General features: G+C 50.5%; 48 protein-coding genes, 3 pseudogenes and 1 riboswitch (1 of these 52 only partly in view). Of the genes and pseudogenes, 19 read left to right on the top strand and 32 right to left on the bottom strand.

The window, feature by feature from the left end; translation table 11 throughout:
* Positions 1-357, top strand: the end of a protein-coding gene (locus KNV97_RS04705) for a LysR family transcriptional regulator (RefSeq protein ID WP_218561656.1). Its footprint begins 564 nt before the window's first position; 357 of the gene's 921 nt are visible here — the last part of the coding sequence; its start codon lies beyond the left edge, outside the window; it ends in the stop codon at positions 355-357.
* Between the two features lie 113 nt (positions 358-470).
* The gene (locus KNV97_RS04700) at positions 471-1,649 is read left to right on the top strand and encodes an MFS transporter (RefSeq protein WP_218561655.1); all 1,179 of its coding nucleotides are present in this window, start codon (positions 471-473) and stop codon (positions 1,647-1,649) included.
* 501 nt (positions 1,650-2,150) lie between these two features.
* On the opposite strand, the gene KNV97_RS04695 is transcribed toward KNV97_RS04700, so the two are convergent.
* Positions 2,151-2,786: an NAD(P)-dependent oxidoreductase gene (locus tag KNV97_RS04695; protein ID WP_218561654.1), complete on the bottom strand. Its 636-nt coding sequence runs from the start codon at positions 2,784-2,786 to the stop codon at positions 2,151-2,153.
* A gap of 129 nt (positions 2,787-2,915) precedes the next feature.
* Here KNV97_RS04695 and KNV97_RS04690 point away from each other — a divergent pair, with 129 nt between their 5' ends.
* A complete protein-coding gene (locus KNV97_RS04690; RefSeq protein ID WP_218561653.1) occupies positions 2,916-3,809 on the top strand; it encodes a LysR family transcriptional regulator in 894 nt (297 codons plus the stop codon).
* A gap of 77 nt (positions 3,810-3,886) precedes the next feature.
* On the opposite strand, the gene solA is transcribed toward KNV97_RS04690, so the two are convergent.
* Both solA and KNV97_RS04680 read right to left on the bottom strand, forming a co-directional pair.
* Positions 3,887-5,011, bottom strand: coding sequence for an N-methyl-L-tryptophan oxidase (solA, locus tag KNV97_RS04685; protein WP_136483609.1), 1,125 nt, complete (start codon positions 5,009-5,011; stop codon positions 3,887-3,889).
* Positions 5,012-5,223: 212 nt separating this feature from the next.
* The gene (locus tag KNV97_RS04680) at positions 5,224-6,015 is read right to left on the bottom strand and encodes a DeoR/GlpR family DNA-binding transcription regulator (protein ID WP_136483610.1); all 792 of its coding nucleotides are present in this window, start codon (positions 6,013-6,015) and stop codon (positions 5,224-5,226) included.
* 265 nt (positions 6,016-6,280) lie between these two features.
* On the opposite strand from KNV97_RS04680, the gene ltnD reads away from it, so the two are divergent.
* The 5 genes from ltnD (at position 6,281) to KNV97_RS04655 (ending at position 11,396) form a co-directional block, all read left to right on the top strand.
* Positions 6,281-7,186 (top strand): L-threonate dehydrogenase, encoded by a 906-nt coding sequence (gene ltnD, locus KNV97_RS04675; protein ID WP_136483611.1) that lies wholly within the window; start codon positions 6,281-6,283, stop codon positions 7,184-7,186.
* Between the two features lie 2 nt (positions 7,187-7,188).
* On the top strand, positions 7,189-8,445 hold the full coding sequence (otnK, locus tag KNV97_RS04670) for a 3-oxo-tetronate kinase (RefSeq protein WP_136483986.1): 1,257 nt from the start codon (positions 7,189-7,191) through the stop codon (positions 8,443-8,445).
* Positions 8,442-9,074, top strand: coding sequence for a 3-oxo-tetronate 4-phosphate decarboxylase (otnC, locus tag KNV97_RS04665; RefSeq protein WP_136483612.1), 633 nt, complete (start codon positions 8,442-8,444; stop codon positions 9,072-9,074). The genes otnK and otnC overlap by 4 nt, the downstream gene beginning before the upstream one ends.
* Entirely contained in the window at positions 9,074-9,850 is a 777-nt protein-coding gene (gene otnI / locus KNV97_RS04660) for a 2-oxo-tetronate isomerase (protein WP_136483613.1), read from the top strand. The genes otnC and otnI overlap by 1 nt, the downstream gene beginning before the upstream one ends.
* A gap of 94 nt (positions 9,851-9,944) precedes the next feature.
* Entirely contained in the window at positions 9,945-11,396 is a 1,452-nt protein-coding gene (locus KNV97_RS04655) for a GntP family permease (protein ID WP_218561652.1), read from the top strand.
* A gap of 29 nt (positions 11,397-11,425) precedes the next feature.
* On the opposite strand, the gene KNV97_RS04650 is transcribed toward KNV97_RS04655, so the two are convergent.
* Positions 11,426-11,902: an Lrp/AsnC family transcriptional regulator gene (locus tag KNV97_RS04650; protein WP_136483615.1), complete on the bottom strand. Its 477-nt coding sequence runs from the start codon at positions 11,900-11,902 to the stop codon at positions 11,426-11,428.
* A gap of 175 nt (positions 11,903-12,077) precedes the next feature.
* Here KNV97_RS04650 and KNV97_RS04645 point away from each other — a divergent pair, with 175 nt between their 5' ends.
* Positions 12,078-13,319, top strand: a complete 1,242-nt coding sequence (locus tag KNV97_RS04645) for an aminotransferase class V-fold PLP-dependent enzyme (RefSeq protein ID WP_218561651.1) — start codon at positions 12,078-12,080, stop codon at positions 13,317-13,319.
* Positions 13,320-13,475: 156 nt separating this feature from the next.
* On the top strand, positions 13,476-13,715 hold the full coding sequence (locus KNV97_RS04640) for an RNA recognition motif domain-containing protein (RefSeq protein ID WP_136483617.1): 240 nt from the start codon (positions 13,476-13,478) through the stop codon (positions 13,713-13,715).
* A 46-nt stretch (positions 13,716-13,761) separates the two neighbouring features.
* Here the strand turns inward: KNV97_RS04640 and KNV97_RS04635 are convergent, their stop codons facing one another.
* Complete coding sequence (locus KNV97_RS04635) at positions 13,762-14,010, bottom strand: hypothetical protein (protein ID WP_136483618.1); 249 nt, start codon at positions 14,008-14,010, stop codon at positions 13,762-13,764.
* A gap of 393 nt (positions 14,011-14,403) precedes the next feature.
* Positions 14,404-15,597: a DEAD/DEAH box helicase gene (locus tag KNV97_RS04630; RefSeq protein WP_136483619.1), complete on the bottom strand. Its 1,194-nt coding sequence runs from the start codon at positions 15,595-15,597 to the stop codon at positions 14,404-14,406.
* A 330-nt stretch (positions 15,598-15,927) separates the two neighbouring features.
* On the opposite strand from KNV97_RS04630, the gene KNV97_RS04625 reads away from it, so the two are divergent.
* Complete coding sequence (locus KNV97_RS04625; protein ID WP_218561650.1) at positions 15,928-16,461, top strand: YbhB/YbcL family Raf kinase inhibitor-like protein; 534 nt, start codon at positions 15,928-15,930, stop codon at positions 16,459-16,461.
* 56 nt (positions 16,462-16,517) lie between these two features.
* Positions 16,518-17,303, top strand: a complete 786-nt coding sequence (locus KNV97_RS04620) for a helix-turn-helix transcriptional regulator (protein ID WP_218561649.1) — start codon at positions 16,518-16,520, stop codon at positions 17,301-17,303.
* A gap of 150 nt (positions 17,304-17,453) precedes the next feature.
* Here KNV97_RS04620 and KNV97_RS04615 read toward each other — a convergent pair whose 3' ends face one another.
* The 4 genes from KNV97_RS04615 to KNV97_RS04600 form a co-directional block, all read right to left on the bottom strand.
* Entirely contained in the window at positions 17,454-17,762 is a 309-nt protein-coding gene (locus KNV97_RS04615; RefSeq protein WP_136483622.1) for a hypothetical protein, read from the bottom strand.
* Between the two features lie 1,166 nt (positions 17,763-18,928).
* Entirely contained in the window at positions 18,929-19,516 is a 588-nt protein-coding gene (locus tag KNV97_RS04610; RefSeq protein ID WP_218561648.1) for a hypothetical protein, read from the bottom strand.
* A 5-nt stretch (positions 19,517-19,521) separates the two neighbouring features.
* Complete coding sequence (locus KNV97_RS04605; protein WP_218561647.1) at positions 19,522-20,475, bottom strand: outer membrane protein assembly factor BamD; 954 nt, start codon at positions 20,473-20,475, stop codon at positions 19,522-19,524.
* A complete protein-coding gene (locus KNV97_RS04600; protein ID WP_218561646.1) occupies positions 20,468-22,036 on the bottom strand; it encodes a vWA domain-containing protein in 1,569 nt (522 codons plus the stop codon). The genes KNV97_RS04605 and KNV97_RS04600 overlap by 8 nt, the downstream gene beginning before the upstream one ends.
* 368 nt (positions 22,037-22,404) lie before the next feature.
* On the opposite strand from KNV97_RS04600, the gene KNV97_RS04595 reads away from it, so the two are divergent.
* Positions 22,405-23,748 carry a hypothetical protein gene (locus KNV97_RS04595; protein WP_218561645.1) on the top strand — a complete coding sequence of 448 codons (1,344 nt, stop codon included), beginning with the start codon at positions 22,405-22,407 and terminating at the stop codon, positions 23,746-23,748.
* A gap of 222 nt (positions 23,749-23,970) precedes the next feature.
* Entirely contained in the window at positions 23,971-24,342 is a 372-nt protein-coding gene (locus KNV97_RS04590) for a glutathione S-transferase N-terminal domain-containing protein (protein ID WP_136483630.1), read from the top strand.
* Between the two features lie 225 nt (positions 24,343-24,567).
* Here the strand turns inward: KNV97_RS04590 and ribB are convergent, their stop codons facing one another.
* The 7 genes from ribB to KNV97_RS04560 form a co-directional block, all read right to left on the bottom strand.
* Positions 24,568-25,224, bottom strand: coding sequence for a 3,4-dihydroxy-2-butanone-4-phosphate synthase (ribB, locus tag KNV97_RS04585; protein ID WP_218561644.1), 657 nt, complete (start codon positions 25,222-25,224; stop codon positions 24,568-24,570).
* Between the two features lie 113 nt (positions 25,225-25,337).
* Positions 25,338-25,477: riboswitch (FMN riboswitch) on the bottom strand.
* Positions 25,478-25,774: 297 nt separating this feature from the next.
* On the bottom strand, positions 25,775-27,664 hold the full coding sequence (locus KNV97_RS04580) for a methyl-accepting chemotaxis protein (protein ID WP_136483632.1): 1,890 nt from the start codon (positions 27,662-27,664) through the stop codon (positions 25,775-25,777).
* Between the two features lie 200 nt (positions 27,665-27,864).
* Entirely contained in the window at positions 27,865-28,092 is a 228-nt protein-coding gene (locus KNV97_RS21915; protein ID WP_136483633.1) for a hypothetical protein, read from the bottom strand.
* Between the two features lie 216 nt (positions 28,093-28,308).
* Positions 28,309-29,799: a sodium/proline symporter PutP gene (gene putP / locus KNV97_RS04575; RefSeq protein ID WP_136483634.1), complete on the bottom strand. Its 1,491-nt coding sequence runs from the start codon at positions 29,797-29,799 to the stop codon at positions 28,309-28,311.
* A gap of 70 nt (positions 29,800-29,869) precedes the next feature.
* A complete protein-coding gene (locus tag KNV97_RS04570) occupies positions 29,870-30,568 on the bottom strand; it encodes an aldehyde dehydrogenase family protein (RefSeq protein ID WP_136483635.1) in 699 nt (232 codons plus the stop codon).
* 24 nt (positions 30,569-30,592) lie between these two features.
* Positions 30,593-33,712 (bottom strand): bifunctional proline dehydrogenase/L-glutamate gamma-semialdehyde dehydrogenase PutA, encoded by a 3,120-nt coding sequence (gene putA / locus KNV97_RS04565; RefSeq protein WP_218561643.1) that lies wholly within the window; start codon positions 33,710-33,712, stop codon positions 30,593-30,595.
* 272 nt (positions 33,713-33,984) lie between these two features.
* Entirely contained in the window at positions 33,985-34,809 is an 825-nt protein-coding gene (locus tag KNV97_RS04560) for an AraC family transcriptional regulator (RefSeq protein ID WP_136483637.1), read from the bottom strand.
* A 436-nt stretch (positions 34,810-35,245) separates the two neighbouring features.
* Here KNV97_RS04560 and KNV97_RS04555 point away from each other — a divergent pair, with 436 nt between their 5' ends.
* The 3 genes and pseudogenes from KNV97_RS04555 to KNV97_RS04545 all read left to right on the top strand — a co-directional run bounded on the left by KNV97_RS04555 (position 35,246) and on the right by KNV97_RS04545 (position 39,428).
* Positions 35,246-36,349 carry a PEGA domain-containing protein gene (locus tag KNV97_RS04555; protein ID WP_218561642.1) on the top strand — a complete coding sequence of 368 codons (1,104 nt, stop codon included), beginning with the start codon at positions 35,246-35,248 and terminating at the stop codon, positions 36,347-36,349.
* Between the two features lie 152 nt (positions 36,350-36,501).
* Positions 36,502-38,394 carry an SUMF1/EgtB/PvdO family nonheme iron enzyme gene (locus KNV97_RS04550; protein ID WP_218561641.1) on the top strand — a complete coding sequence of 631 codons (1,893 nt, stop codon included), beginning with the start codon at positions 36,502-36,504 and terminating at the stop codon, positions 38,392-38,394.
* Positions 38,395-38,511: 117 nt separating this feature from the next.
* A pseudogene (locus tag KNV97_RS04545) lies at positions 38,512-39,428 on the top strand (helix-turn-helix transcriptional regulator).
* A gap of 41 nt (positions 39,429-39,469) precedes the next feature.
* Here KNV97_RS04545 and pdxH read toward each other — a convergent pair.
* The gene (gene pdxH / locus KNV97_RS04540; protein ID WP_218561640.1) at positions 39,470-40,105 is read right to left on the bottom strand and encodes a pyridoxamine 5'-phosphate oxidase; all 636 of its coding nucleotides are present in this window, start codon (positions 40,103-40,105) and stop codon (positions 39,470-39,472) included.
* A gap of 170 nt (positions 40,106-40,275) precedes the next feature.
* Here pdxH and KNV97_RS22185 point away from each other — a divergent pair.
* Positions 40,276-40,476: pseudogene (locus KNV97_RS22185) on the top strand (hypothetical protein); the annotation flags it as partial.
* Positions 40,407-40,727: pseudogene (locus tag KNV97_RS04535) on the top strand (diguanylate cyclase); the annotation flags it as partial. The pseudogenes KNV97_RS22185 and KNV97_RS04535, both read left to right, overlap by 70 nt.
* A 161-nt stretch (positions 40,728-40,888) precedes the next feature.
* Here KNV97_RS04535 and KNV97_RS04530 read toward each other — a convergent pair.
* The 14 genes from KNV97_RS04530 to KNV97_RS04465 all read right to left on the bottom strand — a co-directional run bounded on the left by KNV97_RS04530 (position 40,889) and on the right by KNV97_RS04465 (position 57,504).
* A complete protein-coding gene (locus KNV97_RS04530) occupies positions 40,889-42,562 on the bottom strand; it encodes a DUF342 domain-containing protein (RefSeq protein ID WP_218561638.1) in 1,674 nt (557 codons plus the stop codon).
* Between the two features lie 315 nt (positions 42,563-42,877).
* A complete protein-coding gene (locus KNV97_RS04525) occupies positions 42,878-44,578 on the bottom strand; it encodes an ATP-binding SpoIIE family protein phosphatase (protein WP_136483644.1) in 1,701 nt (566 codons plus the stop codon).
* A 39-nt stretch (positions 44,579-44,617) separates the two neighbouring features.
* On the bottom strand, positions 44,618-44,917 hold the full coding sequence (locus tag KNV97_RS04520; RefSeq protein ID WP_136483645.1) for an STAS domain-containing protein: 300 nt from the start codon (positions 44,915-44,917) through the stop codon (positions 44,618-44,620).
* A gap of 39 nt (positions 44,918-44,956) precedes the next feature.
* Positions 44,957-46,168: a methyl-accepting chemotaxis protein gene (locus KNV97_RS04515; protein WP_218561637.1), complete on the bottom strand. Its 1,212-nt coding sequence runs from the start codon at positions 46,166-46,168 to the stop codon at positions 44,957-44,959.
* Between the two features lie 18 nt (positions 46,169-46,186).
* Entirely contained in the window at positions 46,187-47,239 is a 1,053-nt protein-coding gene (locus tag KNV97_RS04510; RefSeq protein ID WP_218561636.1) for a protein-glutamate methylesterase/protein-glutamine glutaminase, read from the bottom strand.
* Positions 47,236-47,880: a chemotaxis protein CheD gene (locus KNV97_RS04505; protein WP_218561635.1), complete on the bottom strand. Its 645-nt coding sequence runs from the start codon at positions 47,878-47,880 to the stop codon at positions 47,236-47,238. Before KNV97_RS04505 ends, KNV97_RS04510 begins: the two co-directional genes overlap by 4 nt.
* 8 nt (positions 47,881-47,888) lie before the next feature.
* Positions 47,889-48,719 (bottom strand): CheR family methyltransferase, encoded by an 831-nt coding sequence (locus tag KNV97_RS04500; RefSeq protein ID WP_218561634.1) that lies wholly within the window; start codon positions 48,717-48,719, stop codon positions 47,889-47,891.
* A gap of 15 nt (positions 48,720-48,734) precedes the next feature.
* Complete coding sequence (gene aer2, locus KNV97_RS04495) at positions 48,735-51,149, bottom strand: aerotaxis transducer Aer2 (protein ID WP_218561633.1); 2,415 nt, start codon at positions 51,147-51,149, stop codon at positions 48,735-48,737.
* A 10-nt stretch (positions 51,150-51,159) separates the two neighbouring features.
* Positions 51,160-51,624 carry a chemotaxis protein CheW gene (locus tag KNV97_RS04490; RefSeq protein ID WP_136483651.1) on the bottom strand — a complete coding sequence of 155 codons (465 nt, stop codon included), beginning with the start codon at positions 51,622-51,624 and terminating at the stop codon, positions 51,160-51,162.
* Positions 51,624-52,097, bottom strand: a complete 474-nt coding sequence (locus KNV97_RS04485; RefSeq protein ID WP_256611910.1) for a chemotaxis protein CheW — start codon at positions 52,095-52,097, stop codon at positions 51,624-51,626. Before KNV97_RS04485 ends, KNV97_RS04490 begins: the two co-directional genes overlap by 1 nt.
* Before the next feature lie 75 nt (positions 52,098-52,172).
* Positions 52,173-54,356, bottom strand: a complete 2,184-nt coding sequence (locus KNV97_RS04480) for a chemotaxis protein CheA (RefSeq protein ID WP_218561631.1) — start codon at positions 54,354-54,356, stop codon at positions 52,173-52,175.
* Between the two features lie 147 nt (positions 54,357-54,503).
* Complete coding sequence (locus tag KNV97_RS04475) at positions 54,504-54,863, bottom strand: response regulator (RefSeq protein ID WP_136483654.1); 360 nt, start codon at positions 54,861-54,863, stop codon at positions 54,504-54,506.
* A gap of 16 nt (positions 54,864-54,879) precedes the next feature.
* Positions 54,880-55,152: an STAS domain-containing protein gene (locus tag KNV97_RS04470; RefSeq protein ID WP_136483655.1), complete on the bottom strand. Its 273-nt coding sequence runs from the start codon at positions 55,150-55,152 to the stop codon at positions 54,880-54,882.
* A gap of 291 nt (positions 55,153-55,443) precedes the next feature.
* On the bottom strand, positions 55,444-57,504 hold the full coding sequence (locus KNV97_RS04465; RefSeq protein WP_218561630.1) for a GNAT family N-acetyltransferase: 2,061 nt from the start codon (positions 57,502-57,504) through the stop codon (positions 55,444-55,446).
* Between the last annotated feature and the right edge of the window lie 167 nt (positions 57,505-57,671).

Genomic DNA, 57,671 nt, shown 5'->3' with positions numbered 1-57,671 from the left:
GATGATCTGGCAAACCATCACTGTATTATGGGCTATAGAAGTCGCGCACCATTGGCATGGAAACTTAAAAATGAAGAGGGAAAAACTATCCAATATATCTCGGATAGACCTCACCGAATCGGTGATGGCGATGCCTTGTTAAAAGCATGTTTGGGGAGTATGGGGATCGTGCAACTTCCCGAAAGCATGGTAAAAGAACACATAGATTCAGGCTGTCTTGTTTCTGTCCTCACCGAGAACTCACCTGACCCAGTTGCTCTACACATTCTTTGGCCGTGCACTAAGCACTTGGTGCCTAAGGTTCGTTTGCTCGTTGATGAGTTAGTCCAAAAAGCCATAGAGGGCTATTTTGGTTAGAGGGTAGAATTTAATTCTACATTAAGTGTACATGGCGTGTGTTTATTGACTCATATTTTACGATTAAACTCATTTCTACAAATGATTAATCAAATTATATTGAGGAGAAAATTATGCCACTAGCACTCTGGGCTTTGGCTATCGGTGCCTTTGGTATTGGTACAACCGAGTTTGTCATCGCAGGTTTGTTGCCTGCGATAGCCGATGAATTCCAAATAACCATTCCCATTGCAGGTTACTTAGCCACATCTTATGCATTGGGTGTCTTTTTTGGCGCACCTGCACTTATCATCTTTGGCTCAAAAATACCGCGCAAAACCATGCTCATTTTCGTCATGGTATTGTTCATCATTGGCAACTTGATCACAGCATTCGCACCAAGCCTCAGTGTTGCAATACTTGGCCGTATTGTCACCTCACTCGCACATGGCGTGTTCTTTGGCATAGGCTCTATTATTGCTGCTGATATGGTTGCGCCATCAAAGCGGATTCAAGCCATTGCGTTTATGTTTATGGGATTAACAGTCGCTAACCTGGTGGGCGTTCCGGTCGGAACTTGGATTGGTGAGCACATAACATGGCGTCTGACCTTTGGTCTTGTCGCTATCGTTGGCGTCATGACCGTGCTGAGCGTTTGGCGTCTTATTCCTCATCAACCTGCTGCTCAAGACCAACAGTTCTCTAAAGAGATTAAAGCGTTTGGTAACATCAATGTGCTGTTAGCTATGGGTATCACGGTTTTAGGTCCCGGCGCATTTTTCACATCCATCACTTACATTGCTCCAATGATGACTGAAATCGCAGGCTTTAGCAGTTCTGACGTGACTTGGCTTATGTTGGTGTTTGGATTGGGCCTGTTTGTAGGCAACCATCTTGGCGGTAAGTATGCAGACAAAGCGTTAATGCCGATGCTTTACATTACGTTAAGCGCTCAGGCCATTGTTCTGTTTGTCTTCAACTACGCCATCAATAGCCAAATCATGTCAGTCATTTGTATTTTCTTAATGGCCGCATTTGGCTTCTCAACAGTCTCTCCGATTCAAAAGCTTGTGATGGATAAAGCCAAAGCAGCAGGTGCATCAACATTAGCTTCAGCCGTTAATATTGGTGTCTTCAATTTAGGCAACGCCGTTGGCGCTTGGTTTGGAGGATTCGTTATTGCGTCAGGATTTGGGCTTCAATCCCCTAACTGGGCAGGAGGTCTGCTTTCAGCCGGTGCATTAGTACTCGCTATTCTCTCGGGATTAACGGACAAAGCAGAGCAAGGGCAACCTGTATCGACTACAAACTGATTTGATTTAAGGGAGCTTCGGTTCCCTTTTCTTTTTTTATTAAGAACCAATTAAACGATTACAAAAAGTAAGTCAAATGATGCTTAGGTGAAGCGAGTGCTCAATCATAAGTGACACGGAATGGAGCAATTTCGATTTAGGAATGGTAGCGTATCGACCGAGAACGCTGCCATTTTAGTATGAGACTTTATTACTCTCTCACACCACCAGTGGAATTATCGCCCCCTGCTCTATCTTCCGTTTATGGCAAACGTGATGGCAGCCCTATCTGACACACGACGCCAGATTTTAAGGCGCGGACAAAAAGTAAGCACTTACTGCTTTGATTGCAACTCAAGTTGAGCAGATACGAAAAAGCCAGCCTTGCGGCTGGCTGCGTCTCACTCAATTGGCAAATCGGGTTACCAAACAGGCGGACGAATCTGTGGTGACGAACTCTTTGCGTTCGACGTAGCTTACGATCGACGTGACTTGCTAACCAATTCTTAAGCAACACCAATCCTAGTAAGCAAAACCAATCCGCTGACGAGGATGGTCGCCACTGTCGAGTTCATCCACCAGCGCCGCCGCGTAATCTGCAACAGAAATGCGGCTATTGCCTTCTGCGTCCGTCATAAACTGATCGACAGTCACGCGGTAAGCGCCTTGTTTATCGCCAGGGAAGATCTCTGCAGCCGGACAGATGAACGTCCATTGCACGGCACTGTCGCTGTTTTTGAATACTTGCAAAGCGTCACCCTGAGCCAGAGATTCAGACTTATACTCAGCCGGGAAGTCAGGTACGGTGAACAGCTGAATACCCGGAGCCACTTCCAGTGAACCGGCGCCGCCGACCCAAAGCAAACGCTCAATACCGGCTGCAGGCAGTTGCTCAAGCATGTTCTTGGCTGTGTTGGCAACGATTTCGTGGTTACCCGCCGCTCGGCCGCCGATAGAAGCAATCACCGCATCCACGCCTACCAGTACCGAAGCCAGTTTCGCATCACCGCTCAAATCAAATTGGCGCACTTCGACACCTTCAGCGGTCACTTTAGACGGGTCACGGGCAATGGCGACCACGTCATGACCATGTGCTTTCACTTCTTCAACGATGTGGCTGCCAATCCAACCTGTTGCACCGAATACTGCTACTTTCATCTTGATACTCCTCAATGGAATCGAATTAGATTTAATCAACGCAAACCAGTATAGTAGCTCGAGATCTGGTGATAAATGCGCATAAATGATGTAGATTGTATCTATCTAAGTTACTAATCAGGCATCACTATGGATCGACTGACCGCGATGCGCAGTTTCGTGGAAGTGGCCAATACCAACAGTTTCACCAAAGCCGCCGATAATCTGAATCTGAGCCGTTTACAGGTCTCACGCCATGTACAGGAAGTGGAAGACTGGCTGCAACAACGCCTTTTACATCGCACCACACGTAAGGTCAGCCTGACCGCTGCTGGTGAAGGAGCGTTGAGACATTGTGAACAGATCCTCGACCAGACAGCAGAACTGGAGATTAGCGCGCTGGAACAGGCGCAGTCACTGAACGGCAGCATCCGCATCTCAGCGCCGATAGGTCTCGCCCAGCACCTGCTGCTCGATACCGTGCAGGCATTTACCGAACTGCACCCTCAGGTAAGGATTGATATTCTGGCCTCAGATCGCCTGTCACAACTGGTCGATGACCGGATCGATGTTGCGCTGCGCTTTACCCAGCAACCGGATGCCAGCCTGATTGCCCGCCGCTTAATCATCGTTGATACCGTGGTCTGTGCCAGTCCGCAATATCTCGCAAGTCATAATCCAATTGTTGAGCCGAGCGATCTGGCGCGGCATAACTGCTTCGTCCATCTCACCGGGCATGAATGGGATTTTGTCAGGGATAACCAACATTTTTCCGTCAAAGTGAGCGGAACGATCAGTGCCAACGATATGGCGATTTTGCGCCGCGCCGCACTCAGCCACAACGGCATTGTCTGGTTACCCTGTGATTTGGCTAACCCCTATCTGGAAAGCGGCGAACTGATGCGGGTGCTGCCTGAGTTTCATTCCCCGAGCAGTGGCTTATGGGCAGTGTATCTGTCACGCAGTTATCAGACTCCGCTGGTGCGTCAGTTTATCGATTTTCTCGCCCAGAGCTGGCAGCACGATATAAAAGTCGCCGGATAACACACAGTCAGAGATGAAAAAAGGAAGCGCTCGCTTCCTTTCTACACAATTCCTGCGCTGTCGTATGTCATTCAGCCTCAGCGAAAACGCTGCAATGAAAACAGCGAGATATCGTGCTCGGTTGCCCCTTTGGCAGCCAAGTCACTCAAAATCTCACCAATCACGCTGGCAAACTTGAAACCGTGACCAGAGAAACCAGCCGCAATAATCACATTGTCATGTTGCGGGTGGGTATCAATAATGAAGTGTTCATCGGCCGTCATGCTGTACATACAAGTTTTGCCATACATCAGACCCTGCGTTTGCGGCATTACAGTCGCTAAAAATCGTTCCAAATCCACACTGTCAGTCAACGTATCATACTCGGCAATCTCCTGATCCGGATCCTGACGTTCACCACCGTCATGACGCCCCATCTTCAGCCCCGCGCCGTCAATGCTCGGAAAGCCGTAGTAGATCCCTTGTGGGGAATCGAACGAGAAAGCAGGAAATACAGTTTGTCCGTAAATCTCTTCATCGGCTTCAAACCAGGCAAACGTTTTGCGGTTGGGTTGCATCGGCAGGGCAAAATCAAGCTTGGACATCAGTTTGGTCGCCCAGGCCCCGGCTGAAATAATCACTTTATCGGCGCGAATGATTTTATCTTCGCTGTATAAGGTTACGCCTTGGTCATCGGCTTTAATATCCTGCAGCGGATGATAAGTCAGCAGCTCTGCACCGTGCGCCAGAGCGAGATCGCGATAGGCGGCGATGCAATCTTCGCAGCGCAACACACCCGATGTCGATTCAAAACAGCCGATGTAGTTTTCTGGTAACGTAATGCCCGGAAAACGCGCATGCACTTGTTCGGCATTGAGAATTTCCAGCGGCAGTTGGTATTTTTCAGCGCTGGCAATCAGAGTCTGAATGAAGCGCGAGCTCTCTTCGCCCATATTGAGCACACCGGTCTGCAGGAACAGCGATTGGCCACTGTGCAGTTCCAGTTCTTCCCATAACGCCTTTGCCCGCAATGCCAGCGGAACATATTCTTTGCCTTCGCCGTAAGCGTAACGAATGATGCGGGTTTCACCATGGTGACTGGCATGATGGTGAGGCGGATCAAACGCATCCATCAGCAGTACTTTTTTACCTTGTCTGGCCAGGAAATAACCTGCTGCCATTCCCATCGAACCGGCCCCGACTACCACGACATCGTATTTCAAATCCCTCTCCTTTGACGCTGAGACAATAAAGCGACAACCAGTATGCCGCCAGTCCTTATACTTTATCGTGCAGAGAGGAAGATGAATAATGAAAATTATACTGCATGCGTTATATATCAGCGAAAAACCGCAAGTTGTGCATAACTTAAACGATTTACCGCAACACTGTTTATCCGCTCACTGGCCTCAAGTGGCTTGTCATCGGTTGCTTCTCACGCAGAACGGATCTGAGGCACGTCGTCCCCCGTAGTCATCAGAACCTGAATGCCTTTCTCTTCGAGATCTTGACGAACACTGTCCGGGAATGCGCTATCGGTAATAATGGCATCGAAAGTTTGAATATCGAGTGCATGGAACGTGGCTACTTTGCCATATTTAGAAGAGTCAGACACCAGAATCACTTTTTGCCCCGCAGCCGCCACGGATTTTTTCACAATCACTTTCGGCTCACTCGGAGTGGAAATACCGCGCAGGTTCCAGGAAGAAGTCGAGACAAACGACACATCCACATTCATACCGGCCAGAAAATCCGCCACTTTGCTTCCCACACAGGATTGGTTCTCGCGGTCGATTCGTCCGCCAGTGTGATACAGATCGCTGTCGCTGTTATGCATTAAATAAGCTGCAATCACAAAATCGTTGGTGATGAACAGCAGATCATCCCGCGCCGCTAAATGATGTGCGATCTCCAGCGTCGTGGTACCGGCATCTAAATAGACGGTCGCATTGCGTGGCACCAGCCGACTGGCTATCTGGCCAATCTGGGCTTTTTCATCGGCGTGCTGGGTCGCCTTAGCATCATGGGAAGGTTCGTGATGTAACACACTACTCAGTTGCACTCCTCCCGACACAGACAGCACCTTGCCCTGCTTTTCCAGCTTGGCGATATCACGCCGAATCGTCATGTGTGATACAGCCAACTGCTCAACCAGCTCATTGATGCTGATGACTTCTTGCTGTGAAAGGAGGGACAAAATGGTTTTGTGGCGTTCTGCTGGAATCATAGTGGCTTACGTGACAAGTAATGATAACCCCATCTTATCAGCCAAGCTGACATCTGTGAAGTTGTGTTAACTATTGTGAAACAGTCCCTCAAAACATGCTCTACTCTGCTCATATCACTGTGATTCAGGGGCTATTTTTCACATTATTGTTACTGGATGGTAATTTTTGTGAGTAACACCACAGGAAAACGCGCACAAATTCACATATAATCACACCAAAGAACACAAATTAACATCTTTAACACGATTAGAGCGAGATATTCACATGGATAATCAAACAGTTAAATCAGTTGCTGTTATCGGCTTAGGCTCGATGGGAATGGGTGCAGCGAAATCCTGTGTGCGCGCCGGACTCGATGTATACGGTATCGACCTCAACCCGACCGCACTGGAAACGTTAGGTAACTACGGCGCTAAAGCGGTCGCCAATGATGCCAAGCCGTTCGCTCAGGCATTAGATGCGGTACTGCTGCTGGTCATCAACGCCAAACAGGTCAAAGCGGTGCTGTTTGATTCCGGCCTGGCGGCCAGCCTGAAACCGAAAACTGCGGTGATGGTATCAGCGACCATCTCAGCCCAGGATGCAAAAGAGATTGAAGCCGGCCTGAATGCCTATGATCTGTTGATGCTGGATGCGCCGGTATCCGGCGGTGCGGTCAAGGCCGAAGCCGGTGACATGACCATCATGGCGTCAGGCTCAGAGCAGGCGTTTGCCAAACTGGCACCGGTACTGGAAGCCACCGCGGGCAAAGTTTACAACATCGGCACTGAAATAGGCCTGGGTGCCACCGTGAAGATCATTCATCAACTGCTGGCGGGCGTGCACATTGCCGCCGGTGCTGAAGCGATGGCACTGGCCGCACGTGCCAATATTCCACTCGATCTGATGTACGACGTGGTAACCAATGCCGCCGGTAACTCCTGGATGTTTGAGAACCGCATGAAACACGTCGTCGACGGCGACTACTCACCAAAATCCATGGTCGATATTTTCGTCAAAGATCTCAACCTGGTTGCCGACACGGCGCAAGATCTGCGCTTTCCTCTACCGCTGGCCAGTACCGCACTCAACATGTTTACTTCGGCCAGCAACGCAGGTTACGGCCAGCAAGATGACAGTGCCGTGATCAAAATCTTTGATGGTATCAACCTACCTGGCACGGAGAAATAATGATGTTACTCGGAGTCATCGCAGACGATTTTACCGGCGCTACTGATATCGCAGGCTTTCTGGTTGAAAACGGTATGCGCACCGTACAGCTGAATGGCGTGCCGGACGCACAAACTCAAGTGGATGCTGACGCAGTCGTGATCAGCCTTAAATCACGCTCATGCCCGGCCGAACAGGCGGTCAGCCAGTCACTGGCGGCATTGCACTGGCTCAAAGATCAGGGCTGCCAGCAGTTCTATTTCAAGTATTGTTCGACGTTCGACAGCACCGAGCAAGGCAACATTGGTCCTGTGACCGATGCCCTGCTCGACGCCCTCAATGAATCTTTCACCATTGTGTGCCCTGCTCTGCCGGTCAATGGCCGCACGGTATTTAATGGTCATCTGTTTGTCTTGGGCGAACCACTCAATGAATCCGGCATGCGTCATCATCCGGTGACCCCAATGACTGATTCCAGTGTGATTCGCCTGATGAATCGCCAGTCCAAAGGTGAAACCGGTCTGGTCAACTATCAAGTGATCGAGCAAGGCGCGCAGGAGGTAGTCGAACAGTTCGCAACGCTGCAGCAAAGCGGTAAGCGCTACGCGGTGGTGGATGCTTTCAACAGTGCACACCTGACCACTCTGGGTCAGGCAGCCAAATCACTCAAACTGATTACCGGAGGCTCTGGCCTCGCGGCAGGCATTGCTCACAACTGGGCGCAGCATCTGGCCGATCAGAGCGATGCCAAAGCGGCAGGCCTGCCACAGGCCGCATCCAGTGTCGTGCTGTCCGGCTCCTGCTCACTGATGACCAACAAGCAGGTCAAGCATTACCAAGCATTAGCCCCATCACTCGCGGTTGACGTCGAGGCTTGTCTGAACGATGACAATTACGTTCAGCACGTGTTTGAGTGGGTTACCGCCAACCTGAACAACGCTCGCGCTCCTATGGTGTACGCCACTGCAGACGCAGACAAACTGCAACAAATTCAGTCTCGTTATGGTTCAGCCGTATCCAGCCAAGCGGTTGAGCTGTTCTTCAGCCGTCTGGCTCATCAGCTGCAGGAATTCGGCGTACGCAATTTTATTGTCGCGGGCGGAGAAACCTCCGGCACCGTCACCCAAAGCCTGGGTGTCAAAGGTTTCCATATCGGGCCGCAAATCGCCCCGGGCGTGCCTTGGGTGAAATCTATCGATGGCTCACTGTCTCTGGCACTGAAGTCAGGCAATTTTGGCGATGAGCCGTTCTTTACCACTGCGCAGGATTTTTATTCATGACCGAACAACAACTGAGAGAACAAATGGTGCGTCTTGCGCGTTCTATGTTTGAACGCGGCTACGCAACCGGCGGGGCGGGAAACCTGTCTCTGAAACTACCGGATGGCAATTTTCTTGCGACACCAACCGGCTCATCGTTTGGCCGTCTGGTGGCTGAAGAGCTGTCGGTGGTCGATATTGAAGGCAATCTGATATCCGGCAGACGCGCATCGAAAGAGGTCGCGTTTCACCTGGCAATTTACCGCAATAATCCGAACTGCAATGCGATTGTGCACCTGCATTCTACTTATCTGACCGCACTGTCGTGCCTCGATAACCTGGATTCAGATAATGCTATTCGTCCGTTCACCCCGTACTACGTGATGCGCATCGGTCAGCTGCCGGTGATCCCTTATCTGCGTCCCGGCGAACCACGCATCGCCGAGGAACTGGCTAAACGCGCCGCCGATTACCGTGCGTTTCTGCTCGCCAACCACGGACCGGTGGTAACTGGCTCCGACCTGGAAGATGCGGTCGATAACGCCGAAGAACTGGAAGAGACCGCACGTCTGATGTTCCTGCTTGATAAACATCCGATCCGCTACCTGACTGACGCAGAAGTGGAAGACCTGAAAGGGAGAGGCAAATAATGGCTAAATTTGCAGCAAACCTCACCATGCTATTTACCGAAGTTCCGTTCCTGGAGCGTTTTGCCAAAGCGCATCAGGCTGGCTTCAAAGCGGTTGAATTTCTGTTTCCGTATGCGTTTGAGCCACAAGTGCTGGCCGATGAACTGGCTAAATATGGTTTCGAACAAGCGCTGTTTAACATGCCCCCGGGTGACTGGGATAACGGCGAGAAAGGTCTGGCTGTCCTGCCTGGCCGCGAAGAGGAATTTAAGCAAAGCGTAGCCACGGCGGTTATGTACGCCAAAGCGCTGCGGTGTAAGAAAGTGCATGCCATGTCCGGCATCATTGATCCGGCCTACAGCCGGCAGCAACATGTCGAGACCTTTATCGCCAACATCCGCTATGCCGCTGACATCTTAGCCGAACATGGTATTGAACTGATGATAGAACCACTCAACAGCCGTGATGTGCCGAACTATTTCGTTGCCCATCAGCGCGAGGCGGTGGAACTCATCAAGCAGGTTGACCGCGCAAACGTCAAACTGCAACTGGATCTCTACCATGCCCAGATCATGGACGGGGACTTAGACATCTTGATCCGCGATTTGGCACCGTTTACCGGTCATATCCAGATTGCTTCCGTGCCACACCGCAATGAACCGTGTGATGGCGAAACCAATTACCCATACCTGTTCGGTGTGCTCGACGACTCCGGCTACGACGGCTGGATCGGTTGTGAGTACAAACCGAAAACCACCACAGAGCAAGGTTTGGATTGGGTTAAACCTTACCTGTAACTCATGAGCAACTCCCCTGCGAATGCCTGCCCTGGCGGCATTCGCAGGGCCCTATACAACCGTAAGACGGACAAATTATAAAAAGGACAGAAAGATGGACGCTGCTTTAATTGGTATTATCCTTGGGATCCTGGCCATGATGGTTATGATCATCAAGACTCGTATCCCGGTAGCACTGGCAATGATCATCGCCAGTATTATCATGGGCTTATTTGCTGGCATGGCGCCGACTGATTTGGTGAATGCGATCAAATCCGGCTTCGGAGGAGTGCTCGGTGGTATTGGTCTGATCATTGCCTTTGGGGTGATCATGGGCGCCTGTTTTGAACGCTCCGGCGCGGCGGTACGCATGGCCAAAACCTTTGTGAAACTGTGCGGTAAAGGACGTGAGGACGTTGCTCTCGGGTTTACCGGCGTGCTGGTTGCTATACCGGTTTTCTGTGACTCTGCCTACATCATTCTTCATTCCCTTGTTCGCGCTATTTCGCGCAATACAGGCAAGTCTGCCGTTGGCCTTGGTGTAACACTGGCTCTGGGCCTGCTGATCACCCATGCTATGGTCCCGCCAACTCCGGGCCCGGTCGCTGTTGCGGGTATCCTTAATGTGGATCTGGGTGTGTACATGCTGTGGGGCCTGATTGTGTCAGTACCTATGATGCTGTTGTCCCTAATCTACATCCGTAAAGTAGGCAAAGAATACTACCGTGTCCCGAATGGTGAAAACTGGATTACCAGCCAGGCCGACTGGGCGAACCTGGAAAAAGTTCAGGAAACCGACGACCGTCATCTGCCAGGTAATTTCCTGTCATTTGGCCCGATTCTGCTGCCTATCGTTCTGATTTTGGTAAATACACTGGTAACTAAAGATGATTCACTGTTCTATGCCATAATCTCTTTGTTGGGTAACCCGGTCGTTGCGGTCGGTATTGGTGTACTGCTTGCTCTGTATGGCCTCACCCGCAATATCGATCGCAAAGATATGGTCGGTTCGATGGACGATGCTTTGTCGACCACAGGCCTGATTCTGGTCGTGACCGGCTGTGGCGGCGCGATGGGCGCGGTACTGAAAGCGTCTGGTGCCGGCCCTCAGGTTGCAGAGGCGATTGCCAGCAGTGGTATTCCGCCCCTGTTAGTACCGCTGGCGATTGCATCCATGCTGCGCCTTATCCAGGGGTCTGCAACCGCCTCTATGATGGTCGCCGCCACTATGACGCTGCCACTGGTGGAAACATTAGGTTTGGATCCGGTCTTTGTCGCTCTGGCATGTGCGGTAGGTCCGGTAGGTTTTTCTCACCTTAATGACTCCTACTTCCACATTATCAGCCGTACGCTGGGGATTACCGAGCTGTCGGATCAACTGAAAATCTGGTCGGTATCCTCAACCATTGCCTGGGCAATTGGTGCCAGCATCGTGATGATCCTGAACCTGATCTTCGGTAAACAGGGCACACTGCTCGATCCTGTCGTGCCGTTTGTGGTACTCGCTGCTCTGATGTTGTGGATGAGAAGCAAAGAGCCGAAAAAAATACTAAAAGAAGCTCGTTAATCAACACGCTGAAGCCCCGTAAGGGGCTTTTATTTTGTCACTGTTTGCGGCAACGCCACCTGATGCTTAAAGCACTCCAGTAGCATGTAAGAGTGCATGCCGGAAATAAAACGGGTTTGCAGAGTTTCATTAATCAGGCGGTTAAATTCGCTCATGGTAGTGCAACTGACCTTGAGGGCAAAATCGTTGTCACCGGTGATGGAATAGCACTCATGAATGATCGGCGTCTGCGCTATTAAATCGAGTAACTGCCGGCGCGCATCCGGTTCAGATTTACGATACTGCACCATCACCAGTGCGTTGATATCAAAGCCCGCTTTAGCACTGTTCAACACCACGGAATAGCGTTCAATAATCCCCGATTCTTCCAGCCGTTTCAGACGGCGAAAGCACTGCGATGCCGAAAGGTTAACCGCTTCCGCCAGTTCAAGCCGCGCAATACGGCTGTCCTGCAACAACAATTCCAGAATGCGAACATCCTGGCGGTCTAACGCAATAGATTGCACGATGTATACCTTATAAATCCATTTTATGACTGATTTATCGCATTCAGCCTTGTATTTCAAGTTCAGGTTGCCAAGAAAGCGGCATATATCAAAGCGTATACTGAACGCTAAGTTACCGCTTGCTCTCATGACCACCAGCAAGCCTTTCACCCTTTCAGCTCCAAGGATAGAAACCATGACTACACTCGATATGGATTTTGTACGCCAGCAATTTCCGGCGTTTGCCGAACCTTCTCTGCACGATAAAGCCTTCTTTGAAAACGCCGGCGGCTCTTATTTATGCCGTCAGGTACTGGAGAAATTTGACCAATACTTCCACCAGCTCAAAGTGCAGCCTTATTACCCCAACCCGGTTTCGGCTAAGGCAGGTGAATGGATGGATGCCAGCTACCAGGCGCTTGCACCGTGGTTAAACTCAGCGCCGGACGAGATCTATTTTGGCCCGTCAACCTCGCAAAACACGTATGTACTGGCCAATGCGGTCATGGGATGGCTGCAACCCGGCGATGAAATCGTGGTCACTAACCAGGATCACGAGGCCAACAGCGGCGTTTGGCGCCGACTGGCAGAGCGCGGTATTGTGGTCAAGGAGTGGAGCGTCAATCCTGTGAATGGCATGCTTGAGCTAGACACCTTGCAGCCCTTGTTGACTAAAGCAACTAAGTTACTCACATTTCCGCACTGCTCCAATATCCTGGGTCATATCAATCCGGTCGCGGATATCTGCGCGCTGGCCCGTCGACATGATGTACGCACGATAGTGGATGGCGTCTCTTTTGCAGGACATGGTCTGCCGGATGTCAAAGCACTGGGCTGCGACATCTATCTGTTTTCCCTTTACAAGGTATTCGGCCCCCATCTGGGCGTGATGGTGATTCAGTCAGACATGGCGTCCAAGCTGGCTAATCAGGGCCACTATTTCAATGGTGAATTTCGTGAAAAACGTCTTTATCCGGCCGGACCAGATCACGCGCAAGTGGCAGCCGCCAAAGGGGTCGCCGATTATTTTGCCGCTGTTTACCAACATCACTTTCCCGACCAGCCAGAGGCCAGTGCCACGCAAAAAGCTGAGGCGGTACGCGAGCTGCTGCATCAGGCCGAACTGACCACTCTGCAGCCGCTGCTTGAGTTTCTCAATCAGCATCCGGCGATCCGTATTATCGGCCCGGCCTCTGCAGCGCAGCGTGCCCCAACAGTATCCATCACGGTTAATGGCGTACTGCCGGCTGACCTGGCTAAACAGTTGGGTGAAGAAGGCCTCTTGTGCGGTGCCGGCCACTTTTACTCCTGCCGCCTGCTCGAGGCGATGGATATCAATCCGGCAGTCGGTGTCGTACGCTTTTCTATGGTTCACAACAGTTCGCCAGCCGAAATCGAGCGCCTGATCGCGACATTAGCGCGTCTGTTACCAGCGTAATCAGCGCTGCAGAGCAAGGTCAGCTTATGGTTCCTTACTCTGCGTAGCCGCCGGTTATTACGCATGATTATTTTCACTGAAATGACAACATTCACTTGGTCCGTCGGGCGATTACTGCGACAATGGAGGCCGTTTTTACCCAATTAATGGTTCAACATGAAACTTCTAGTCCGCAACCTGGCTCGCACCACAACCGAGCACGAAATTCGTCAGCTTTTCTCTGTTCACGGTACTGTAAAAGAATGCACTCTGGTGCTTGATCAGGAAACGGGTCAGTCGAAGGGCTTTGCGTTCGTTGAAATGCCTGAACTGGCAGAAGCCAAAGCAGCAATCGCCGCACTGAATATGACCAGTGTTGCCAAGAGCACCATTCGCGTCAAAGCAGCACAAAACTGATTCAGAAGCCAGCCCTGAACGCTGGCTTTTTTGTTTCCCCACCACCTCACGGCTCGCCTTCTTGCGCTTCCAATGCGCGCAGGATTTTTCTCACATTCACATCCTGCCCCACCTCACAATGATAATCAGGCAAAACTTTCTGCAGCAGATCTTTTTCGATGTAACCCGCCGAGATCTGAGCGCGTAACCGCCTGATCAATACTTCACGCGACGAGCGTGAGGAGTGCAAAACATTCTGTGATGGTTTCACATGCTTTGTAAACAGATACTCAAAAATGCGTTGTTGCCAGTCCATGCGATGAGTCCTCGCAGTTTATTGTCTTAATCCTGCTGCCGGCGCAGCGTATCAACCTCGGGCATGTGTATAAACGGGTACAGTCAACGTTTAATCACGATTTACGACTATTTCGCCTCTTTTAGAGTAAAGTTACCAATTTTTTACGGCGAAATTCCTGCAAGTATTGAACATGAACAGCAGAGAATCAAACCGGTTAATTCAATCCATTCGCCAATTATTACCTTGCCAACGGACTGCTTTGAGTACTCGGTAATACAGGATCCTATCGCCAGCTCCCTGAACAGATGATTAAGCAGATCCTGATAAAATATTGAAACAAAAAGGGCCGCGCAAGTTTTGCCTGCGCGGCCCGATGTAAACCGTTACTAGCTGGTCAGCAGCGAAAGCCGCTTATGCCTTCGGCTCTCGTTTACTTTTTGGAACATAATTGAGAATGGAAATCGGCACCGGCTTTTTCGGTTCAAAGCCTTCCACGACTCTGCGCTCGATCAAATGACCAAGACGGCTTTCAATCATGCACAGATTTTTAAAATTGTCTTTGGAGACAAACGAGATCGCTTCACCACTGGCATTCGCCCGTCCGGTACGACCAATACGGTGCACGTATTCATCGGCCGGGAATGGCAAATCGTAGTTCACCACCCGCGACAATTCGTGGATGTCGATACCGCGCGCACCAACGCCGGTTGCGATCATATATTTAATCTTGCCGGCTTTAAAATCTTCCAGTAACTGAACACGCACCGCCTGGCTGCGGCCGCTGTGAAACGCTTCAGCATGAATACCACGTTTTTCCAGCTGCGATGCCAGCTTGGCTGCACCATGCTTGGTTTCAATAAAGATCAGCGCCTGATCCCAGTCGTTTTCCTGAATCAGATGGCTCAGCAGAGCGGATTTCTTGTCTTTATCCACCGTGACCAGCCACTGTTCAATATTCGCTTTAGACGCCTGATTAGCAGCAATACTAATCTCATACGGATCATTCACTGCCGTCTTAGCCAGATCACGCACTTTGTGCGACAAAGTGGCCGAAAATAGCAGGAACTGTACCTCAGTTGGCAGACGATCGATGATTTTATTGATCGGCTCAATAAACCCCATGTCCAGCATGCGGTCGGCTTCATCCAGCACCACCATTTCGATCTCTTCAAAATAGACCGCACGCTGACCATACATATCCAGCAGACGACCCGGCGTCGCCACCAGCACATCCACTCCTTCAATCAGGCGTTGTTTTTGCGCTTTTTCATCCACGCCACCAAACATCGCCATCGACGTTAAACCGGTGTGTTGGCCGTATTGGGCTACTTTTTCCGCCACCTGAATCGCCAGTTCCCGAGTCGGAACCAGAATTAAAGCGCGTACGCGTTTCTTGCGCTCGGTCTGACGGCCCTGCAATTTATGCAGGATCGGCAAAACAAAGCCTGCGGTTTTACCAGTACCGGTCTGCGCCGCCGCGATCAGATCCTGACCTTGCAGAATGACCGGAATGGCTTTGGTTTGAATGGTGGTAGGTTTTTGATAACCAAGTGCTGCCACAGCTTGTGTCAGGGCATCACTTAACCCCAGTTTGGAAAATGACATGGACGAACTCTGAATTAGTAACCGAAATTGTAGAGCCAAGCTCTACCTTAGCGTGCGATTCTAACATGAAGGCGGCGATTTCCTGAATGATTTACCAAAACAGAATCAGCATTAGAGCCTAAAGAGGACACGCTTTCATCTGGCTGGTGCATTAAAACGGGACACACATCAGAGTCAGCAGCTCAACGTTGCGCGCCATCCATTTTCTTTCGTTACTCTAAATCCAGTAAGTATCAAACTGAATCTGAAATACATTAAATATGATACTTTAAGAGATGAAGAGCATTCACTTAGCCCCTAAACTGATCCCAAATCAAAAGGAGCATTATCATGAATTCATTCGCTACATCCATTTTCGTTGCAGGCCTGATGGCAACCGCTTCCGCTCAGGCGTTGCAAATCACCAGTCAGGATATTAAAGAAGGTCATCCGATGGCCAAAACATTTGAATTCTCAGGCTGGGGCTGCGACGGTGATAATCTGTCACCGCAATTAAGCTGGACAAACGTTCCTGCCGGCACTAAAAGTTTTGCTATCACGGCTTATGACCCCGATGCGCCTACCGGCAGCGGTTTCTGGCACTGGATAGCTTATGACCTGAACGCCTCTGTCACCTCGCTGCCACGCGGCGTCGATATTGCCAAATTAGGTGGTCAGGAAGCCCGAATTGATTACGGAAAAGCAGGCTTTGGCGGCGCATGCCCACCAGCCGGTGATGGCATGCACCGTTACCAATTCACCGTCTGGGCCCTGCCAACAGATAAACTGGACGTGACCACCACCACGCCACCAGCAGCGATTGGTTTCACGCTCAATAAAATCGCGCTGGACAAGGCAACACTCACCGCTACTTACACTAAATAGCTGCCAGTCCCAACACAAGACGTTTACGGCAGGCAACATTCCTTGCAGGGGGATCGATGAATCATCATTATCAAGTGACGCCGTTTAGCGCCCGGCAATCACAAAAACTGCGTAATGTGCGTATTCACTCTCCCTGCCTGGTGCAGATCCTGACCGGTAGCAAGCGGCTTTACTGGCGTGAAACGGCGGTTGAGTTGTCAGCGGCGCAGTTATTGATTTGTGAGCCGGGATCATCGCTGAGTTTTGAAAACCTGCCGCATAAAGGCGCGTTTTCATCACGCATGTTCAGTTTTCACTGTCTGCCTGAGCGCAGTATGCTGGAACTGAGCAGGCAGCGAGCTGACACCGGGCGTTCAGAGGTTGTCGGGTTAGATAGCGCACTACGGGAGACCTTGCACGCTCTGGCCGGGTTTAATTTGGACGAGATGAGCCTCGCAACCCAGACCTATTGGTTGATGGGGCTCTATCAGCAACTGGCGGAAAGAGGAGCGCTACATCGTCTGATCCCAGATTCTGAGTTGTCATTCAGCCAGAAGTTAAGTCGATATCTGGCTCTGACGCCAAGTCAGGATCATCTACTGGAAAATGTGGCCGAGCGGTTTGCTGTCAGCCGGGCGACCCTGATACGCAAACTAAAGCAGGAAGGTACACAGTATCGGGAAATTCTGGCTGAAGTGCGCCTTAATCATGCGCTGGGGTTAATGCAGAAAGGGGATCACAACGTGGCCCTGCTGGCGCAGTTATGCGGTTATCAATCGGAGGGACGCTTCAGGCAGCGCTTTAAAGCCAAATTTGGTTTAACGCCGCGCGAATATATTAAAACACTGCACTGCGCGAATTAGGTAGCAGATACAAAAAAACGGACGCTTCAGAAGAAGGGTCCGTTATTAGCATGCGACAGAATAAGGTAGCCGCGATACATCCCGGGCGGCTACCCAAACGCTTCCATCTTGTTCAACTTCATTGAATATCATCCTGATAAAGCACGCAGATTAGTTATCAGTAGTCAGATAACGACGATGCTCAATCAGATTACCTTGTGAGTCTTTGGCGACGAATTTATACACGTGTGGCACGCTGTCATGGTTAACGATACTCACGGTACCATTCTCAGAAGTGAGGTACTGCTGACCTTGAATAACAACCGGATAATTTGCCACACCCTGGCCGTTCGAAGTCAATGTGACTGTGGCTTCGTTGTCCAGAGTGAAGATATTCATATCCAGATCAGCAGCCATAGCACCAGCGGCGAAAGTAGTAGAAAGGGTTGTGGCAATCAGTGCAGAAACGAACTTAGTCATGCTATTTTCCTCTTAGTTTTGTTTATCGATGCGCCTTAGCGCTTGAGATAAATATTACGACTAGATCACATTTTGTTCGATAGGATAGATTTGATTGGATTGTTCATGAATTTTGAACAAATAAACAGCAGTTATACTATAAAATCCAAATTATTCACCACTAATTAGCGGTCCTATCAGCAGCAGACCCTAGATCAATTACTGTCAGCCACACAATCAAACACTTAGCAGGGGCAAGGCTAAGCAGCCTTACCGCCCGAAACCATTACTTATGCTGCTGACCTATTCGATCGGTTGCAAGGATTGCCCAGATAAACTTTTTTAGCTTGAATACTACCACAGGGGCAATTACGCCTCAGATCGTATCCGCAGCGATCTTTCCCGTCATTTCTCCGCCTGCGCAAAAGAGACGGTGAAGACATTGAAATGTAAATAAATACCGGATCAGACTTTGTCAGTGTTCAGCCTGAACATTGACAAGTTTTCAACTGAATCAAGGAATGAGCATTCAAACACAAAAAATAAAATTCATCTATTTGGGCGAAATCAGCCGAAATCGGTGACAAGGTTTTTATGCCGATTTTTCCAGGTGCCCGTCACCGTCAGTCATTGTATTACTCCCCGAAATGCTTGACCGTGTTACTGACCATTGATGCCATATCGATGACTTCAGCCCCGCCCAGGTCCGAGAGTATCCAGGGCAGCTTGTGCGTACATTTGGGCGCTTCAGGAATATCTATTTGCCGGGCCACGGGGACAGAGGTGCCTCCATTTCCCATGTTGTGTGCTTTTGCAGTATTAAGTGCCGCTCTCTATTTTGCCCAGTCTCGGGCCATATGACAGCTGGAACACCTGCATGTTTCAGGGTTCGGATTAGAGAATGGGCATCGATGAGGCTTGCTCTCATCAAATACGTCATAAAGCATTCAATTGTTCCGTTTGATTAATAATGAACAGGAGAATACCTCAATAAAATCAGGGGCCAAAACCTGCCCGGGCCAGGCAGGTTTTCGTCTGCTCTCAGGCAAAAAATGGCCTGACTTCCTTCTGGATAGCCAAACTGTATTACAAACAGATATAACAAAACGGCCAGCAAAAGCTGGCCGTTACCTAGGTAGCTACACGAAGGCATGTAGACCTCCTTTCTCTCCCGCCTGAGACTTCGGCTAAGGAAGTTTGACGTCAGCGATATCGAAATCAGCCGGTAACTGGTTATTCTCAAAGCGCCAGACGCCAGGTTCAACAAAGCGACCACTTAACGGTTTATTTTTGTAAGTCACTGTCGGGCCAACAGATTGCTGCAAACGATAATAATGTGCGTACTGACCGGTCGCGTAACTGCGGCTCCATGATGGATACGGATCAGTATCTATCACCTGAGACCAGCAGGAAGTATTCGACGTCCCGAACTGTGCGGTCCACATTAAGGTGTCAATGGCCCACAGTAAGCCAAACGTGCTGACCGTAAACAGGATACAGTCGTCCGGATTACTGCCACTGTAGCTGTAATTCATCACACCTTGTTGTTCCATGACTTTGGCAGAGACACTCTCGGCGATCCCCAGATGAGAGTAGTACCGGCCCTGCTGACGAAATACGATTTCCCATCCCTGCTTATTGACCTGATACTGATCCAGTGACTGCTGGAACTTCCCTTCAACCGGTTCCTCTACCCTGCGATACTGACTACTACAACCAACAACGCTGGCCAGTGTCAGACTGATCACTGACGTTTTAATAACGGATGTTTTCATACTGCTTAGCCCTGGTTACAGTTATCACGGATGGTGGTACGTAAACGAGTCGTCCCGTTCGCATCGTCAATGCCATATTGCTCAAATGCCTTCAATTGGGACTTGGCGCTAAAGCACGCCATTTTGCTCCGCAGGCTGCGAGCCTCCTGCTGAGCCGCTTGATCAATATCGGCCTTTTGAGTGAAAGCACGTTTGGTTTCAGCACCGAGCTGCTGTTTTTCCACAGAATAAAGAGCGTCAAAACGCTCAAAATCCAGCGCGCGGAACCAGCGCTGCAATTTATCCAACTGCGCGCGATGAGCGTCAATAGTAGTTTGCTCAATCAGCTTAAAGCGCAACAACTGGGTCACGCTGGCCAGGTCATGCTCCAGCCGGTACAAGTTCTCTGAACGCGAGATCAGAGCGCCGGAATAGCGTTCCAGCCGGGCTTTGCCCTCTTGTGCCCGCGTCTGCGCGGCATCAAACTGCTGGCTTTTGATCATCTGCTGCATGACCGTACTTTGCTGCGCCGCCCATGCCGACACCTCTTGGTTAGTCAGGCGTTGCTTTTTCTCGTGTTTAAGCCAGTCACTGCGACTGGATTCAAATTTTTCCAGCGCGGCTTTGGCAGCTTTCGAGACCTGAGGCTCTAACTTCTGATGCAATTCGAGGGCTTTTTGATAGTAAGCACCGCTGCGCCCGGTCAATGCGAGGTAACGGTTTATCTCGCTCCAGGCCTTGCTGTACTGATTGCTGTGATAACCCGACATGGCATAAAAGAAGTGAAAACTGTCGTCCAGAGCCAAACCGACCTGTTCAACTGTGGCAAATTCCTCAAAGGCTTTGCCATAACGCCCGTCTTTATAAAAGGTCTGAGCCGCCAGTAAAGACTGATCAACCTGCTGCTCTTTGGTTAATGCCCATGCACTACTGCCGGAGCAAAGCATTGCCACCAGCAGCCAAGTTCTGATTTTATTCACCAAATCCATCCCATATTGTGTGTTGCAAATTCGAGCTCGCCGACGGAGCGGACGGCGTTGCATCATACGAACCGATTAACGACAGAATGCCCATCGCGATCGCCGCGTTTTCAAAAGTCTGTGACAGTTGGCTGGCCTTCGCTGCCGCTGCGTAATCACCGCCACTTTGCTCTGCCAACTGTTTGAGGTCACGCGCCGCGCCGGAGCCACTGTTCAGCTCCAACCCAACCGTCTGATGACGAAACAAAATGCCGCGGCTTTTCAGCTCATCCACCACAGGAGACAAGATCTTGCAGCCATCATCACCATCGGCGAGCAACAGAATCATTTCGCTGCCCGATTGCCGGCTGCGGTTATTGGCCAGATAAACATTGGCATATTCCACCGCAGCGCTCATCGGTGTGCCCCCGTCCGCCTGCAGACTGGCGACAAAAGTGCTGAGTGACGCGCTGTCCACACTAAACGGGTGATGGTTGGTTATTGGTGCATCACAGGTGCCGCTGAATGCCAGAACAGAGACTTCGGTATTACTGCGCACTGACTTTTTAATTAATTCGATGGCGGCGTGTTTAGCCTCTTTCAGTCTCGTACCACCCATGCTGCCAGAAGTATCTATCAGCAGTAACATGCTGGCAGCCGCTTGCGCGCTGCTTGGCTCTGACGGAACAGACGCACCACTGATAGTGGCCTGATGGGTTACACGCCCGGGTGAAGCAGAAGAGAACGGGTTGAAAGCAGAAGATTGCGATGCATTATTGCCTGCACTAGAAGCGTGAGAGCTCACTTTATCAGAGCCGGATGCAGGCTGACTTTGCCTCTTCTCGCTGCCTGGCACGGCCGCTTGCAATGTTGGCGTGCTTGGCGATTTGGATTGCTTTTTCTCAGCCCGCTGTTTAGCTCCGGCCAGAAACCAGCGTTTGATTCCGCTGATATCCAGCTGTGCATCGACCAGCTTAACGTCCCAAAACGTCAGGTTTCTGCTCTGCCCCATCAGGCGCTTAAATAACGGTTTGGCCTGCGATTCGTCCAGATAGCTGCGACCATCACGCTGCTCGGTGCCAATCAGTGCAGAGGAAAGAAAAAACTGGTTCCAATTCGGTGAACCCGGGCTATTAAAGCTCGCTGGAGCCGGGATTATTTCTGTACCTAACAGACCGCGTAGGCCAGGTTTGCCTACTGCACCGCCATCACAACGCACCTTATTAACGCTATCGATACTGACCTCAATATCACGAAAATGCAGGCGAACTTTCATCAGCACATCGCGCGGCGGGGCAACGGTTTCAATCTGCTTAGTATACGGATTATACAAGTTGAAACGTGCAGACTCGCTCAGAGACCATTTCACAATGCAATGCTCGACCGGCTCCCCCATCAATGACCAGGCTTTATAAGCATACTGCAGCCAGATACGGCTTGAATCTGCGTCGCTGTACAAAATGTCTTTGTGCCATTCGCCTGTAGCCCGGAAACTGCGCTCCTGCTTGCTTGGCTCATCGGCATACCCCACAGCATGTAACGCCAGCAATAAAGACAACAAACCAAAGCGAATGCTTTTCAAACCGCGCACCATACCCAGATAAATGACAAAATTATTAATAAATAGGCGGCGATATTATTTACCTGGTGAATAATTGTCAATTATTGAGCTGTCACGTTAATAAGAATATCCGAGAGTTAAGCGCGCATAACTGTTAACGGTCAGCCGAATTTATTTGCGACACACGCCTAAAAATGTGACTGACATAAACGTGTGTCCCGCTCAGCCATTACGCTGAAACACAGACAAGCGGCGAAAATCCCATCGATACATCAAAAATATGATAAATGGATGATCAATCATCTCAAAAATGAGAGACTCGCAGACTCAGAAATGAATCAAATAATAATGACTATCCCGATAAACTTAACAATGATAGAGCTATTCATATGAAGTTATTCAAAACAGCAGCAGTGGCTGGCGTGATTGTTTCAGCGCTGACAGGCTGTCAAAGCACAGGTAATACGCAGAATTCGGCGCCGGATACGACGAACCCTCAGCAAGTTGCCACTCAAACCGATGCGTTCACGCTGTTCGAGCAAATCAAAGCCGAACAAAGTCAGTGGCACGAGACTATGGCCGACCTAGAGTCATTTAAGCTTTACTCACCAGGAAAAGTTCGTGATCTGCAGGATGCCTGGGAAGAGACCACTGAGGTTTACAACGATATTGTTGAGGATCCGAGTGAAACCACCGAAGACTATTCCATCTTCAGCTCTGCGACTTATGCTGAAAAGTACATGGAGCTGTTAGGGGAAACGAAAGCTCTGTACCAGCAATTAACTCAGCTGAAAGCACAAGCCGATGAGTTACTTGCCGATTCCATCTCGCAAATGGATTATCTCGACCAGTTGGATACCAAAACAGCGTACGCCTCAGATTACAGCCAAATCCACGCCAGCTACCTGAAACTATTCAGATATATCGACGAAAATGAGCTCAACGACGCTCAGTTTGCTCAGGTGAAATTTCTGGATAAGGCCAAGCAGCTGGAAATCAAAGTCGTCCTGAAAAAATACGTCACCCCGTTAAAAGCAAAGCTGCTGGAGTTTCGCACCACTAAGCTGAATTTCCAGGCGCCGCTGACCTATCAACAGGCAGAAGCGGAAGTCGCCAAAGTTGAATTGGCCATTAAAACCGATTCGCGTGATTTCAAAGCCATCGAACAAGCAGTGAAAACAGCAGAATTCGAATTGAATCATACGGTGAACGTGGCGAACGAAGTCACTAAACTTTCTCTGGTAAAAAACCGTAATTTTGAACCGGTCGTGCTGAACTACGAGAAATCTTTACTGGAGATTTCCCAGCAAATCGACGGAGCAGACTACCGCGACCAGTCATTCGGCAAGCAAGCAAAAGCGATCCTCGCTTCACTGCAGGCAAATAACAGTGAGGTTTCCGGCCAAAACGATGAATTGGCACAGCAACTGAGCAGTCGTACTCAAGAGCTCAATGTGGTCCAAGCGAAACTGCAAGCAACGCAAGCCGAACTGGCGGCCAGCCAAACCGCACTGCAGCATGAAAAAGCACTGAGCGAGCGCTTGTCGACACTGCTGGAGTCATACAGCAAAACGGTACAAACCGTGATTACCGCAAACTCTGCGCCACCAAAGCCAACAGCGACTGGTGAGGCCGGTAATACCGCACCCGCCACGCTCCGTGAGGCCGTTTCGCCAACGACCGGCAGCATTGAGCCACAGTCATTGAATCCGGTGCCAACCACCACAAACTAACCTCAGACAGTTAGCTTAATTCCAGATAGTGCGCGCAGTCGGGCGTACTATCTGGTCAGCGTCCCTAGCCAGCGCTGTCTGGCTACAACACTTTGGCCATCGCATTAGTCAGGCCTGCGGATTATTCATATCTGATAACGTCGTGCCTCTTATAACTCAGCAGTTTTGCCGATAGAATAACGCCGAGTTTATCCACGCATTCAAGCACGAGAGTACCCCTCAATGAAAATTTTAGTTAGTTTAATCCGCAACCTACTCGGTGGCATCATCATCGCTGGTGACTTGCTGACTCGTGGCAGTAAGAAAAAACGTCCTGCCCAGCAGCAGCAAGAAGTAAATCAGCAAACACAGAACCTCAGTTTATACCAATTTACGGCATGTCCTTTTTGCACCAAGACTCGCAGAGCTATGTATAAATTAAATTTACCGATTGAGAAACGTAATGCGTCTCAGGGTTCGAAGCACCGTCAGGAACTGCTCGAAGGTGGTGGCAAAGTCAAAGTGCCTTGCCTGCGCATTGAACAAGATGGCAAAGTGGAATGGATGTACGAGTCTTCTGAAATCATACGCTACCTGGAAACGCGATTTGCGTAACTTAGATAAAACGGTGCTTTAGGTACCGTTTTATCTTCTGTCCCGGGTTGCTGAGCATTTTTCAGTTCAGAGTGTATGCCCTCACTAATTCCTCAGATCTGCTGTGGGAGTCCCGTAAACGGGGGACGGCTTGACAGGACTGTCCTGATTATAATCCTGTGTGTCCCCGAAACAGCGGGATCAAAAAGAGCGCGTCGATGCGCGCTCTTTACAGTGTAAAACGACTTAAGCCAGCTTAAGGTCGTATTGCATGCGGTACATGACCATGTCTTCGATGGTCAGCACCGGCATGTTGTGCAGTTTACCAAATGCAACGATCTCCGGCGTTTTAGCCATAGTGCCGTCCGGGTTAGTCACTTCACACAGCACACCTGATGGCAGCAAACCAGCCATTTGCATTAGATCCACCGTGCCTTCGGTATGACCACGACGAGCCAGAACACCGCCTTTACGTGCGCGCAGCGGGAACACGTGACCAGGACGGGCCAAATCTTCCGGCTGGGCAGTCGGATTGGCCGCCGTTTTGACTGTGGTCACGCGGTCTTTGGCAGACACACCTGTTGTCACGCCGTGACGTGCTTCAATCGAAACGGTAAACGCGGTCTGGTTTTTGCTATCGTTGACACTGACCATAGGTGGCAGCTGGAGTTTATCCGCTTGCTCATCAGTCAGACACAAACACACAATACCGCTGCCTTCGCGAATCATCAGCGCCATTTGCTCTGTCGTCAGAGTTTCTGCTGCGCAGATGATGTCACCTTCGTTCTCGCGATCTTCATCATCAAGCAACAGGACACCGCGTCCTTCACGTAAAGCTTGCAGCGCATTTTCAACACGGGTAATTGAGTCGCCGAATTCGGCAAGTAGAGATAGCTGATTCATGGTTACTCCTAAATAATGACCAGAATCAGGGCTGTTTATGAGGGATCAAAAGGCAAAAACTAAGTCACCAAATCCAAGGCGCAGGAATCCCGACGCAGGATGGCTGGTGTATTTGTCATTCTCTCTCATCCGGACTATGACCGTCGGCTCTGGCGTCTCACCAGATCTGCTGACCTCGATTGCTCGAGCGCTCGTGGGCTCACCCTTAGGGTATACCACCGGTGGGGAATTTCGCCCCGCCCTGAGAATAATATTCAAATTAAACTGTGTACAACTTCAGCCGAGTATTTCAACCTGAAGCTGACGGCTATGGTAGTGCTTTCATAGCCGATTGAAAAGTAGTGCAGCAGTGAAATTTAGCAAAAAGTAATAGAAGCTATTACTGGCTACCATTATTGCCACAACTTGATATTGGCCAAGTTAATCAGTGCGACTTATTTTGATATTTTCGCGACCTTTGCTTTTAATCACACCACTGTGAACGATTACTCACGACGAAAAAAGGGCACCGATAGTGCCCTGATTCGTCCATGGTGGTGAAGACTTCGCGTTAAAGTCGGAAACGGGAAATCTCCTGATCCAGCTCCTGAGCCAAATTGTGCAGCGATTTGGCCTGCTGCACCGCATCGGTTGCTTCACTGGCCAGTTGGTCACTCACTTCACGAACAGATTCGGTATTGCCGTTGATATCTGCGGTAACCAGAGATTGCTCTTCTGCAGCTGAAGCTATCTGCGTGGCCATATCGCTGATCAGTTGAATCGCTTCACTGATCGCCTGCAGGCTGTCGCCCGTCAGATTGACGTCCTCCACACTGGTTTCGACCAGACGATGACTGTCCGTCATCACACTTACGGCCTTGGCGGTCGCTTTTTGCAGCCCTTCAATCTTGGTCTGAATTTCTTCCGTCGACGAGTGGGTGCGCTGTGATAACACCCGTACTTCGTCGGCAACCACAGCGAAACCACGGCCCTGATCGCCGGCCCGGGCCGCTTCGATTGCCGCGTTCAGCGCCAGCAGGTTGGTCTGCTCAGCAATAGAACGAATCGTCGACAAGATGGTGGAGATCTCATTCGCCTGCGCTTCCAGGTCGCCGATAATATTGACCGCACCATTAAGCTCTTGCGCTAGCTGATCGATAGACTGTTTGCTTTGCTGCATCTGTTGGTAACCACGCGCACCAAGATCGACCGATTCATTGGCCTGCTTAGCGGTATTGTCAGCATTACCGGCAATTTCTGCTGTGGCAGAGGCCATCTCAGTCACCGCGGTCGCCACCATGGTAATTTCATCCTGCTGGGTGCGGATGCGCTCTCCGCGCTGCCCTGCCGAACGCGCTGCATGATTGGCGCCCTCATTCAGAGCCACGGAAACAGAGTGAACGTTTTTCACCATCACGTGCAGACGGTCAACAAACTTGTTGAACTTGTCAGCCAGAATACCCACTTCGTCTTCGCTTTTAACGTCGAGGCGACGAGTCAGATCACCGTCGCCCTCGGCAATATCGCTCAATGCCGCCGTAATATTACCGAGTTCATTCAGCTGGCGCGCTACAAACCAGGAAGTAATTAGCGCCATCACCAGCAAAATGCCCAGACCAATCAGCAACTGAGTCGTCAGCAAGCTATTCAGCGGCTGCGCCAACACAGCTTTATCCATCACCATGACCAGGGTCCAGTCGGTATTATCAATACTCTGGGCCATCAGCAGCTTCTCACGGCCATCAATGGTCAGATCGAGGGGAGTGTTTTGCTTAGCGGCCTCGTTCAATGCCGACGCACTAAATCCCGTCGCCATATCCTGAGTGGGTTTAAGGATCAGCTCTTTATTCGGGTGCGCGACGATATTACCTTTCTGATTGACCAGAATGGCATAACCTTTACCCGGAACCGGAATGGCCAACACGTCCTCAATCAGTTTGTTCAAGGCGAGGTTGGATGCCGCGACACCGGCGAACTGACCATTAATGCGCACAGGATCAGCCAGAGTCACAACCAGGGTCTGCATAGTGACACTGACATAAGGATCGGTAGTAATAGGCTGGCCGGCTTGTTTGGCTTGTTGGTACCAGCCGCGCTCACGGGGATCGTAACCGGCTTTGTTGAGTGACGGGTCCTGGCGATACATTTCGCCCTGTTCATTGCCGTAATAGCTCAGACCAAATGAACCGGACTGCAAAGTCTGGCGTAAATGCGGAACCAGATCGAGTTGCGGATTAGCTTCAATTTCCTCACGCAAGCCTTGCAGTGCGTGTTGCTTATCAGCAAACCAATCGCCGATACCTTTAGCGTGGGCACGCAGGGTGTTGCGACTTTCACTTTCAATCGCACGCCAACTGTCCTGCTGAAACATATGATAACTGGCGATCACCAGAGCGATTGCCGTCAAGCCAATCGCAACCACCACAGAGAAAACCATTTTTCTCTTCAAACTTAACCGCATTGCTCTACCTCTATTTGTTATTTCACTGCGTGAATAACATACAGATTAGCGGAAAGGCCCGGGTTTACGTAGCGAAACATGCGGCCAGAGCAGGCAGGACACGCACCGGTATTCAATAAGGTGATCCTGCTCGAAGTATCAACAGATAAATTAACAGAACGCAGTTAATTGACCGCAATAGCCGTCAATTTTTCACATTGTCAAATAACCCGTGCGCGGGAAAAATCCGCTTCGGACAGCTCAGACGGTTGATTACACACTCGGCAGAAACCGCGTTTCTCCATCTTGTAATAATGCTCACCATTAACGAGCGCAGACATGAATTGCTGGAACCCCTGCCATCCTGACGACACTTCCGTCTGACAACGCCTCATTACAACTTTGTGCGGTGTGGTTTTTCGACAACAGCTGCAATACGCTTCTGGCATGGGAATTCCTCCTGTTAATTTACTCAATTAATTACAATTGACGCAGTTTGAATCGATTGGTTCCATTGTCCCAAACTTTCCTTTTTAAATTGTGAGCCAAGTACAAAAATTAACGCCCCAAGTACGAACTGTTTCTGCTATGACCGCTCGCTGACACAGGTACAAAAAAGCCTCACATCGGTGAGGCTTTGTTCAGTCATGTCAACTTAAGGTTGCTTAGTCGAGCTCAATCAAGTGCTTTTTGAATGTCTTGTGCTGCTCTTGAACCGTGACTTCCGGCTCACCAGTTGTCAGGCTGACAACCACAATGGCAAGCACAGAGAAGATGATTCCCGGAACGATTTCGTACACATCAAACCAACCGCCCGAAAGCTGCTTCCAAACCACGATAGTGATACCACCCACCAGAATACCGGCCAATGCACCGTTACGGTTCATACGAGACCAGTAAAGGCTCAGTACCAGTGCCGGGCCAAACGCGGCACCGAAACCTGCCCAGGCGTAAGAAACCAGACCCAGTACCGAACTGTCCGGCGTCATCGCCAGAACCAGAGCAATCACAGAAATCAGGATAACTGCCAGGCGACCAACACGAACAATCTCTTCTGATGTCGCATCTGTTTTGAATACTTGCTTGTAGAAGTCTTCTGCCAGTGCTGATGATGAAACCAGCAGTTGTGAGTCCGCTGTACTCATGATTGCCGCCAGAATCGCCGCCAGCAGGATACCAGCAACAACCGGATGGAATATCGCGTTCACCAGCAGCATGAAGATTTTTTCGCCGTCATCCAGTTGCAGACCACCAGTATTAGTGACGTAAATCAGACCAACCAGACCCACCAGCATAGCGCCAACCATTGACAGGCCCGTCCACAGAACCGCAATACGGCGCGCTGTGGTCAGATCTTTGTTGGAACGGGTGGCTTTAAAACGTGCCAGAATGTGTGGCTGACCGAAATAGCCAAGACCCCAGGCAACCAGAGAAATAATGGCGATACCGCTAAGTGGTTCGCCTTTTACGTCGTTCCACATGGTCAGCAGTTGCGGGTTGATTGCCACAAGATCGTGGTCAAGTTTCATCAGACCGCCATCCATCGCCGCAATCGGCACGATCAGCAGTGCGGCAGACATCAGCAGACCTTGTACCAGGTCAGTCCAGGATACCGCCAGGAAACCACCGAACAGCGTATAAGACACCACACAGATGGTACCAATGATGACCGCTGTGGTGTAATCCAGACCGAATACCGTTTCAAACAGTTTGCCGCCTGCAACCAGGCCTGAACTGGTGTAGAAAAGGAAAAACAAAAGGATGAAAAACGCTGAAATAGTTTGAATCAGTTTCGATTTGTCATTAAAACGACGTGACAGAAACTCTGGCAAAGTAAGGGCATCGGTGGTGATACTGTAAGTACGCAGACGCTTCGCCGTCACCAGCCAGTTCAACCAGGTACCGGCCAGCAGACCACCCGCTAGCCAGAAGGCTTCAATACCCGCCGCGTAAGCATAACCCGGCAGACCCAGCAGCAACCAGCCACTCATATCAGATGCACCCGCTGAAAGTGCAGCAGGCCACGGACCTAAAGAGCGGCCACCCAAAAAGTAATCAGACGAGTTTTTCGTTCGCTGATACGCATATACCCCAATCGCCAACATCAAAATGAGGTAGACGATAAAGGTGCTCGTAATGGCAAAACCATTTTCCATTGATATGTCCTCTTGTATAAGATCGCCTTCCATGTCCCCCACCAAGAGTGGGGGAGTACTTCAGAAAGGTTTAGTGGGCCTCGTTTCCAAGCTCGAGCAAGGTCGCGTTACCACCCACTGCTGTTATATTTATTGTGCGCGTGCGTTCGGTAATAAAACGCAGCACTAAATGTGGATCGTTCGCCACCGGCAGGTGGGCCAAATCCGTTTCAGACACCAGGCTGACAATCGCCCCCTGGCGTTTGGCTAACTGACGGTTGAGGTTACGCTCAACCGACGTTGTTCCGACATACCCCATGCAACGGATATCTGAATCCATCAATTGCTGATAAGCATCCAGAGTAGCAAATTGCAGCAGGTTGGCCGGAATTGTTGACTGCTGGTAAGCAGCCTTCAATGCGGCTGTCAGCTCAGTGTCGTCACTGCAAAGCACGACGCTGTTGCCTGCGATTAACGCAGCACATAACTGAGCAGCGACAGCCAGTCTTGCTTCATTACTGCTGTCGTCGTGAACGACCAGGGCAACACCGCGCCCTGCAGTATAAAGTTCGTTGGTTTCTCCGGTCGGGCCATTAAGCAGATGCGGTTGCGCCAGCATAGTGGCCGCCTGACGAAGATGAAAAGCAAACACACCCGCCACTGCCGGCATCGTGCGTTGCAAATTATTTTTCAATGACTGCAATGACTCATTTTTTGAGTCAAAACCGGTCAGATTCCAGTTTTCCCAAGCCGAAAAAGCGTCAGAAAAACGAGTTACTTGATGCACCATGGTCTATCTCCTTCGCTGATTCGATTAGCTGTACTGAACTTGAGTAAAACGGAACAGGTAGTGCGGGCCACCTGCTTTTGGTCCGGTGCCGGACAAACCCTGGCCACCAAACGGCTGTACGCCAACCACAGCCCCCACCTGATCGCGGTTGATGTAGCAGTTACCCACGCGAGCATGTTTTTCAATCCAGCGATAGGTGGTTTCATTACGGCTATGGATACCCATAGTCAAACCAAAACCGGTATCGTTGATTTGTTGTACCACCTGCGTCAGCTCACTCGCTTTAAAGCGAACAATGTGCAGGACAGGGCCAAACTGCTCTTCAGTCAGACAATCAATCCCGGAGATTTCAAACGCGCTTGGCGCAACAAAATCACCATGGGCACAAGCCTCACCCAGCTCAAGCTGAGCCACTTTTTTCTGGCTCTGACTCATACGTTCAATATGTGCCAGCAACCCTTGTTTCGCTTTGCCGTCAATCACAGGGCCCACATCCGTGCTGTGCAGGTAAGGAGTGCCCACAGACAGCTCCTGCATCGCCCCTTTAATCAGACCGATGATACGGTCAGCCACGTCCTGCTGAACAAACAGCACACGCAGCGCCGAACAGCGCTGACCGGCAGAGGCAAAGGCAGAGCGCAGCACATCACGCACCACTTGCTCCGGCAAGGCGGTACTGTCGACAATCATCGCGTTCTGGCCACCGGTTTCGGCGATAAACGGCACCGGATCCGCATCACGTTCCGCCAGAGTCTGGTTGATCCGCTGCGCTGTCGCAGTTGAGCCGGTAAAGGCCACGCCAGCGATCGCGCTGTGCGAGGTCAGCGCACCACCGATAGCAGCACCACGTCCCGTCAGCAGTTGAATCACCCCGCCCGGGAAACCGGCTTCCAGCATCAGTTCAACCGCGCGAGCCGCAATCAGACTGGTTTGCTCGGCAGGTTTCGCCACCACCGTATTGCCCGCGACCAAAGCGGCAGTGATCTGGCCAAGGAAAATGGCCAGCGGAAAGTTCCACGGACTGATACAGACAAACACGCCGCGCCCTGTACGGGTCACCTGGCGGCTCTGGCCGTCGAATCCTTGCAGCGTAAACGCCGCCAGATCATCAATTCGTTGGGCGTAGTAACGGCAGAAATCCACCGCTTCACGCACTTCATCAATCCCGTCATGAACGGTTTTACCGGCTTCCTGATGACACAGTGCCACCAGCTCGGCCAGATTGGCTTCCAGCAGATCCGCCAGTTTGTCCAGTTTCTCGGCGCGCTGACTAGCCGGAGCTTGACTCCATTGCGCAAACGCTGCCTGAGCAATCTCGATCGCTTCGGAAACATGATCAAGGTTGGCATGCATTACCTGACCCACTTCGATCCGGCGATCATACGGTGCCGTCACGATCTCGGGCTGCTCTTCAGCCTTGATCATGCTTTCGAACTGAGACTGGCCATTAATGATCGGCGCCGCCTGCCACTGCTTGCTCAAAAACGCATTGACCTGATCTTCGAACGGCTTAGCTTCACTTTCAATATCAATATTGACGCCGTAAGAGTTCGCTCGCTGGTTAAAGATTTGCGGCGGTAACGGGATCTGGCGGTTATCCAATGACTCATACTCAAGCAACATATCAACCGGGTGCTGAGTCAAGGTGTTGATCGGGCAACGAGCATCAACCAGACGATGAACGAATGAGCTGTTGGCACCGTTTTCCAACAGACGGCGCACCAGATACGGCAGCAGATCTTTGTGACTGCCCACCGGCGCATAGATACGGACCGATTGCTTGTAGGTCGCCATCACATGGTTATACAAAGCATCACCCATGCCGTGCAGACGCTGGAACTCAAAATCTTTATGCTGAGCCATCACTGCAATCGCGGTAACGGTCTGCGCGTTATGACTAGCAAACTGCGGAAACAGATTACCGCGCACCTGCTCGCTGAGCAAAAAACGCGCACAAGCCAGATAAGAGACATCGGTCGCTTCTTTACGGGTATAAACCGGATAACCGGTATAGCCGCTCTGCTGTGACCATTTGATCTCGCTATCCCAGTATGCTCCTTTCACCAGACGCACCGGGATAAGATCGCCCTGCTCTTTTGCCAGTGCAGTCAGCCACACCAGTACAGGCAACGCACGTTTGGAATACGCTTGTACCACCAGGCCAAACTTACCCCAACCCTTAACTTTGTCGCTGCGATACACTTTCTCAAACAGTTCCAGTGACAACTCAAGACGATCTGCTTCTTCGGCATCAATGGTGATCGCCACATCCAGTTCAATCGCTTTGTCCAGCAGCTGGATCAAGGTGTTATACAACTCACTCATCACCCGGCTGTGGTTTGCCACTTCATAACGCGGGTGCAGAGCAGAAAGTTTGATCGATACCGATGGCGCCGGGCTGGTCTCCAGTCCGTACTTGTCGCGGCCCACCGCTTCAATCGCCATCAGGTAATCCTGAAAATATTTATCCGCATCCGCCGTCGTCAGCGCCGCTTCACCCAGCATATCAAATGAGTAGGTGAAACCTTTATCACGCATCACGCGGCCGTTTTTCTGCGCTTCTTTGATGTTACGCCCCAGAACAAACTGATGGCCCATCACCTTCATCGCCTGATGCATCGCTTTGCGGATCACCGGCTCACTGAGTTTGTTGACCAGGCGATTCACTGCCTGAACCGGGCTGGTGCTCTGGCTATCAGACAGGCCGACCACTTTCCCGGTCAGCATCAGACCCCAGGTTGATGCGTTGACAAACACAGAATCAGAATTCTTCAAATGAGATTTCCAGTCCGCCACACCCAGACGATCTTTGATGAACGCGTCCGCGGTCTCAGTATCCGGAATGCGCATCAGCGCTTCCGCCAGACACATCAGCAGAATACCTTCCTGGGTATCCAGGCTATATTCCAGCAGCAACGCATCAATCATCTGAATCGCTTTTTTGTCTTTACGAATCGCTTCGATCAATTGCGTCGTTTTGACCGCCATCGAGGTTTTTTCGTCCTCACTTGGCGTCGCCAAAGGCAGAAGCTGTTTGAGCCATTGGGTTTCGTCCACCATGTAAAGTGGCGAGATCTGTGACCAAAGTTGGTTAAGCGGCTGCTCAACAAACTCAGCGTTCAACACATCAGTTGCAGTAAACATGCGTTTTCCTCAATCTCATACCCGATATCCGTTGAGTCGGGTTTTCCTACAATGGCTCGCAGTGTATTTTGAGCGCGTCGAGAATACTTGTCAAAAACTCCGAGCTTTTTGCCAAAAACTTGGCTTTTTAACAAAACAAAAACAGAATCACAGCATTATTTATAAAATAAAATGCTGTTCATTTAGCTTATTACGCAAATAAATAACCCGGCGTTGATGGATTCACGCCGGGTTATAGAATAATTCTCATTAAAACTGGAGTTTTGTAGTGATTAGTTGCGGCACGTCTTCTTGTAGCGCGACGGAGAAATGCCCTGCAGACGGGAAAAAGTATGGGTAAAGGTGCTCTGGTTGGAAAAACCGCTTAACTCAGCAACCTGACCAAGTGTTAAATTTCCATTTTCTATCAATGACTTGGCCATATCCACGCGTTTTCCGAGCACATACTGATGCGGCGTGATGCCCATCTGTTCTTTAAACAGCATATGAAACTGACTTTCGCCGAGAAACACGCTGCCAGCCAGTTGCGCCACCGAAATGCGTCGGCTGATATGCTGTTCGATGTAGCGATCGATGGCATCAAGATCAAAGCGCGACTCTTTCCGCTGGGCATCAAATGCCGAAATATGGCGCTGCAGAAGTGCCAGCACCGTATCACTGCATGCCCGGCTGAGCAGCATATCATCTGGACTGCTTTGCATTTCCTGCACCAGCATCTGAACCAGTTTCTGAATCTGGTTATCGAGCTTAAAATAGGTATCCTTACCTGTCAGCTCATTGAGCTTGTGCAATGTGAGCGGATCATCGTCGCACGGCTGAGGCATATTGAGCACCAGAATGTCGGATTGCCCGACTATGCCACCAAACGCATGGCCGGTGCCAGAAGTCACCACACAGCCCTGACCAGGATTAACAATATTCCCCATTCCGCCGACTTCGAATTCGGCCTGGCCTTTAAGGCCGATGACTATCTGGGTGTAGCTGTGATCATGACAGTGCATGTAAGAAGGCAAAGTGATCAATTGCGCCGGACGCGGCGACAAAAGTTTGGCTCTTTGCTCGCTGATGAGCGAATTGGCTGAAGATAACGTACTCATGATCATTCTACCCGACGAAACAGACATGCATTTTATTACAATTTTATCATAAGCGACAATCAGTGCTGCGTCAGCACACTTATAAGCAATCTGGCGCACATTTAAATTTTGCCGTAAAGCCGGCGTGGGTTTTGTCGCACAACCGGAACAATGATCAAGTGCACATAAATTACGGTCAATGTGTGTTCAATCAGGAAAACGGTAAACCAGATCGGAAATCGGTGCTTGCATATTTCGATAATCTGCTCAAAATGGAGTTTGCAGAGTTATAAGATTCACAAAATCAGCGACCTAATGTCAGATGAATGTGACTTTTCCGCCAGAGAGCTGGCAATTTGCATGGCCAGAGCCAGGGTATTAAGCCATTTAATACCGCTGTCAAAAGTTTGTCTTTCCCACTGCTTGCAGTGGATTCATATAAATGTTGCAGGGACCTATGATCAAACATCGCCTCCCAGCGCTACTGCTTGCGCTAAGCCCAGTTTGGGTATCTGCATCGGTGTACGCGGATGAAGTTACACAGGTCGATCCTGTGACCGCCATCGATGAAAAAATCAGTACAAAACAGAGCGAAATTGATGCTATCGCATCTGAGTTCGACACTGAAAGTTCAATGCTTCAACAGCTTAAAAACGACCAGGCTCGCCTGAAGCGTAATGGCGACGAGCTGGATGCCAAGCGTAACCGCGCGAAGTCGGCTCTGGATAAACAGTACAGCCGCTTGCTGGAAGACCCGGAGACCGATCTGATTACTTTCCAGAAGCAGTATCAGGACGCCTGGGCAGCAGTCAAACAGAATCAGTCAGAACAGCTGTCTAACCAACAGGCCATCGCCGAAAGTGAAATGCGCCTCTCTCAGCTTAAGCAGAAACAAGCGCGCCTGAAAACCGAATACACCAACCTCGAAGAGAGCAAGATCGAGGCACGGGTAAAACGCCTTGAAGCCGAGCTGCGCGAAAGTGCTGTCGTGGAAACCAGCTATAAAACCACCTGTTCCACCACGATGACACTGGGTGAATGTTCCAGCCAGGGCCTGCACCTGACCAAGCAAAAAGCGGTCAAAACCTTCCGTGCCCAGTTGCTCGACAGTCTGAGTGAGTCAGTGATCGCTAAGCAAAATCTCAGTGGTGTCGAGCTGAACATTCACGTTCAGGACAGCCAGATTCAGCGGGCCGGATTTGAAGGCAACAGCGAGTACTTTACTCAGATGCAGGCACAGTTGCAGGCCAAACCGGAAGCAGTCGCAGCGTGTAAAATGCTCAATGTTTCCAGCCGTTACTGTCTGCAGGGCGCCGCTGAAAGCAAAAGCAGCAAGCAGAGCAAGGCGTGGGCCAACGTCACGGTACGCTCAGATCAATACAATGATTCCGTCACCATCAATGGCATCAACTATGGCAGCACGCCGGTTGAAATCGTTCTGCCGGCAGGTCGCCACCAGGTGACCGTAGCCAAAGACGGTTTCGAAAGTTACAACCGCGTGATCACCGTCAACGGTAATGACACGGTGTGGGTTAAACTCAGACCCAATAAAGACAGCTGATAAAACGGACTGACTGCCTTGGCTGCGCCATTACCGCCTGTCGCGATAACGCCATTTTGTCATCAGGTTACTGAAAGCTAATTGATGACAAGATGGCGTTTACATTTAGAATAGCGTCAGGATTTGTTCAATTTTAACTGAAGTAGACACTCATGCGACAAGGTTTACCCGCTCTGTTATTTGCACTTTCGCCATACATGCTCGCAACACCTTTGATGGCAGAACAAGCTTCGGCATCCGACGTTGTCAATGTATCCAACGTGGCCAATAGTTCCAACGTGGCCAACAGTTCCAACGTGGCGAGTAGCTCCGGCGTAGTCGCCATCGACGATGCGCTGTTCAGCCAGCACGGCGCATTGCGTGAGGCCAAAAAGAGCACTCAGGCTCAGCAAACGGCTGCAGACAATCAGCTCAGTGAGGTCAACCGCCTGACGCAGCAGGCTGCCAAGCTCGACAAAGCGCTGCAGCAGGCCAAAGCCACTCTGGCGAAGCAGTATCAGGCGATGATCAATGAGCCGGATCTGGATATCTCTGCGGCTCAGAATGCCTATCAGGCAGCCTGGGCTGAGGTGAAACAGAATCAACAGGCACGTCTGCAAGCAGAGCAGCAACTTCAGGAACAGCAATCCGCGCTGAGCGAGGCCAAAGCCGCACAGCAATTAATTGAGCAGAAAATCGCCCGGCTTGCTGAAGACAAAGTACGCGCCCGGGTTGAACAGCTGAGAAACGAACTGAAACGTGAAGGCGAGCAGACGGTCAGTTTCACCAACGCCTGCCAGGCCGACATGACCCTGGCCCAGTGTGCCCAACAGACCACGGATCTGGCGCTGCAAAAAGCAGTCACCCAGTATCAAAGCTGGCTGCTCGATCAAACCACAGAATCCAAACAGGTCAAACAGCATCTGGGGGATGTCGCGCTCAATATTCACGTGCTGAGCCATAAAGTCAGCGATGCCGGTTTCTTTGACGGCAGCCGATTCAGAACCGTGATCGCCGCGCAGCTGAATGCCCGTCCGGCGGAAAATACCCCATGTAAACTGCTGGACGTCGAATCACAGTACTGTTTTGCACCCGGAGATAGCGCACAGCCCCAACCACAACAAGAAGTCGCCTGGGTCAATTTGCTGATACGCTCGAACCAGTACCAGGATTCCGTTTCAGTGGATGGCGTCAGCTACGGCAGCACACCCGTCGATATTATGCTGCCGGTCGGCAGTCACATGATTACGGTGGCCAAAGAGGGCTACCGTGCCTTCCATCAGGAACTGAGTATCAACTCGGACCATACGCTGCGTGCTGTGCTGCGCGAGCAGGCTAACCCGCTTAAAGCGGGACATACTTTTGCCGACTTGCTGAAAGGCGATGTCAAAGCGCCGCAAATGGTCACATTACTGAGCGGCGAATACCTGCTGGGTGAGAATGCATCGCGTCAGGTTCACCTTGATCATGCTTTCGCAGTCAGCGCCACACCGGTAACCGTGGCTCAGTTTGAAACCTTCGTTAACCAGACCGGCTATCAGACCGATGCCGAATTGCAAAAACTCTGCATTACGGTCGATAAGGCGGAAGTCGCACCGATGCCGGGCAGTTACTGGCGCAATCCGGGCTTTAAGCAGTCAGGGCAATCCCCGGTGGTATGTATCAGCCAGAACGATGCCAAGGCTTATACTCAATGGCTGTCACAACAAACCGGCTTCCATTATCGCCTGCCAAGTGAAGATGAATGGGAAGCAGCTGCCCGCGCTGGCAGTAAAACAGCGTACTGGTGGGGTGAGCGTTTTGGCAGCGGAAAAGCCAATACTGGCTGGGGCGGTACACCGTGGTCAAACAAGAGCACTTCTCCGGTCGGCGCTTTTGCTGCTAACCCACTGGGGCTCTATGATGTCGTCGGTAACGTCTGGCAATGGACCACAGATACACGTGGCCTGGCGAAAGGCGGCGCCTGGAGCTTCTCTCCGGAGATGGCTAAAGCGGACAGTCAGCTGTTTATTGCCCCTTCCGCGGCCGCTAATTACGTTGGCTTCCGGGTTTTACGTGAACTGTAACGCAACTATTTGCGCAAAATAGCCAAAAGGGGGGATTTCCCCCCTTTTGCGTTGCTGGCAGCTTTAATATAGTTGTCGCCAGGCGTTAAGGGTCCCTTGACGCCGGGTATCTTATTGATGCCTCTGTGTTTTCGGCAGACCCTCGCTGAATTCATGGAACCTCTTCTACACGTCGACAAGATATGTTTCTTGTATTTGTGCCAGCCCGTCTTCAGGCTGGCTTTTTTTATGTTTTCGTCCCGTAAACCCGCACTGAGTACTTACTTTAACCCACCACCTTGGTATCATAATCCGGTTGTATACAAGGGAATTATGTTGTGTCAAATCCACTCACCGCAGAACAGTTATCACTGTTTCAACAGTTACCCGGTTACTGGGGCTGTAAAGATCTGAACTCTGTTTTTGTTTATGCCAATGAGGCCTATTCTGCGCTGATCGGTGTGGAGAGCATGCAGCACTGTGTTGGTCTGACCGATTTTGATATGCCAAGTCCGACCGTGGCCTGCGCCGCTGATTTTCAGGAGCAGGATCGCTACGTGATCAAAACCGGCCGTTCACTGAAAGTGCTCGACATCCACCCATACCCGGATGGTCGCTGGCATGCTCACATCTTTACCAAAAGCCCATGGCGCGATGCACAGGGTCAAGTCCGCGGCACCATTTTTTACGGCCAGGAGCTGACAGATACCGCTATTCTTGAAGTCGGACACTGGGTATGTCGCGTAACAGGTTTAAGCTCAGCGCTCAAAAGTGCCAATCATGATGACTTGCAACTGCCCAAGCTCACAACCCGTGAATCGGAAACTCTGTTTCTGTTGCTATACGGCAAAAAACCGCAACACATCGCGCGCGTGATGGGAATTTCAATCAAAACCGTGGAAGGCTACGAGGCACGCCTGCGCACCAAATTCGGTGTCCCCAGTAAAGAGAGCCTGCTCGACCGGGCTCTGGACCTCGGTTTTGGCTCGGTGATCCCGCAAACCCTACTTAAAACCCAGCTTTCCGTGGTGCTGAACAACGAACACGCCGCATAAAGCGGCGTGTGAAAACGGTATGACCAAGCAAAGCGTGTCGGCTACGGTGCGAGACGATCCACGTCCCAACCGTTCTCCTGGCGGGTGTAAATGAAACGGTCGTGCAGGCGATGTTCGCCACCCTGCCAGAACTCAATGCTGTGCGGACGAATCCGGAAGCCGCCCCAGAAACTCGGTACCGGGATCTCACCTTTAGCAAACTTCTGTTTCAGCTCAAGGTACTTGCCTTCCAATACGCCACGGGCAGAAATACGGCTGCTCTGATGGCTGGCGATCGCCGCAATCTGGCTCTCTTTCGGACGTGAGGTAAAATACTTGATATTTTCCAGCGCGCTGAGTTTTTCTGCCGTACCCGTAATATGGACCTGGCGCTCAAGCGGGTGCCACGGGAAATGCAGGCTGATTTTGTTATTGTGCTGGATATGTTGCGCTTTGCGGCTGGCCAGGTTGGTATAAAACACGAAACCGTCAGTTTCGACATTTTTCAGCAGCACAATACGTTGAAATGGCTGACCCTGTTCATCCACTGTGGCAACTGTCATCGCGGTCGGATCGGTTAACTTCGCGTCGATCGCCTGCTGCAGCCATAAATTAAACTGTTGCACCGGATCGGCCAGCAAATCTTTGCGGCGCAAACCGCCTTGAATGTATTCACGGCGAATGTCTGAAAGTTCCATTTCTACTCCTCGTTATTTTTTGCCGATTGTGCGCCTATACGACGTATAACTCAAGCCACGACAAGTGAAAGCCTGTATCGATCACTTCACACTCTGTGACGGTTGCACGGCTCTTAACGTATTCCCCGCTTAAACGACAAGAAACGGTCTAAACTTTAACCACGCGCAATAATCTTGAGCAGCAGCGCTCCGAAGTCAGCAATAGCATCAATACGATCGGACTGGCATTGCCTCCTTATCTGGAAAATAAAGATAGCGTAGCCGCTGAATCGGTGATCCGCTACCAAGCCCGGACAAGACCGCAGTGGCCGCCTCTAACGCCAACCCTGAACTTGATTATGGTTTTATCGCCAGCTCCGATAATCAGTTAGTGCTGGGTAAGCAACAGTGGAAAGCTTTGGTCGAAGAAGCTATTCAGCACGACTGGTTTACGTTCCGTTTCCAGGCCGCCAACGACGAATCACAACACACGTTTCACCGTGAAGTGTGTTCTACGCTTGAAAAAGATCATGTCCGATACAGCGCGAACCAGTATCTTTTCGCGCTGGAGCAACTGCACGCCACTCACCTGTTTGATGAATATGTGTTGCAGACCATGGTCGATAAACTGCAATCCGCTGAGCCGCTCTTTCATACACCTGCCTACAGCAACTCAGGCCCGAAAATGATTGGGGGAAAATGACAAAAGGGAGCCGGGCTCCCTTTTGTGCAGTCAGATGGGTTGGAGGTCATGACCGATTTCTCTGCTCATAAGCACCGAGTTCTGCGTTGCTCCAGTTGCGACTAAACCCCGATATCTTCCTCATCGAGTTTAGACGACAGCTGAATTTCATATTGATTGTAGCTGAAAATGGAAGGCCCATGGACCCGCTTTGTCGTCACTCGTTCATCGCCAAATTGCACGGTAACATGGGTAAATACCTTACCCTTCACGTCAACCACGTTATTTTCCAGTGCGATTTGAAATTCATCGTTAAGAACATCCAGCGCCGATTTGACTTTTTCCAGCCTGGCGTTGGCTTGATCCTTGGCATTATCAATCTCAAGTTCTTCTTCATCACTACGTTCAGCTTTAGGGCGTTTTTTGAATTCCAGCTCGCGACGAATAATGTCCATGGTCTCTTCCTGAGCCAGTTTGTACTGCTCCTTGTGCTTAACCATCCGGTCTTTGTACCAGGCAAAGCGTGCAAACGCTTCAACGTTCATCGCGGTATCTCCCTCAACGCCTAAGTTAAGGCAGGTCACTTTCCCCCCCACTTTAGTCACACCACCGCTTAACGTGCCCTGCTTTTCTCCATCGTCCAGGACCAGCAAATCTCCCCCACAGCGCACATCCGCGCCCATACAGTGGACAGCGATCTGAATATTTTCCGCCGCCTGCAATTCACAGAACTGAGCGTAGTTTGCTTTGATACTGACACCGGATTTCACCACACAGCTTTTCGCTTCACCTTCGGAGACGGTATGACCTATGATGCCTTTGCCAACTTCGATGTCTCCCTGAGCTTGCACATCAGCCGATTCAATAAACCCGCCAACGGTGACTGAACCTGTGGCTCGGACGACCATGCCCGGCTCAACATCACCGGCTATAACCACATTGCCTTTGAATTTTACGTGCCCAGTCGCGATGCTGACGTTATTGAGGCACAGCGCGTTATCGACATCAATCGTTTTGCCTTTAATGATGGGCAGGCCAGACTGACTCGCCAGTAAAAGGTTGGGATCCTCAGGAGAAATGTGCGTACCACGGCCTGGCAACAGCTCACTATTGATACCGGGTCTCGGCGCAATCACTTTGCCCTGCACCGTGTACCCGGCTTCCCCCTCGGTCGCAGGCTGACGTCGCATGACCGGCTCGTTTTCGCTAACGGTCACCGTCTCACCGAGGTTGCGCATATCAATTTTATCGTCACTTTTACGCTCTTGCGGCGCCAGAATGCGTTTGCTGACATCCTCCACCAGCGCAATAAACTGGCTGTCCTGCCCCTGTATCGCTTCTTTGCCACGCGCGACAGGCTGAGTGAAGGTTTCTCCGGGCTTGAGTGTGTTACTCATCAGCAGGACTTTCTTCAGGGCTAATTTATTTATCCCTTTCACTACCTGAGCATCCGCTAACGCCTGCACCAGTTCACTGCCATACAAACCTCGGCCGCCATACGCGCCGGTGACCAGCATACTGGCCAACATATCCTGCTCGGTCAGTACGACTTCCACCTGAGCATTACGCTGCAGCGCCACGACTATCCCGTCGTAGGCTTCACTTTTCATTTCCTTGGCACAATGAATAAAACGTTTCACTGAATCCTGGTCAACAAAATATTTTCTTGCCCCGATCTGACCCAAAGCATCGCTCAATCCCTGATCAGATAACTCCTTGGCGATGGTTTTGTCGCCATTCAGTTTTGCAATCACCTGGGTTTTGTCCTCGGAGAGAACAATCAATTCATTCCACATCCTGAATAACCTTCACGGCATACCTGTCGTTTTGAAATACAGTGTATAGAAATTGAGACAAGGTCGGAATAAAACGAGTAGCAAAGTCAGGCTTACGTCACTTCTTAACCGCAGTGTATCTTGCAGAGAGAGTCAAGCCGCAGCCTGTCACCAGGTTTACAGTGTAAATGTGTCAGCCTCCCCCCGATGCGCAGCGCGCTCTTGCTGTCGTTAAATCACCATCAAAAATAGTTAAGTCACTATGAAAAATGGTTAAGTCATCAGGAATAATAGTTAAATCATCAAAAAGGACAGTGAAGTAATCAAAAGGAAGAGTTAAGTAATCAGGTTAGGGAACGGTTGCTCCTCGTTAAACAGGTACACGGCATGCACACATTTACCTTCATTGAAATAATGCAGTGATTCACACAGTGTCGAGGCCAACAGGATGCCACGCCCATAAGATACATCGGGGTTTTCAGCCCGATTTTGCTGATAATCAAAACCCACGCCACTGTGCTCAAGCATGAATTCAATCCGCGACCGCTGCGGCTGAAAATCGATGTCGAGTCGAATCGAGTGCGATTCATCCAGTTGCTGCAAACGCTCTTCTCTTTGTTGGTAATAGAGTAAGAAACCGTCCGGATCATCTTTCATCTCAGAATTAAGGCCAAGCAAGCCATGATCGATAGCATTGTTGAACAGCTCTGAAAGCAGCGAACACAGTAAATCGAGATGTTCACCACCCAGCACGATCCCTTTCAGATAAGTGCGTATTTCATTCATTACTGCGATGCGTTTCAGCACCAAAGCGGGAAAGCTAAGTGAGGTTTTCAGGGGAACGTTGCCCAGCATCAACGGCTGATTCACCTGGCCTTGATTCACATTCACCAGGGGAAACGTCATGGTTAACACCGATAGATCATCGGCTTTGCCCGGTTTAGCAAAACGCTGCACTTCTTCGTACAAGGTAGGGATCAAGGCACCTTGCGACACCTTACTCAACAAGGCCTCCAGTCTTTGCTCACCGAACCGTTCCCCGACGTCATTTTGCGCTTCGGTAATACCGTCTGTATAACAGACAATGCGCTGGTCCGGATCGAGTTTAAAGTGCATCACATCACTTTCAAACTCATCCGGTTTAAGTACGCCCATTGGCATGTGAGACGAAATCAAACGCTTAGCCACACTGCCGTCGCTGTCGAGAATATAGCCATCCGGCAATCCGCCTCCCCACCAGGAGACTTCAAAACCATTGGCCCTGATTTCAAATACGCTGGCGGCCAGCATCATCCCAGTTGGCAGAAAACTTTCCAGAGAGCGATTAAGTTCTGAAACCATCTCTCCTAAGGACAAACCTTTCGCTGCCGTTGAGAAAAAAGTCCGAGTGGCGGGCAGAGTTGAAATCGCAGCCGGAAGTCCATTACCGGTTGCATCCGCGATCATCACATAGATACCACCGTAAGGCCGGCTGGCAATCACTATCAGATCGCCGTTAAAAATAGTCGATGGAGTCGAGATGTATTCAATACCGAAAATGTGTTCGATCTGCTCGCCCATCTCCTCCATCAGATTGGAAAAAATGGACTCAGAAATAGCGAAGTCATATTGCACCTTATCACGAAATCGTTGCAGCTGGTCACGTTGTTCCATCACCTCTTTGTGCATTTTTACCACCCGGTAATGTGCCTGAACCTTGGCAATCAATACACTGCGCTCAACCGGTTTGAGAATAAAATCATCGCCAAGCGATAAACAGCGCTCAAACGAGTCATGATCATCCAGTACCGTGAGGAAAATGATAGGAATGTAGTGGTTGGGAAACGACTCTCTTATCTCCTGCGCGGTGACAAAGCCATCCTTTACCGGCATCATCACATCCAGCAAAATCAGATCCGGCAGCATTTCCATCTGCTGCATGGCAGCCACCACACCTTCCCCGTTCTCAAAGACATCAATATGCTCCGCGACGTTCTCGAGCATAAAACGGCACAACTGACGGTTGGTTGCATGGTCATCCACAACAATTACGCGCATAGGTATGTGACTCTCCCTGCTTATTCGATAGTCAGGCGTTTATTCGATGGTAAATTTCTTATCAAAACGCGAAATCATCAATACTTTGCGCACCTGAGGGAGCGTATTGACGATGCGAATCATGCCATCGGGCTGCTCAAGATAGTTCTTCATATTCAACAACATTCCCAAAGCGGTACTGTCGATATAATCAACTTTACGCATATCTACCGTAAACTCATGATCAAACCGTTTAGCATAACTACTACGAAAATCCTGCACCAGGTTGAAACAAAAGGTTCCTTCCACCGCAATGGTGACATGCTTGTTATCGTTATCTATCCTAGTTTCAATGGCCATATCTCGTCCTTAAAACGCTCATTTTTAATACGTCCGTCCTTAAAACAGTTCAACTTCCCCCTCATCCATACTGCTTTGACTGGCCGCCGGTGCACTGCGATTAGAAGTTTTCTGTTCCAGTTGTTCGAGGTGTGCACTCTCCACGCCACCGTGGTGAAGCTTATCGAGTAACTGCAACGCCTCTTCCAGATAATGCAAAGAATCCTGCGCATAATCGCCTTGCTGCATCACGATGTCGGCAAATTGCAGACAACGTACTCCATCGCCCACATGCTGCACCAGAATCTGACCCAGCTCCTGTATTTTCTGCACTTCACGTTCAATTTCAGTATTGACTTGCTGAACCCCCTGCAGCATGTCATCGACCGACTGCTTCGACGCTTCGATATGAGACATATCGATGGTCGCCATCTCACCCACGGTGTGATTGGCCGCTTTTACGGTCTGCTGCGCAATCTGAATTTCTTTTTCAATCTGGTTATTGAGCGCTTCCGCTTTAACTGACAAATTGCGTACCTCCTGCGCGACCACAGCAAAGCCTCGGCCGGCTTCACCGGCGCGGGCCGCTTCGATTGCCGCGTTCAGCGCCAGAAGATTGGTCTGCTCAGATAATCCACGAACCTCGTTGAGCAGCTTAAACACCACATCCAGCTTGTCCGACATATCATGAATACTGCTCACGGCTGACGTGCTTTTTTGCGACACATTGTGCAGGGTCGCAATAAACTCATTAATGATGGCTTCGGTGCGTGGCAGGACCGTTTTCAAGTTGTACTGACTGTTCTGATTGGCGAGCAGATTGTTCACTAAGGTGCTGGATATTTCCGACTGCTGCTCACTGACCATCTGCAAACCAAAAAAGCTTTCATTTAAAGTTTCGGCCGACTCATCCACTATATTGTGCTGTTTGATCAAAGGCTCTTTGATACGCTCGATATTCTGATTAATCACGGCCTGCAAGCGTTTCACCTGAGCGGCATCACCTCGCCCAGACTGGGAAGACGAAGCGACAGCAGATTGGGGGTTATGTTTGTCGCTGGATTTGGGCTGTGCCGAATCCGCCGTTGAAGCAGCGCGGCTTGCATAAGCCGAGGAAGGCGACGAGCCTGTCAGCAACCAGGGTAAAAGCGCAATCAGCACAATCGCACTCCCGAGCCCCGCTGACACATCCTGCGTCAGGATGCCAGCCAATAGCCCCAGCTGTAACAACGCGACGCCGCCTGTTTTGATAAAGTTTTTACTTTTCCGCATACTGACTCCTGCTGGCCGCTATCGGTTAATTTTATTTAGGTGAATATGTTCACCAATCCATTGCGGCATCGCGCTGAGTGCCCGCACATCCTTGGCTGCCCCCAGTTCAATGGCCACTCTGGGCATTCCCCACACCACACAACTACGTTCATCCTGGGCGACGGTTGCCGCGCCCTTCTGGCGCATTTTAAGCATCCCCTTAGCGCCATCTTGTCCCATTCCGGTCAGTAACATCGCCAACGCCTTATCTGCGAGCACTTCTGCCACCGAATCAAACATCACATCCACTGAGGGTTTATGACGATTGACCGGATCGCGGTCATCCAGCAACGCGTACAACTCGGCACCGCGGCGAGTGACCACCATATGTTGATCTCCGGGCGCAAGATAGGCGTGACCACTTTGCAGCAATACCTGACGCTGTTTGACCTCCTCCACTTCAACCGCGCTATTGGCATTAAGCCTCTTAGCCAATGAAGGGGTAAACTGGGCACTGATATGCTGGGTGATCACGATGGGCGGTAAACCTGCCGGTAATGCAGATAAAACGCTGTTCAGCGCCTCCGTACCGCCGGTTGAAGCACCAATGGCCAACAATTGGATCCGGGTTGAGCAAGGCGTTATTGTCACAGGAGCTTTTGCTGACGGCTTCGGGCTGCTGGCCACATTCGCCCCGGCCGCCATTTTGAGTTTGTCATTCACCAGCGTTTTGTAATTCACCATATCCGCCGTGTTATCGACTGAAGGCTTAGGAAAATAATCCACCGCACCGGCTTCAAGTGCCGCGAGTGTTGCATCAGCACCATGCTGGGTCAGGGTAGAGATCATCACCACCGGTATCGGACGCAGACGCATCAGATTACGCAGAAACTGTACGCCATTCATTTTGGGCATCTCGATATCCAGCGTCAGCACATCCGGATTGAGGCGCTTGATCATATCACGCGCCTGATAGGGATCCTCCGCGCTGCCGACAACTTCAAGATCCGGATCGGATGCGATCAGCTGGGTCAATAGCGCTCTGAATACCGGAGAATCATCCACGACCAACACTTTGATCATTTTGCTCATTCGAATAACTCCACATTCTTGCCCGTATCAGGCATTTGCTGCGCCACCTGGCTGGAGTAACACTCTTCACTGCGGCGAATCTGCATCACTTCCGCACAAGGAATACGTTTCAGCCAGGCTCGGCCCGACTTCGGGTCAAACAGTACGCGGCGCGGGTCGACTCCGCCCAGATCTTTAGCGACCACATTGAGGCCTTCACGCTGTACATAACCGAGAACAAACTCCACATTCTTAATTCCAATCAGTGATTTGAACCCCAGCAATTGCGCGCCACCAAACAGTTTCACATTCAGGCGACCGCGTTGCGCACCAATGTTAAGCAATTGATTAATAATATTTTCCATTGCATAACACCCGTAGCGGGAGGCATTCGATAACAGTTCATCGGCTTTCCAATGATGCAGTTCGGCGGTGGTATCAAACGGCAACAGAAAATGGTTCATCCCACCAACACCTGCGCTGGGATCCCAAATGCAGGCGGACACACAAGAGCCAAGTCCTGTGGTTATGATTTCATGATTCCCGCTCACGTATACCTGACCGGGCGCAACCTTAACCCACGGCAGGTCGGACCTATTGTGCGGGAAACGCTCAAAAGATGTCTGCGATGACGGTGTATGGGTTACGACTTCACTTACCATGGTTTGTCCTACATTTTGACGTAAATTGTCTGGCCGAGATGATGGAACAACGAACTGCACCCTCCCAATCCTTCAGAATGGCCGAGGAACAATACACCGCCAGGCTTGAGGCGAGCATGAAAACGCCTGAGTATCTGCTCCTGAGTAGGTTTATCGAAATAGATCATCACGTTACGGCAAGCGATCAGATCAAATTGCTCCGGCAGCGACCAGGGTTCGATCAAGTTGATCGGCTGAAACTGAATAAACTGCTGCAACCGGTTAGCCACTTTGATCTTCCCACTCTGCGCCTCTTTACCACGCATAAAACATTGCCTGAGGTACTGTTTCGGTATCGTCGCCAACGCCTCCTCCGGGTAGACGCCGCGTTTGGCATGCTCAAGTACCTGAGTATCGAGATCCGTGGCAAAGATTTTCACTGACTTAGCAAACTCAAAAGCACCGGCATGCCACAGGGTCGCGGCTATGCTGTATGGCTCCTCACCGGTTGAACAGCCGGCAGACCAGATCTTAATCTCGGTATTACCTAAACTGCGCCAACCTTCCACCACCACTTTTTCAAGAAACTCAAAATGATGAATTTCACGGAAAAACTGGGTTTTATTGGTCGTCAGTGTGTTGATGAAATGCACACATTCCTGCTCATCATTCTCTATCAGTGCCCGATACTCTTTAAAACGGGTTAATCCACGCCGCCTCAGCTGGCGGCTGACTCTGCCATACACCATGGCACGCTTGGTGTCCGCCAAATAGATGCCGACCCGCTTATGCATGAACCATTGGATGAACTTAAAATCCTTATCCGTCAGTTCAAATTCTTGTTCACTCACCGCCAACATAGCCTGAACCCTTTATTAGAACTCTTCCCATTCATCACCATCGTCACTGAGATTCATCTTGGCGTTGGCAACTTTTCCATTGGCACGTAAATCCCTGACATTGCCACGCTTGCCGGTTGGCTTGGCTGCGATTGGAGATCGTTTGGTCTCAAAGGTCGTAATGTTGCTGTCGGTGGCAAAGAAGTTCATCAGATTAAGCAGCTCTTTACCTTCGTCTTTCAGCGACTGGCTCGCCGCCGAAATTTCCTCAACCAGCGAGGCATTTTGCTGCGTCATCTCATCCATGGCGGTTACCGCGCGATTGATCTCATCAATACCGGTCGACTGCTCTATACTCGATGACGTGATCTGGCTAATCAGTACCGAAACTTTCTGCACCGCTTCAACTAACTCATCCAGCGTAGCACCGGATTCATTCACCAGGCGTGAACCTTCATCCACTTTCTCGACACTGTCTTTAATTAAGCCTTTAATCTCTTTCGCTGCCGCGGCACTGCGCTGTGCCAGGTTACGGACTTCACCCGCCACAACCGCAAATCCACGCCCTTGTTCACCGGCCCGCGCCGCTTCGACAGCGGCGTTCAGCGCCAGCAGATTGGTCTGGAATGCAATCTCATCAATCACACCGATGATGTCAGCAATCTTCTTGCTCGCGGTGTTGATTTCGCTCATCGCGTTAATGGCCTGCCCGACCACCTGGCCGCCCTGACTGGCTTTTTTCGCCGCATCGTTTGACACGGTATTGGCATCTTTAGCGTTATCAGCGTTCTGGCGCACTGTCGCGGTCATTTGTTCCATACTGGCTGCCGTTTGCTCCAGATTTGACGCCTGGGCTTCAACGCGCTGACTGAGGTCATTATTCCCGTCGGCAATTTCGGTCGAGGCAGTCGCCACCCGTGCCGAGGATTTCGTGATCTTATCGACCATATTGCGCAAGTTGATGATCGAAGTATTGACCGCTTCAGCCAGTCGCCCAAATTCACCCTGATGATCAGACGGCATCTGATTATTCAGGTTGCCTTCAGCCACCTCACTCATCACGTCAATACACTGGCCAAGCGGTTCAACCAGAGTATCAAGCAGATTATTAATACCATCGCCCAGCTCCCGCATAAATCCACTGTAAGCGGCCGTGTTGATGCGTTCATGCAACTGACCATCAATCGCTTTCTGAATCAGACTTTCCACCTGACGCTGGCCATCCTGTTGCTCGGTGATATCCACCCATTGCAGTGCCGGACCAATGTAGTTGCCTTTGCTGTCATGCATCGCAATACAGGTCAGATTGAACTCCAGCGCTCCGACCGCAATATTGGAACTGAATGGCAGGCGATCAGGATTATTAATGATATTACGCTGATGGCCTGGGTTTTTATGGAAAACATCAATGTTGCGTCCGACCAGATGATCAACATCAAAACCTGGAAATGCTTGCTGCAGCTCCCGTTGTCGGCTGCGCAGTAATTCCGTCAGCGACGGATTGAGATAACGTATGATGCCTTCAGGGTCAGCCATCATCAGGTTGGTGGTCATGCCCTCAACGGCAGAAGCAAGACGACCGATTTGCATGTCCATCGCACGCTCTTCGGTCACATCACGCCATTCCAGCGTGTTGCCAATATAGGCACCGCCCTTATCGAAAATTGCCGCAACATTGAGTTCTATTTTGATATCGCTGATGGCGATATCAGTACTGTATGGCAGATTACCCGGGTCGCTGAGCATCTTGCGCTGGTGGGCCGGATTGCGGTGGAACTCATCAATACAACGCCCCATCAGCCAGTCTGACGAAGCGGTAAAACCAGACCAGACAGTGCGTAGTTTCGCTTCATGCTTACCAAACAGATTCAGCGTTTCCTGGTTGATGTAAGTGATATTGAAATCACGATCAATCATGACCATCGCGGTTTGGGCCTGATCGATGGCCGCGCGCAGGCGTGCCACTTCATTTTCCTGCTGCCGTTCTGCCGTGACATCACGCCACTCCAGGGTGTTACCGACATACTGTCCGTCATGATCGAGTATCGCGCCGACGTTAAGTTCGATCTTAACGCCGCGAATGTCTATGGTCGTGATATAGGGCAGACGAGCCGGTGTCGATAACATCTGACGCTGGTGGGCCGGATTAGCATGAAACAGATCGATACAATAGCCGAGTAAAAAGTCTTCCTCAGCACGAAAGTTAGGCCATACCGATTTGAACAGGCTCTCATGCTGTTTGAGTAACAGCATCGATTGTTTGTTGACATAAGTGATTTTGAAATCACGGTCGATCATCATTAATGCCGTTTGTGCAGCATTTAACGCCGACAGCAGATGTTGATTGGAAATACCAAAACTCGCCTTGGCCGGAGTCTCATCTTGCACCACGTGACTGACTGGCGCGCTATCGTGTTTTTGTTGTTGGGGTTTGCGGTTCCAGAATGGCATGAGTATTCCCTCACATGATTGCAGCTTCGACGGAATGGTGTTGCAGCTTGCTCACATCAAACAGAGCTTCAACATCAATCAAAATTAGGTGGCCACTTTTGACCGAGGCGATGCCTTTAATAAAAGGCTGCGGCTGTGAACAAGATAAACCGGGCGCAGGTTTTATCTGCTGTTGCGACAGTTCGTACACTTCAGCGACACCATCCACGATAAGTCCGAGCGGCTGTTTGGCACTGTCATTAAGGACAATCACCACGGTGGTGGCACTAATGCAAGCCGGTTCCAGATTGAAACGACGCCGTAAATCAACTATCGGCACATATTCACCACGAATATCCAGAACGCCGAGTAAGTAATCCGGACCGTTGGGGACGGAACGTACCTCGCTCCAGCCACGCACTTCACGTACATCTAAAATGGGTACGCCATATTCATCTTGTGCCAGAATGAAGCTTAAAAATTCCTGACTGTGCATCACGCCTCCTCGCCCAGTAAACGCTGGATATCCAGCAGGGCTTCGGTATCCAGCAGCGACATCACCTCTTCACCGACATTGAGCAGGCCTTGCAGATACGGAGCAATTGACGTCTCGCCAATAGCGGGAAACAACTCGTTGTCACCCTGGCCGATGACGTCACTGACCGCATCCACTACCAGGCCCATCAGACGAGTTTGTTCACCGAACTCACTGCGCACCACTAACACCACGGTAGTCGGCAGATAATCGTTAGAGCCGATGCCGAAACGCAGACGCAAATCCATGATAGGAACTATCATACCGCGCAGATTAATCACTCCTTTGACGAAATGAGGCGCGCGAGGAATCGGCGTAGGATGCTCCCAGACGCGGATTTCTTCAATGTCGCAAATCGCCACGCCATACAATTCACTGGCCAGACGAAAACTGAGAAAGTCGGCATTCATTGCCGAAGCATCATGACTGGCCATCAACGCAGCATGAACCACGGATTCATGTTGCAGCGGATGCGCATGTTCGATATCCATTCCTAACTCTCCTTGTTATCAGGCAGCAATCACTTTCTGGGTCTGACTGCGACGTTTCAGATAATTGGTAATCAGCCCCTGAATATCCAGGATCAAAGACACCGAGCCATCTCCAAGAATGGTTGCTCCCGAGATACCGGCCACCTTGGCATAATTGGACTCCAGGCTCTTGATCACCACCTGTTGCTGATCAAGTAACTCATCAACCAGCAAACCGACCCGATTGCCCGCCGCTTCAACAAAACAGAGCAAGCGCTTATCCAGCGGGCCGCTGGCACCCATTTCCAGTTCATCCTGCAGGCGCAGTATCGGAATATTGTCTTCCCGCAAGCGATACAGTTCGACACCGCCGGAAGCCAGTTTGACGCAGGCGGGGTTAATCTGGATCGATTCGATGATAGTCAGCAGAGGAATGATGTAGACCTCCTGACCAACCTTAACCAGTTGGCCGTCGAGGATAGCCAGGGTCAGCGGCAGATTGATAGTAAAATGGCTGCCGCGTCCCAGTTCAGAATCCAGCTCAATATGCCCGCCAAGCTCTTCAATGTTGCGTTTCACCACATCCATGCCCACCCCGCGGCCGGAAATATCAGACACCTGTTCTGCGGTGGAAAATCCCGGAGCGAAAATCAGGCTCATCACCTGTTTATCACTGATATCTTCGCGTCGGCTGTCTGCGGGTAACACACCTTTCTCCACCGCCTTGCGCCAGATTCGCTCACAATCAATCCCGGCACCATCGTCTTTGACTTCAATAACAATTGAGCCCCCCTGATGGTAGGCTTTCAGTTCCACACAACCGGTTTCTGATTTACCGGCCTGCAGCCGCTGGTGTGGCTGCTCTATACCGTGGTCAATGCCGTTACGTACCAGGTGAACCAGCGGGTCCACAATACGCTCCAGCACGGTTTTATCGAGTTCGGTATTTTCGCCTTCAATTTTAAGCTCTACCTTTTTCTCCAGCCGGCCACACAAATCACGTACCAAGCGGGGAAAGCGACTAAACGCAAAACTCATTGGCAACATGCGAATATTGAGTACGTTTTCCTGTAGATCTTTACTATTTTGCAGTAGTTGCGCCAAGCCGGATTTGAGTTTTTCCAGCTTATCCATCGAAAAGTCGTTGCCAATTTCGGTTAACATGGATTGGGTAATCACCAGTTCGCCGACCAGATTAATCAGGCTGTCAACTTTATCGATATCCACCCTGATAGAAGTGACGCTGGACTCAGATTTGGCTGGTTTCACTGCCGCTTTGACTGCTGGCTCAGCCGCTAGAATAGGCGCCGCACTCACCTTAGCTGCAGTACTCACATCAGGCGTGGCGACCTTCGCTCCTTCCTCAACCAGCCCAACAGGTGTTAAGTCACCAGCGGTATTGACTACCGGGGTTAATGACGAAGCTGCACCTTGCGCATCATTGTCACCGGCAGCCATGTCCTCGCTGCCCGGCAGCTCAGACGCTATTCGATTAAGATGCAGGTCACATTCATCTTCAACCCATTCAAATATCTCCCGAATGTCACTCTCTTCGAGCGCTGCACTGAGCCGGATCCGCCACGCCAGATAACACAGCTCAGGCTCGAGTTCGAGCAATTCAGGTAAAGCACGGCTATCGACGTCGAGCTGGCATTGCGGGTCAAGCTGTTGCAACTCACGCAAAATACGCAGCGGATCATTACCACTGAAGAACAACTCGCGATGAGGTACAAACTGTAATTGCCATTCTCCGGGCGCGGAGTGGGCAGAGGAATCACTGCCGGAACGAAGTGGCGTTGCGGCTTGTTGACCACTTTGTCCCGTTTGATGTTCCGTGCCTTTGAGCAAGGCGCTCAATTCGAGCCCGACTTGATGTGTCATTGCCGTGTCACACGGAGAGCCCTGTTCATGACCATGAAGTAACTCGCGTATCATGTCGCAACTTTTCAATAGTACATCGACGCTGTTACTGCTGAGTTGCGTCTGATGGTTGCGAACCAGGTCAAGATAAGCCTCAACGGAATGGGTAAACTCGCTGATATCGAGTAAATTGAATGTCGCGGCACCGCCTTTGATAGAATGGGCGGCCCGAAAAATAGTATTAATGGTTTCATCATCGGCCTGTTGCGGGTCGAGATGTAGTAACACATTTTCCAGCACTTCAAGATTTTCACGACATTCCTCGTAAAACATCTTGCGCAGTTGCTCCATATCTAAAGCCATACCCTGCCCTACCAATTAACGTTATTCGTGACGCCCAAATCGCTTATCTTTTCTAGTACTGCTTATCTGATGTTGAGCCCTGGGTTGTTAACCAGATTTTGATTTAACAATTTATCCTTACCCGTAGAATCTGCGTTTACCCAGTGGTTACAGGACTCGTTGCAGCGTTTTGAGCAGCGTGTCCGGATTAAACGGTTTGACTATCCAACCGGTCGCACCGGCCTGTTTGCCTTGCTGTTTTTTCTCGGTACTGGTTTCAGTGGTTAACATCAGAATAGGAATAAACTTGTACTGTGGATTACCCCGAATCGCTTTAACCAATTCGAAGCCGCCCATGTTAGGCATGTTGACATCGGAAATAATCACATCAAATTTAGTACGCTGCGCCTTGATTAGCGCATCCTGGCCATCATTGGCCGTTTCTACTTCAAAGCCAGCGTCTTTAAGAGTATGACTGACCATCTGGCGAATAGAGATCGAATCATCGACGGCGAGAATTTTAGTCATCACGTTTTCCTTCTCATTACTGAGCACCCATAAGTATGCTGTCCAGTCCCAAGACTTTAAGGCCTTCCTCAAGCGTCTCAGATACGTTTTGAAACTGTAAATCTTTTCCGGCCACCCGAGCAGAATGATGAAATGAAACCAGCAGCTGCAATCCAGCCGCATCAACACGATTCACGCAGGCAGCATCAAGCACAATGACATCATCACTGTGCTGTTGAAGCCACTGGGTATATTGAACCTTGCAATCAACGACATTGCTGATATCCAGACTTTCATTGAGAGAAAACATGAAGTTTCACCTTACTGACGTGCGTGGATGCGAATTTTGGTCTTATGAAATGAGTGTAGAAACTAATGCTTAATTAGCAAATTCTCCACAACGTTTATACGGGATGCAGCAACCGGTGCTTTTAAACAAGATGCGTTATAAGCGATTAAATTAGAAAGGAAATTTTCATCTGATTAGCAAATCAAAAAGTCCTACCGGTTCAATGAGACCAATAGGACTTTTTTGTTATGTCGGGTTGTTCACACCCATTTACAGTGTAAATCGGGTAACGCGATTTACACTCGAATAACTTCAGGCTGTCAGTTTACAGTGTAAATTACTCAGTAACTTAGCCAACTCCGTACGGATGTCCTGTTCGGCCTGTTTACGACCAGTGTAATGATAACGTCTGGCACATTCTTGCCATGACCGTTGCTGGACCACTTTCGCAATCATCAGCTCAGATAGCTCCAGCCACTGCTGCGGCGCTAAAGCCAGTAAAAGTTGCTCAATCCAAACGGCAACACTTTCGTAGTTCGCGCCACCGTGGGCATAGCCGGACAATAAGTGATAGGGGACGGTCTGGTCAGAACTTGCTGACTGGCGTGCCGCCATCAACGCTTGCACCAGCCCCGTATCCAATCCCTGCAAACTATCTTTTAATTCATAACACAGATGCTGATAAAACTGCTGCTCAGCTGATGACATCCAATCACCACCAGACGCCCGGACCATTAACAGTGAATAACAGCCACTGGCTTGATCGCGCTGCGAGCCGAGCTTGACCGCTCGAAATTGGTTGCTGAGCCAAAAGCGAATCAGATGCTTGGTCGCGCCAAAGCTCGTCGCGTAATAGTCCGCCGGATTGTGCGCAATAAAGTGCTGCAGTAATTGAGACCCAAGCCCGAGTTGCTGGCACTGTGGGTGCACAGCAATCCGCATTACCCGCCAACAGGCTTGCTGCGCAGCCTCAGTCAGCCCGAGTTGATTGGCTAACGTCACTGGCGCTAACTGACCTCTCGGGCGCCGGGCGCCGAGCTGAATCTGAGTAATCAGCTCAGCATTCAGGCCACCTTCGCGCACCGCAAGAATGCAGCCCACGATCTGTTGTCCAAATTTAGCCTCCTGTTGCCCAGATTTAGCAACATACACCGACATGGCCTCATCACCCAGCAGATGCAGCAGGTCGTTAGGTGATGTTTGATAATGAGCATTGACCAATAAAGAGAAGATCTCAGACAGCAGTTGTGGCTGCTGCAACAGTTGCTGTTTACTCACCTGCTGATAACCAACCGCAGCGATGGAGAAATCTGCAGCCAAAGCTGGAAATTCATAATCAAGTAAAAACGCGCGTCGATGCCATGCTTCCAGCGGATCACCCAGGCTCCAGCGAATCGGTTGGTCAATATGCTGACTTCGAAATTGCGGACGCTCTTGCTGTAGCCAGTGAAGGAATTTGAGCGTAAAGCCACGCCCGCATCCTTCATAACCATGAATCGTGGTAGAAAACACCGCGCGATGATAACGGTCCACCAACGCAATTAACCAAGGTAGTGGCAGCGCCGCCGCCTCGTCGACCAACAACAGATCGCAATCCGGCGTCTGATTGATTAACTCATCCGGTGCAACAAAACGCACACTCGACTGTCCGAATCGAATCTCCCCTCTTTTTATCACCGCGTCTTGTAAACCGAGCTCGGCATGTCGAAAAAGCGGAGCCACACTGGCTAAAGACGGCGCCGTAACCAGGATGTGCAAATTACGGCTTTGCATTAAACGCGCCGCCGCCATGCCCAGTGCACTGCTTTTCCCGCGTCCGCGATCGGCGGTTAACACCAGTGGCCGCTTACGGTGCCCGCTGACTACCCGTTCGACATTATCGATTGCGTCATTCTGCTGAGAAAAATCGATATCGCCGAATCGCTGTTGCCGGGCAGGCATTAGCGGTAATTGTCGCGGCGTAATCACTGGCAGTTCATCCAGACAGCGATTCAGCCACTGCGTGGCGGGACTGTTTTTTTGCGGCAGCTCCCCTAGCACAATCAACAGCCCGCCGCCGACTAAAGTCCCTAACGCCGCACTGAAACTATTTGCGTCCAGACCCGCCGAGACATCACAAATCAGCAACTGGCATTCACGTCCGAGAAACTGCTGGCCTTTGTTAAAGGCAACATGTTCAGCATGCGTCACATGCTCACCGCCCAACTGAAAGACAGTTGCAACCGAAGATTTGTCACTCAGACAATCTGCTAATATGGAGTCATGCCATGGCACTGTGGCAGCAATACGCACCCCAAAGCGGCAATGCTGCTGTTTGGCTTGTTGTGATAATTGCAAAAGAAAGTGAGAAATGTCTGCACTGGAAATTGTCATAAACTTTGCTCTGAATAACCCTGGCTCCATGTTAGCACACGCATCAGCAGCGATAAGAGCGCTATCGTTGCGTAGCAACAGAATCGCGCTCCACAGTGAAAATTTTTTGCCAAAACGACAAATTATATTTGCTTTATTAAGAACCTGATTTCACTAATGATGCAACA

Source organism: Vibrio ostreae (assembly GCF_019226825.1).
Classification (GTDB): Bacteria; Pseudomonadota; Gammaproteobacteria; order Enterobacterales; family Vibrionaceae; genus Vibrio; species Vibrio ostreae.
Note: the sequence above shows the minus strand (reverse complement) of the source record. Positions and strands in the feature narration are given on the sequence as shown.

What these genes read in the sequence shown, in the direction of transcription:
- KNV97_RS04680 (WP_136483610.1), bottom strand. Translation starts at nt 6,015, where the DNA reads ATGATTCCAGCAGAACGCCACAAAACCATTTTGTCCCTCCTTTCACAG.
- KNV97_RS04580 (WP_136483632.1), bottom strand. Translation starts at nt 27,664, where the DNA reads ATGCGGTTAAGTTTGAAGAGAAAAATGGTTTTCTCTGTGGTGGTTGCG.
- KNV97_RS04505 (WP_218561635.1), bottom strand. Translation starts at nt 47,880, where the DNA reads ATGGTAAGTGAAGTCGTAACCCATACACCGTCATCGCAGACATCTTTT.
- KNV97_RS04590 (WP_136483630.1), top strand. Translation starts at nt 23,971, where the DNA reads ATGAAAATTTTAGTTAGTTTAATCCGCAACCTACTCGGTGGCATCATC.
- KNV97_RS04475 (WP_136483654.1), bottom strand. Translation starts at nt 54,863, where the DNA reads ATGACTAAAATTCTCGCCGTCGATGATTCGATCTCTATTCGCCAGATG.
- KNV97_RS04490 (WP_136483651.1), bottom strand. Translation starts at nt 51,624, where the DNA reads ATGCACAGTCAGGAATTTTTAAGCTTCATTCTGGCACAAGATGAATAT.
- KNV97_RS04555 (WP_218561642.1), top strand. Translation starts at nt 35,246, where the DNA reads ATGATCAAACATCGCCTCCCAGCGCTACTGCTTGCGCTAAGCCCAGTT.
- KNV97_RS04515 (WP_218561637.1), bottom strand. Translation starts at nt 46,168, where the DNA reads ATGCGGAAAAGTAAAAACTTTATCAAAACAGGCGGCGTCGCGTTGTTA.
- KNV97_RS04480 (WP_218561631.1), bottom strand. Translation starts at nt 54,356, where the DNA reads ATGGCTTTAGATATGGAGCAACTGCGCAAGATGTTTTACGAGGAATGT.
- KNV97_RS04695 (WP_218561654.1), bottom strand. Translation starts at nt 2,786, where the DNA reads ATGAAAGTAGCAGTATTCGGTGCAACAGGTTGGATTGGCAGCCACATC.
- putP (WP_136483634.1), bottom strand. Translation starts at nt 29,799, where the DNA reads ATGGAAAATGGTTTTGCCATTACGAGCACCTTTATCGTCTACCTCATT.
- KNV97_RS04610 (WP_218561648.1), bottom strand. Translation starts at nt 19,516, where the DNA reads ATGAAAACATCCGTTATTAAAACGTCAGTGATCAGTCTGACACTGGCC.
- KNV97_RS04520 (WP_136483645.1), bottom strand. Translation starts at nt 44,917, where the DNA reads ATGGCCATTGAAACTAGGATAGATAACGATAACAAGCATGTCACCATT.
- KNV97_RS04630 (WP_136483619.1), bottom strand. Translation starts at nt 15,597, where the DNA reads ATGTCATTTTCCAAACTGGGGTTAAGTGATGCCCTGACACAAGCTGTG.
- KNV97_RS04465 (WP_218561630.1), bottom strand. Translation starts at nt 57,504, where the DNA reads ATGACAATTTCCAGTGCAGACATTTCTCACTTTCTTTTGCAATTATCA.
- KNV97_RS04560 (WP_136483637.1), bottom strand. Translation starts at nt 34,809, where the DNA reads ATGAGTACGTTATCTTCAGCCAATTCGCTCATCAGCGAGCAAAGAGCC.
- putA (WP_218561643.1), bottom strand. Translation starts at nt 33,712, where the DNA reads ATGTTTACTGCAACTGATGTGTTGAACGCTGAGTTTGTTGAGCAGCCG.
- KNV97_RS04635 (WP_136483618.1), bottom strand. Translation starts at nt 14,010, where the DNA reads ATGGACTGGCAACAACGCATTTTTGAGTATCTGTTTACAAAGCATGTG.
- ltnD (WP_136483611.1), top strand. Translation starts at nt 6,281, where the DNA reads ATGGATAATCAAACAGTTAAATCAGTTGCTGTTATCGGCTTAGGCTCG.
- KNV97_RS04530 (WP_218561638.1), bottom strand. Translation starts at nt 42,562, where the DNA reads ATGTGGAATGAATTGATTGTTCTCTCCGAGGACAAAACCCAGGTGATT.
- KNV97_RS04510 (WP_218561636.1), bottom strand. Translation starts at nt 47,239, where the DNA reads ATGAGCAAAATGATCAAAGTGTTGGTCGTGGATGATTCTCCGGTATTC.
- KNV97_RS04485 (WP_256611910.1), bottom strand. Translation starts at nt 52,097, where the DNA reads ATGGCCAGTCATGATGCTTCGGCAATGAATGCCGACTTTCTCAGTTTT.
- KNV97_RS04620 (WP_218561649.1), top strand. Translation starts at nt 16,518, where the DNA reads ATGAATCATCATTATCAAGTGACGCCGTTTAGCGCCCGGCAATCACAA.
- KNV97_RS04595 (WP_218561645.1), top strand. Translation starts at nt 22,405, where the DNA reads ATGAAGTTATTCAAAACAGCAGCAGTGGCTGGCGTGATTGTTTCAGCG.
- KNV97_RS04470 (WP_136483655.1), bottom strand. Translation starts at nt 55,152, where the DNA reads ATGTTTTCTCTCAATGAAAGTCTGGATATCAGCAATGTCGTTGATTGC.
- KNV97_RS04570 (WP_136483635.1), bottom strand. Translation starts at nt 30,568, where the DNA reads ATGGTGCATCAAGTAACTCGTTTTTCTGACGCTTTTTCGGCTTGGGAA.
- KNV97_RS04690 (WP_218561653.1), top strand. Translation starts at nt 2,916, where the DNA reads ATGGATCGACTGACCGCGATGCGCAGTTTCGTGGAAGTGGCCAATACC.
- KNV97_RS04500 (WP_218561634.1), bottom strand. Translation starts at nt 48,719, where the DNA reads ATGTTGGCGGTGAGTGAACAAGAATTTGAACTGACGGATAAGGATTTT.
- otnK (WP_136483986.1), top strand. Translation starts at nt 7,189, where the DNA reads ATGTTACTCGGAGTCATCGCAGACGATTTTACCGGCGCTACTGATATC.
- ribB (WP_218561644.1), bottom strand. Translation starts at nt 25,224, where the DNA reads ATGAATCAGCTATCTCTACTTGCCGAATTCGGCGACTCAATTACCCGT.
- KNV97_RS04625 (WP_218561650.1), top strand. Translation starts at nt 15,928, where the DNA reads ATGAATTCATTCGCTACATCCATTTTCGTTGCAGGCCTGATGGCAACC.
- otnI (WP_136483613.1), top strand. Translation starts at nt 9,074, where the DNA reads ATGGCTAAATTTGCAGCAAACCTCACCATGCTATTTACCGAAGTTCCG.
- KNV97_RS04615 (WP_136483622.1), bottom strand. Translation starts at nt 17,762, where the DNA reads ATGACTAAGTTCGTTTCTGCACTGATTGCCACAACCCTTTCTACTACT.
- KNV97_RS21915 (WP_136483633.1), bottom strand. Translation starts at nt 28,092, where the DNA reads ATGCCAGAAGCGTATTGCAGCTGTTGTCGAAAAACCACACCGCACAAA.
- KNV97_RS04645 (WP_218561651.1), top strand. Translation starts at nt 12,078, where the DNA reads ATGACTACACTCGATATGGATTTTGTACGCCAGCAATTTCCGGCGTTT.
- KNV97_RS04525 (WP_136483644.1), bottom strand. Translation starts at nt 44,578, where the DNA reads ATGCGCGTAATTGTTGTGGATGACCATGCAACCAACCGTCAGTTGTGC.
- aer2 (WP_218561633.1), bottom strand. Translation starts at nt 51,149, where the DNA reads ATGCCATTCTGGAACCGCAAACCCCAACAACAAAAACACGATAGCGCG.
- KNV97_RS04655 (WP_218561652.1), top strand. Translation starts at nt 9,945, where the DNA reads ATGGACGCTGCTTTAATTGGTATTATCCTTGGGATCCTGGCCATGATG.
- KNV97_RS04640 (WP_136483617.1), top strand. Translation starts at nt 13,476, where the DNA reads ATGAAACTTCTAGTCCGCAACCTGGCTCGCACCACAACCGAGCACGAA.
- KNV97_RS04700 (WP_218561655.1), top strand. Translation starts at nt 471, where the DNA reads ATGCCACTAGCACTCTGGGCTTTGGCTATCGGTGCCTTTGGTATTGGT.
- KNV97_RS04550 (WP_218561641.1), top strand. Translation starts at nt 36,502, where the DNA reads ATGCGACAAGGTTTACCCGCTCTGTTATTTGCACTTTCGCCATACATG.
- pdxH (WP_218561640.1), bottom strand. Translation starts at nt 40,105, where the DNA reads ATGGAACTTTCAGACATTCGCCGTGAATACATTCAAGGCGGTTTGCGC.
- otnC (WP_136483612.1), top strand. Translation starts at nt 8,442, where the DNA reads ATGACCGAACAACAACTGAGAGAACAAATGGTGCGTCTTGCGCGTTCT.